This window comes from Streptomyces sp. NPDC097619 (assembly GCF_040302735.1).
Lineage (GTDB): Bacteria > Actinomycetota > Actinomycetes > Streptomycetales > Streptomycetaceae > Streptomyces.
This window is the reverse complement of record NZ_JBEOSD010000059.1, coordinates 1-44111: the sequence shown is the minus strand read 5'-3', so window position 1 is coordinate 44111 and position 44111 is coordinate 1. Positions and strand designations below refer to the sequence as shown.

40 protein-coding genes are annotated in these 44111 nt (G+C 75.7%); 25 read left to right on the top strand and 15 right to left on the bottom strand.

Annotation, left to right across the window (positions count from 1 at the left end):
* Positions 1-117 precede the first annotated feature (117 nt).
* A complete protein-coding gene (locus tag ABTZ17_RS18180) occupies positions 118-915 on the bottom strand; it encodes an SDR family NAD(P)-dependent oxidoreductase (protein ID WP_352196645.1) in 798 nt (265 codons plus the stop codon).
* Between the two features lie 397 nt (positions 916-1312).
* Between ABTZ17_RS18180 and ABTZ17_RS18175 the strand changes: the two genes are divergently transcribed.
* Positions 1313-2998, top strand: coding sequence for an AMP-binding protein (locus ABTZ17_RS18175; protein ID WP_352196644.1), 1686 nt, complete (start codon positions 1313-1315; stop codon positions 2996-2998).
* Between the two features lie 79 nt (positions 2999-3077).
* On the opposite strand, the gene ABTZ17_RS18170 is transcribed toward ABTZ17_RS18175, so the two are convergent.
* Positions 3078-4172: a DUF6083 domain-containing protein gene (locus ABTZ17_RS18170; RefSeq protein ID WP_352196643.1), complete on the bottom strand. Its 1095-nt coding sequence runs from the start codon at positions 4170-4172 to the stop codon at positions 3078-3080.
* Positions 4173-4368: 196 nt separating this feature from the next.
* Between ABTZ17_RS18170 and ABTZ17_RS18165 the strand changes: the two genes are divergently transcribed.
* The gene (locus tag ABTZ17_RS18165; RefSeq protein ID WP_352196642.1) at positions 4369-4707 is read left to right on the top strand and encodes an SCO4225 family membrane protein; all 339 of its coding nucleotides are present in this window, start codon (positions 4369-4371) and stop codon (positions 4705-4707) included.
* A 54-nt stretch (positions 4708-4761) separates the two neighbouring features.
* On the opposite strand, the gene ABTZ17_RS18160 is transcribed toward ABTZ17_RS18165, so the two are convergent.
* Complete coding sequence (locus ABTZ17_RS18160) at positions 4762-4986, bottom strand: hypothetical protein (protein ID WP_352196641.1); 225 nt, start codon at positions 4984-4986, stop codon at positions 4762-4764.
* A 257-nt stretch (positions 4987-5243) separates the two neighbouring features.
* On the opposite strand from ABTZ17_RS18160, the gene ABTZ17_RS18155 reads away from it, so the two are divergent.
* Genes ABTZ17_RS18155 through ABTZ17_RS18140 form a run of 4 tightly spaced genes read left to right on the top strand, consistent with a single transcriptional unit; the run spans position 5244 to position 8648 of the window.
* A complete protein-coding gene (locus tag ABTZ17_RS18155; protein ID WP_352196640.1) occupies positions 5244-5465 on the top strand; it encodes a ferrous iron transport protein A in 222 nt (73 codons plus the stop codon).
* Entirely contained in the window at positions 5462-7441 is a 1980-nt protein-coding gene (gene feoB, locus ABTZ17_RS18150) for a ferrous iron transporter B (protein ID WP_352196639.1), read from the top strand. Before ABTZ17_RS18155 ends, feoB begins: the two co-directional genes overlap by 4 nt.
* 13 nt (positions 7442-7454) lie before the next feature.
* Complete coding sequence (locus ABTZ17_RS18145; protein WP_352196638.1) at positions 7455-7784, top strand: hypothetical protein; 330 nt, start codon at positions 7455-7457, stop codon at positions 7782-7784.
* Positions 7785-7841: 57 nt separating this feature from the next.
* Positions 7842-8648, top strand: coding sequence for a hypothetical protein (locus tag ABTZ17_RS18140; RefSeq protein ID WP_352196637.1), 807 nt, complete (start codon positions 7842-7844; stop codon positions 8646-8648).
* A gap of 37 nt (positions 8649-8685) precedes the next feature.
* Here ABTZ17_RS18140 and ABTZ17_RS18135 read toward each other — a convergent pair whose 3' ends face one another.
* Positions 8686-9177 carry an SRPBCC family protein gene (locus tag ABTZ17_RS18135; protein WP_352196636.1) on the bottom strand — a complete coding sequence of 164 codons (492 nt, stop codon included), beginning with the start codon at positions 9175-9177 and terminating at the stop codon, positions 8686-8688.
* Positions 9178-9334: 157 nt separating this feature from the next.
* Complete coding sequence (locus ABTZ17_RS18130) at positions 9335-10525, bottom strand: MFS transporter (RefSeq protein WP_352196635.1); 1191 nt, start codon at positions 10523-10525, stop codon at positions 9335-9337.
* Between the two features lie 304 nt (positions 10526-10829).
* On the opposite strand from ABTZ17_RS18130, the gene ABTZ17_RS18125 reads away from it, so the two are divergent.
* The 3 genes from ABTZ17_RS18125 to ABTZ17_RS18115 all read left to right on the top strand — a co-directional run bounded on the left by ABTZ17_RS18125 (position 10830) and on the right by ABTZ17_RS18115 (position 15905).
* Positions 10830-11372, top strand: a complete 543-nt coding sequence (locus ABTZ17_RS18125; protein ID WP_352196634.1) for a TerD family protein — start codon at positions 10830-10832, stop codon at positions 11370-11372.
* Between the two features lie 253 nt (positions 11373-11625).
* Complete coding sequence (locus ABTZ17_RS18120) at positions 11626-14952, top strand: DEAD/DEAH box helicase (protein ID WP_352196633.1); 3327 nt, start codon at positions 11626-11628, stop codon at positions 14950-14952.
* Positions 14953-15020: 68 nt separating this feature from the next.
* The gene (locus tag ABTZ17_RS18115) at positions 15021-15905 is read left to right on the top strand and encodes an aminoglycoside phosphotransferase family protein (protein WP_352196647.1); all 885 of its coding nucleotides are present in this window, start codon (positions 15021-15023) and stop codon (positions 15903-15905) included.
* A gap of 16 nt (positions 15906-15921) precedes the next feature.
* Here the strand turns inward: ABTZ17_RS18115 and ABTZ17_RS18110 are convergent, their stop codons facing one another.
* A complete protein-coding gene (locus tag ABTZ17_RS18110) occupies positions 15922-16926 on the bottom strand; it encodes an asparaginase (RefSeq protein WP_352196632.1) in 1005 nt (334 codons plus the stop codon).
* Between the two features lie 149 nt (positions 16927-17075).
* Here ABTZ17_RS18110 and ABTZ17_RS18105 point away from each other — a divergent pair, with 149 nt between their 5' ends.
* Positions 17076-17528, top strand: a complete 453-nt coding sequence (locus ABTZ17_RS18105; protein WP_352196631.1) for an Lrp/AsnC family transcriptional regulator — start codon at positions 17076-17078, stop codon at positions 17526-17528.
* A 57-nt stretch (positions 17529-17585) separates the two neighbouring features.
* On the opposite strand, the gene ABTZ17_RS18100 is transcribed toward ABTZ17_RS18105, so the two are convergent.
* Positions 17586-18887: a sensor histidine kinase gene (locus ABTZ17_RS18100; protein ID WP_352196630.1), complete on the bottom strand. Its 1302-nt coding sequence runs from the start codon at positions 18885-18887 to the stop codon at positions 17586-17588.
* Positions 18884-19546 carry a response regulator transcription factor gene (locus ABTZ17_RS18095; protein WP_352196629.1) on the bottom strand — a complete coding sequence of 221 codons (663 nt, stop codon included), beginning with the start codon at positions 19544-19546 and terminating at the stop codon, positions 18884-18886. Before ABTZ17_RS18095 ends, ABTZ17_RS18100 begins: the two co-directional genes overlap by 4 nt.
* A 248-nt stretch (positions 19547-19794) precedes the next feature.
* On the opposite strand from ABTZ17_RS18095, the gene ABTZ17_RS18090 reads away from it, so the two are divergent.
* Together ABTZ17_RS18090 and ABTZ17_RS18085 are read left to right on the top strand one after the other, a co-directional pair.
* Positions 19795-21231: an ABC transporter permease gene (locus ABTZ17_RS18090; protein WP_352196628.1), complete on the top strand. Its 1437-nt coding sequence runs from the start codon at positions 19795-19797 to the stop codon at positions 21229-21231.
* Between the two features lie 2 nt (positions 21232-21233).
* Positions 21234-21956, top strand: coding sequence for an ABC transporter ATP-binding protein (locus tag ABTZ17_RS18085; RefSeq protein ID WP_352196627.1), 723 nt, complete (start codon positions 21234-21236; stop codon positions 21954-21956).
* Between the two features lie 67 nt (positions 21957-22023).
* Here the strand turns inward: ABTZ17_RS18085 and ABTZ17_RS18080 are convergent, their stop codons facing one another.
* Positions 22024-23580, bottom strand: a complete 1557-nt coding sequence (locus ABTZ17_RS18080; protein WP_352196626.1) for an IucA/IucC family protein — start codon at positions 23578-23580, stop codon at positions 22024-22026.
* Positions 23581-23962: 382 nt separating this feature from the next.
* Complete coding sequence (locus ABTZ17_RS18075; RefSeq protein WP_352196625.1) at positions 23963-24469, bottom strand: tRNA adenosine deaminase-associated protein; 507 nt, start codon at positions 24467-24469, stop codon at positions 23963-23965.
* 169 nt (positions 24470-24638) lie between these two features.
* Here ABTZ17_RS18075 and ABTZ17_RS18070 point away from each other — a divergent pair, with 169 nt between their 5' ends.
* Together ABTZ17_RS18070 and ABTZ17_RS18065 are read left to right on the top strand one after the other, a co-directional pair.
* Positions 24639-26246: an IucA/IucC family protein gene (locus ABTZ17_RS18070; protein WP_352196624.1), complete on the top strand. Its 1608-nt coding sequence runs from the start codon at positions 24639-24641 to the stop codon at positions 26244-26246.
* Positions 26247-26835: 589 nt separating this feature from the next.
* Complete coding sequence (locus ABTZ17_RS18065) at positions 26836-28167, top strand: phytase (RefSeq protein ID WP_352196623.1); 1332 nt, start codon at positions 26836-26838, stop codon at positions 28165-28167.
* A 99-nt stretch (positions 28168-28266) separates the two neighbouring features.
* Here ABTZ17_RS18065 and ABTZ17_RS18060 read toward each other — a convergent pair whose 3' ends face one another.
* Positions 28267-29172, bottom strand: a complete 906-nt coding sequence (locus ABTZ17_RS18060) for a LysR family transcriptional regulator (RefSeq protein ID WP_352196622.1) — start codon at positions 29170-29172, stop codon at positions 28267-28269.
* 92 nt (positions 29173-29264) lie between these two features.
* Here ABTZ17_RS18060 and ABTZ17_RS18055 point away from each other — a divergent pair, with 92 nt between their 5' ends.
* Positions 29265-30017, top strand: coding sequence for a CTP synthase C-terminal region-related (seleno)protein (locus tag ABTZ17_RS18055; RefSeq protein ID WP_352196621.1), 753 nt, complete (start codon positions 29265-29267; stop codon positions 30015-30017).
* Between the two features lie 150 nt (positions 30018-30167).
* Complete coding sequence (locus ABTZ17_RS18050; protein WP_352196620.1) at positions 30168-30809, top strand: NAD(P)H oxidoreductase; 642 nt, start codon at positions 30168-30170, stop codon at positions 30807-30809.
* Positions 30810-30902: 93 nt separating this feature from the next.
* On the opposite strand, the gene ABTZ17_RS18045 is transcribed toward ABTZ17_RS18050, so the two are convergent.
* Entirely contained in the window at positions 30903-31574 is a 672-nt protein-coding gene (locus tag ABTZ17_RS18045) for a CGNR zinc finger domain-containing protein (protein ID WP_352196619.1), read from the bottom strand.
* Between the two features lie 102 nt (positions 31575-31676).
* On the opposite strand from ABTZ17_RS18045, the gene ABTZ17_RS18040 reads away from it, so the two are divergent.
* The 5 genes from ABTZ17_RS18040 to ABTZ17_RS18020 all read left to right on the top strand — a co-directional run bounded on the left by ABTZ17_RS18040 (position 31677) and on the right by ABTZ17_RS18020 (position 36415).
* Positions 31677-32468, top strand: coding sequence for an MBL fold metallo-hydrolase (locus tag ABTZ17_RS18040; RefSeq protein WP_352196618.1), 792 nt, complete (start codon positions 31677-31679; stop codon positions 32466-32468).
* A gap of 124 nt (positions 32469-32592) precedes the next feature.
* Entirely contained in the window at positions 32593-33972 is a 1380-nt protein-coding gene (locus ABTZ17_RS18035) for an MFS transporter (RefSeq protein ID WP_352196617.1), read from the top strand.
* Positions 33973-34025: 53 nt separating this feature from the next.
* Positions 34026-35261 (top strand): anhydro-N-acetylmuramic acid kinase, encoded by a 1236-nt coding sequence (locus tag ABTZ17_RS18030; RefSeq protein ID WP_352196646.1) that lies wholly within the window; start codon positions 34026-34028, stop codon positions 35259-35261.
* Positions 35262-35268: 7 nt separating this feature from the next.
* Positions 35269-35763 carry an anthrone oxygenase family protein gene (locus ABTZ17_RS18025; RefSeq protein ID WP_352196616.1) on the top strand — a complete coding sequence of 165 codons (495 nt, stop codon included), beginning with the start codon at positions 35269-35271 and terminating at the stop codon, positions 35761-35763.
* 82 nt (positions 35764-35845) lie between these two features.
* Positions 35846-36415, top strand: a complete 570-nt coding sequence (locus tag ABTZ17_RS18020) for a TetR/AcrR family transcriptional regulator (RefSeq protein ID WP_352196615.1) — start codon at positions 35846-35848, stop codon at positions 36413-36415.
* A 51-nt stretch (positions 36416-36466) separates the two neighbouring features.
* Here the strand turns inward: ABTZ17_RS18020 and ABTZ17_RS18015 are convergent, their stop codons facing one another.
* From ABTZ17_RS18015 to ABTZ17_RS18005, 3 genes are all read right to left on the bottom strand, one after another.
* The gene (locus ABTZ17_RS18015) at positions 36467-37624 is read right to left on the bottom strand and encodes a YncE family protein (RefSeq protein WP_352196614.1); all 1158 of its coding nucleotides are present in this window, start codon (positions 37622-37624) and stop codon (positions 36467-36469) included.
* Positions 37621-38268, bottom strand: a complete 648-nt coding sequence (locus ABTZ17_RS18010; protein WP_352196613.1) for an ankyrin repeat domain-containing protein — start codon at positions 38266-38268, stop codon at positions 37621-37623. Before ABTZ17_RS18010 ends, ABTZ17_RS18015 begins: the two co-directional genes overlap by 4 nt.
* 203 nt (positions 38269-38471) lie before the next feature.
* Complete coding sequence (locus ABTZ17_RS18005) at positions 38472-39224, bottom strand: GntR family transcriptional regulator (RefSeq protein ID WP_352196612.1); 753 nt, start codon at positions 39222-39224, stop codon at positions 38472-38474.
* 195 nt (positions 39225-39419) lie between these two features.
* On the opposite strand from ABTZ17_RS18005, the gene ABTZ17_RS18000 reads away from it, so the two are divergent.
* The 4 genes from ABTZ17_RS18000 (at position 39420) to ABTZ17_RS17985 (ending at position 44043) form a co-directional block, all read left to right on the top strand.
* Positions 39420-40697, top strand: coding sequence for a PTS transporter subunit EIIC (locus tag ABTZ17_RS18000; protein WP_352196611.1), 1278 nt, complete (start codon positions 39420-39422; stop codon positions 40695-40697).
* A gap of 122 nt (positions 40698-40819) precedes the next feature.
* A complete protein-coding gene (locus ABTZ17_RS17995; RefSeq protein WP_352196610.1) occupies positions 40820-41899 on the top strand; it encodes an SIS domain-containing protein in 1080 nt (359 codons plus the stop codon).
* 201 nt (positions 41900-42100) lie between these two features.
* Positions 42101-42934, top strand: coding sequence for a class I SAM-dependent methyltransferase (locus ABTZ17_RS17990; protein ID WP_352196609.1), 834 nt, complete (start codon positions 42101-42103; stop codon positions 42932-42934).
* Positions 42935-43137: 203 nt separating this feature from the next.
* On the top strand, positions 43138-44043 hold the full coding sequence (locus ABTZ17_RS17985; RefSeq protein WP_352196608.1) for a S1 family peptidase: 906 nt from the start codon (positions 43138-43140) through the stop codon (positions 44041-44043).
* Positions 44044-44111: the final 68 nt, after the last annotated feature.

Genomic DNA, 44111 nt, shown 5'->3' with positions numbered 1-44111 from the left:
GGGGGGGCCCGCAAAACCGTCAGGGTATGTATGCGCCCGCCAGCGAACCCCGGACCGGGGCCCCGCGCGCCGACGTGCGCGCGTGCCCCGGTTCCGGATCCCGGTTCGGGGTCCGGGTCAGTCCGGGACCGACCCGCAGGTCATGTTGGTGACGGTCCCGGTGAGCGCCGCGGCCCGGTCGGAGGCGAGGAAGGCGGCCACCGCGGTCATCTCGGCCAGCGAGGGGGTCCGGCCGAGCATGGTCTTGGCGGCGAGCGTCCCGGCGTGCCCCTCGGGGTCGAGGCCGTCGGTGGCCTCCTGGGGGGTGTCGAAGACGTTGGTGTGCCAGTCCGGGGCCCATGACTCGGGGATCCCCTCGGACCGCAGGCCCACCACCCGCACCCCCTGGCCGCCCACTTCCGCGGCCAGCGCCCGGGTGAAGGTCTCCACGGCCGCCTCCGCCACGGCGCTCCCGCCCATCAGCGGGCCGACCATCTTCGCGGGCGGCGAGGTGAAGGAGATGACGACCCCGGAGCCCTGTTCCGCCATGCGCCGGGCCGCGGCCCGCATGGTGTGGAAATTCGCCATGACCGCGATTTCCACCGGGCGCGCGAACTCCGCCGCCGATATCTCCACCAGCGGCACCCCGTGCACGTCGTCGTGCGCGATCAGGTTGATCGAGACGTCGAGCCGGCCGTCCCGTTCGGCGACCGCCCGCACGTGCTTGTCCACGGCGGCCTCGTCCATCACGTCGAGGACGGCCACCTCGGCGGTGCCGCCCCGGGCCCGGATGTCCGTGGCCACCTGATCCAGCGGCTCCCGGGTCCGTCCGGCCAGGTGGACGTGGGCGCCCTCGGCGGCGAAGGCCCGGGCGACCGCGGAGCCGATGGCACCGCCGGCCCCGTATATCACGGCGTTCTTGTCCTGCAGCAGCATATTTGCTCCAGTTTTCCGATCCGATGACACAAGGAAAATACTGGCGACGAGAAGTCACCGGACACCGGGAATACGGACAACCCGCCCCTTGCGTACATCAGGGAGCGATATCGGCAGCACGGAACGGCTTTGCCATTTCCTCGTCCGCGGTACGGGCGCGGGAAGACGGGGAGTTGGCGAAGACGCGGCCGCCCGCCCGTCAATCCCTCGGACGTGCTCTCCTCCCGTGCGGCGCGGACCGGCGGGCCCGTGGTGCCGGTGGCGTGTTCACGCCGCAGCACCGCCGCCTTCGGCCGAGTCGGGCCGCTCCCGGGGCCGGCGCCCGCGGCTCCGGCGGTGGATCATGGACGCCGTCCGTCGCGCCGGCCGCGCCCGGCCACGACCCCGGAGGTTCCAGGTGCCGCACCCGTCCGCCGTCCAGCCCGCCCGCCCCAGCTACGCCTCGGGGCCCTCCACCCGGCCCCTGCTCGGCGACACGATCGGGGAGAACCTCGACCGCGCCGTCCGCGCGTTCCCGCGCCGGGACGCGCTGGTGGACCTCGCCGCGGGCCGCCGATGGACCTACGCGGAGTTCGGCGCGGACGTGGACGCCCTGGCCCTCGGACTGCTCGGCCTGGGGATCGCCCGCGGCGACCGGGTGGGCGTCTGGTCGCCCAACCGGGCCGAATGGACCCTGCTCCAGTACGCCTCCGCGAAGATCGGGGCCGTCCTGGTCACCGTCAACCCCGCCTACCGGTCCCACGAACTCGAGTACGTCCTGCGCCAGTCGGGGATCAGGCTGCTCGCCGCCGCCGACCGCTTCAAGTCCTCCGACTACGGTGCCATGATCGAGGAGGTCCGGCCCCGCTGCCCGGAACTGGACCACGTGGTCACCCTCGACGGCCCGCTCTGGCGAGGACTCCTGGAGCGCGGCCGCGCGGCCGACCCCGCCGAACTGGCCGCCGCCCAGGCCGTCCTGAGTCCCGACGACCCCATCAACATCCAGTACACCAGCGGCACCACCGGCTTCCCCAAGGGCGCCACCCTCTCCCACCACAACATCCTCAACAACGGCTACTTCGTGGGGGAGTTGCTGCACTACACGGAAGAGGACCGGGTCTGCATCCCGGTCCCCTTCTACCACTGTTTCGGCATGGTCATGGGCAACCTCGCCTGCACCAGCCACGGCGCCACGATGGTGATCCCCGCCCCCTCCTTCGAACCGGCCGCCACCCTCGCCGCCGTCGCCGCGGAATCCTGCACCTCCCTGTACGGCGTGCCCACCATGTTCATCGCCGAACTGGCCGAGCCCGGCTTCGACGGGTACGACCTGAGCAGCCTGCGCACCGGCATCATGGCCGGCTCCCCCTGCCCCACGGAGGTGATGAAGGAGGTCATCGAACGGATGGGCATGCGCGACGTGGCCATCTGTTACGGCATGACCGAGACCTCGCCCGTCTCCACCCAGACCCGCTCGGACGACTCCGTGGACCGCCGCGTCTCCACGGTGGGCCGGGTGGGCCCGCACCTGGAGGTGAAGGTCGTGGACCCGGACACCGGCAGGACCGTCCCCCGGGGCGTGCCGGGGGAGCTCTGCACCCGCGGCTACTCGGTGATGCTCGGCTACTGGGGCGAGCCGGAGAAGACCGCCGAGGCGGTGGACGCGGCCCGCTGGATGCACACCGGGGACCTCGCCGTCATGGACGAGGACGGCTACATCGGCATCACCGGCCGCATCAAGGACATGGTGATCCGGGGCGGCGAGAACCTCTACCCCCGCGAGATCGAGGAGTTCCTGCACGGCCACCCCGACGTGCTCGACGTGCAGGTCATCGGCGTGGCCGACCCGAAGTACGGGGAGGAGCTGATGGCCTGGATCCGGATGCGGGAGGGCGCCGCGCCGCTCACGGCCGAGACCGTCCGCGCCTACTGCGCCGGCCGGCTCGCCCACTTCAAGGTGCCGCGCTACGTGCACGTGGTCGACTCCTTCCCCATGACCGTCACGGGAAAGGTCCGCAAGGTCGAGATGCGGGAGGCCGCGGCGGGCATCATCGCCGCCCTCGCCGCCGAGAACCGACCGAGCCGATCCGGCCGACCCGGCTGAGCCGACCGACCCCGTCCGACCGGTCGGGCCCGGACGGGAGCCGGCGCGGGACCCGCGCCGGGGCGTCGGGTCGGTCGGGTCAGTCGGCCTCCGGGCCCCGGGCCGCGTGCTCACCCGCGGACCGCCCCCGGGCCCGTACCCGCCGCAGGTGCCGGGGGCGGCACTGGTAGCAGAGCCAGCCGACGCCCTCGACGAGGTCGTCCGGATCCACCGTCCCCTCCTTGCCGTTGACGCACCCCGCCCCGGCGCACACGATCCGCTCCCGCTGGTACTCGCGGTCCGCCTCGGCGCGGTCCGCGTCCGCCGGCCGCCCGTACAGGATGTGGTCGGCGTCCCGGAACGGGGTGAAGCGCACCCACTCCACCTGCGCGGCGTCCGGGGTGGTGCCCGCCTCGTGGGCCACGCACCGCTGGTTCCGCCAGCGCACCGACTCCGTGTAGTCCACCCCGTCCAAGGCGTACACCCACATGTGGGCGTCCGCCCAGAGCGTCGGCCCCGCCCGGCCGGGCGGCACCGGTACCGGCACCCGCTGCCAGTCGCCCTGGTAGTTGGAGGTCCGGTCCAGGACGGTGTTGCGGCACCGCTCCCCGGTGCCCGCCGCCACCGACACGCAGCCGATGCGGTCGATGGTGTCCGGGCCGAGGAGCAGGATCCCCGAGTACGACAGCACGTGCCGCTCCCGGGGGCCCGCCTCGCGGGGCCTCGGCACCAGGGCCGCGGGCGCGCTGTCGGCCAGGTCCCCGGACTCCTCCTCGGGCACCCGCGGGCGGGGCACGAAGGCCCCGCTCTCCACCAGCTTGCGGGTCCGCACCGCCAGCGCCCGGCGCGCCCCGGCCAACTGGGGGTCGTCCTCGTCCTCGTGCTCCATGCCGGGGCAGACCGCCGGGTGCGCCAGCCAGCAGGTGCCGCGGCCCATGTCCCCGATCCGGGCCATGCCCCCGTCCACCGCCCAGCGGGCCCGCACGGGGACCGCGCGGACCGGGAACTCCTTCGGCACGAGCGGGATGCGTCCGCCGTCCGCGCGGTCGAACCACCAGACCCGGTGCCCGCAGTACGCGCACCGATCGGTGTTGTCGCTGCGGAGCGCGCGGGAGGGGCTGTGCGGGTTGATGCGCAGGGTGTGGAGGCCGGGGGACCGGTCCCAGGCGGCGGGCTGGAAATCCTCACTGGACACACGTGCGTTCTAGCCCGGCGGGCCTCCCCGCCGGGCCCGAAAGCCCTGCAATCACTCCTTCGAGGGTGTGGCGGCGGCGAGCGGTGACGCGGCCGGGGCGTCGGCGCGGATCCTGAGTACCCGTACTCAGGCGGAACCGGGCCGGGCACCGCAGGATGGACGCCCCGGAGCCCGCCCGCCCTCCCGAGGAGAACCCATGCGCCCCCGCGCACTCGCCCGCACCGCCGGACAGGCCCTCGGCAACCCGCTCTCCGTCGCCTACCTGCTCCTGGCGGCACTCCTGATCGCGGCGGCGGCCTCGGGCGGGGACCGGGGCGGACCGGCCGGACTCCTCGCCCTGGCCCTGTCCCTGCCCACCGGGGCGGCCCTGCTCGCCGTGGCCGATCCGCTCGGCCCCTGGGTCCGGACCGGAGCCGCCCCGTACGTGCTGCTCGCCGTCTCCTACCTCGTCCAGGCCCTCCTGTTGGGCCTGCTGATGCGCGGACTGGTGCGGTTGCTCCGCGGCTCCGGCGAGACGGTGGCGCCGCGCGCCTGAGGTCGGGGTGCCCGAGGTCCCCGGGCCCGGCGCCGGACGACGGGCACCCGGCTCTCAGGGGCGGGCTCGGCGCTGACTGTCCGTCATGGTCGGAACGGAGTTGTGCACGGCGAGGGAGTTGAAGGACACCTTGTCCGCCTGGGCCCGCAGCCGGGCCTCCTGCTCGATGAGCAGCCCCTCGGCGTGATGGGTCCGGCGCCGGTCCCGGCGCAGCACCACGACGATGAGCAGGACGGCGACGGCCCCGAACACCCCGAACATCACCAACAGCGAACCCATGTGGAACTCCCCCCGTACACCCGCCCGTACGGCGGATCGTGTACGCGACGGTAACCGGGAGCGGGGGCGCGCACCAGCCCTTTCCCGGCGGGACGGCGGCGGGACGGTGGTGGGCCCGAAGGCCCGTCGTGCGCCGCGAAGGTCCCGTCGATCAGGGACCTTTCCGGCCCGTACCCCGCCGAGAGACGGAGTTGGGTTTGCCTTACTCGGGCCTCCGGTCGCCGGAAGCCGCCCCGCCGTCCGAAGAAGGTCCGCCGGTGCCCTCCCTCCTCGACCACCGCCCCGGAACCACCGTCCGCCTGACCGCCCCCGGCCCCGAAGCCCCCGGACGGCGCAGACTCCTGGAGTACGGGTTCGTGCCCGGGGTCCAGGTCACCGTGATCGCGCGGGGCGCCACCGGCGGACTGCTGGTGGGCCTCGGCGAGGCGCGGGTGGCACTGGACTCCCGGACCGCAACCGGTCTGCGGTGCGAGCGGTGAGCCGCTGCCACGGCGCCGGCGCCGCACCGGCGGGGACCCTCGCGGAGGCCCCCGGGGCGGAGGGGCCCGCCGGGGCGCCGATCGTCCTCGTGGGCAACCCGAACGTCGGCAAGTCCACCCTCTTCAACGCCCTGACGGGCGCCCACCAACACGTGGGCAACTGGCCCGGCAAGACCGTGCGGGTGGCCCGCGGCACCTGGCGCGCCCCCGACGGCGCCCGGCTCGCCCTCGCCGACCTGCCCGGTTTGTACAGCCTCCTCGCGGACGCCCCGGACGAGGAACTGGTCCGCGACCTGCTCACCGCCCCCGACGGCGACCGACCGGCCCTGGTCGTGTTCGCCCTGGACGCCGCCAACCCCGCCCGGAACCTCTTCCTCCTCTCCCAGGTCCTCGACACCGGGATCCCCCTGGTGGTGGCCCTGACCATGACCGACGTCGCCGCCCGTCGGGGCACCCGGCCCGACCCCACCGCCCTCGCGGAGGCCCTCGGTCCCCCCGTGGTCCCCGTGGAGCCCCGGACCGGAACCGGCCTCGACCGGTTGGCGGGCGCCGTCCGGGACCGGCTCGCGGCGTCCCCCGGGCCCGTACCGCCCGAGCTGCCCGAGCCGCCCGAGCCGTCCGCGGCCCCGTGGGCCGCCGACGGCCCGCTCGCCGCCGAACTGACCGCCCTCGCCCGGGACTGCGCCCGCGACACCCCCGCCCCCGCCCGGATCCGCCCCACCCTCAGCGACCGCGCCGACCGCCTGCTGCTGTCCCGCTGGTTCGGCGTCCCCTTCTTCCTCGCCGTGATGTGGGGGGTCTTCCAGGCCACCACCACCCTCGCCGAACCCCTCCAGGACGGCCTCGGCGCCCTGGTGTCCGGCCCCGTGAGTGGGGCCGCCGACGGGCTCCTCGACGCCCTGCGCGCCCCGTCCTGGCTGATGGGACTGCTCGTGGACGGGCTCATCGGCGGCGTGGGACAGCTCCTGACCTTCCTCCCGCTGATGGCGATCATGTTCCTACTGCTGTCCCTCTTGGAGGACTCCGGCTACTTCGCCCGCGCCGCCTTCCTCGCCGACCGCCTCATGCGCACCCTGCGCCTGCCCGGTCGCGCCTTCCTGCCGCTGGTCGTCGGCTTCGGCTGCAACGTCCCCGCCCTCGCCGGCACCAGGATCCTCCGGCACCGCCCCCACCGGCTGCTCGTCGGCATGCTCGTCCCGTTCATGAGTTGCACGGCCCGCCTCGCCGTCTACGTGATGATCGCCGGCGTGTTCTTCGGCGGAGCCTCCGGCACCGTGGTCTTCCTGCTGTACGTGGCCTCGGTGCTGCCGGCCGTCGGGATGGTGCTGCTGCTGCGCCCGCTGCTCTTCCGCGACATGACGGAAGAGCCCCTGGTCCTCGAACTCCCGCCGTACCGGATGCCCACCCCGAAGGTCACCGGCACCCAGGTCCGGCTGAAGCTGACCGCGTTCCTCCGCACCGCCGGCGGGATCATCGTCGCCACCGCGGCGGCCGTCTGGCTGCTCGCGGCCGTCCCCGCGGGCGGCGGAGCCGGCTCCTTCGGCCGGGTCGACACCGCCGACAGCGCCTTCGGCCGGATCACCGAGGCCCTGGCGCCGGTCGCCGCCCCGCCGGCTTCGGGGACCGGCACGCCACCGCCGCCCTCGCCACCGGCCTCGTCGCCAAGGAAGGAGTCATCTCGACCCTGGGCCAGACCTACGCGGCCGACCCCGGGCCGGCCGACGGGCCGGGGACCGGAGCGGCCGGGCCGGATCCGGCGGCCCTCCCGGCCCGCCTGCACGCCACCTTCACCGCCTCCTCCGGTGGCCATCCCGAGGCGGCCGCCCTCGCCTTCCTCGTCTTCGTGCTCGCCTACACGCCGTGCATGGCCACCCTCGCCGCCCAGCGCACCGAGATCGGCACCCGGCTCACCGTGGTGGGTCTCGGTCTCCAACTGGCCGTCGCCTGGCTCCTCGCCACCGCCGTCTTCCAGTTGACCAGGCTGTTCTGGTGAGCGGGGACCTGCTGCGCCGGGCCCTCGCCGCCTTCGAGGAGGCCGCTCCCGGCGAAGGGCTCGCCCGGATCGCCGGCCGGCTCGGGGTCGGTCCCGCCGACCTGGCCGCGTACTGGGTCCGCAAGGGCCGGCTGGTCCGCCGGGAGATCGGCCCGCCCGACTGCTCCGGCTGCTTCTTCGCGGGCCGCTCCTGCACCGGCTGCCCCACCGCCGGCGGCGCTCGCGGGCCCGTCCTGGTCTCCTTCACCCCGGCCCGCCCCGGGCCCCCGAGCTCCGCTCCGGGGGCCCGCCCGGACTGCGGGCCCCCGGAGCCCGGCCTACGCTGATCGGGTGAAGGGGAACCGCCGCGCGCCCGACCGGGGCGGCCCCGAGGAGGTGGCGCGATGACCAGCACCAGCAAGCCGGCGGCCCCCGCCCCCGAGCCCGGCGGCGGCCCGCCGGGACGGGCCGCCGGGACCCGCCGCCGGAGCGTCCGCGCGGGCCTCACGGCCGCCGCCGCGACCGCCCTCCTGCTGGCCGCCGCACCGGCCGCCACCGCCGAGGACAACGGCATCGCCGACCAGAGCGCCCAGACGATCGCGGACCGCTCCCGCACGGCCATGGCCGACGCCACCTCGCTGCGCATGGCGGCCGAACTGACCGACTCCACCGGTACCACCGGCCTCGACCTGGCCTTCGACACCCAGGGCAACTGCGCGGGCACCGTGAAGCTCCCCGGCGGCGAGGGCCGGGCCGACGTGATCAAGCGGGGCGACGACGTCTGGATGAAGCTCGACGAGACCCTGCTCCGGTCCCAGATCCCCGGATCCGCCGCCGACGACGCCATCGCCCTGATCGACGGCCGCTACCTGCACGGCACGACCAACAGCGCCGTCCTGAAGCAGTTCGCCGAGTTCTGTGACCTGAACCAGTTCAAGGAGAAGTTCTCCTCCGCCCCCGCCGGGGAGAAACTCACCAAGGGACAGCGGACCACCGTCGACGGCGACCCGGCCGTCACCGTCACCAGCCGGCACGGCACGGAGACCACCACCTTCTACGTCTCCACCGAGGACGCCCCGTACCTGCTGCGCGCCGAGGGCACCGACAGCGGTGGCGAACGCACCGAGGCAGTCTTCTCGGACTACGGCCGCCCGGTACCCGCCCGCACTCCCGCGCCCGCCGATTCCGTGGACCTCTCCGAGCTCCAGTGACCGGCCGGCCGCCGGGCCGCAGCGGACCGGACGCGGTCTACGGCTCCTCCAGGGCCCCCGCCGCCCGCTCCAGCACCCCCGCCATGTCGGCGGCGAGCATGTCCGCCCGCCACCGGACGATCCCGTCGGCGTCGGCGCCCCGCGCGGCGGCCATCTCGCGGACCAGGCTCGCCCCCGGCCCGTGTCGGAAGCGCTGCGTGACCAGCGTGCCGCCGTCGCGCGGCGCCAGGTCGTAGGACCAGGTCGAGGAGGGGCGGGCCGGCTCGGAGACGCACCACACGAAGCGGGTGGGCGCCTCGGAGGCCAGGACGTGGCAGACGACGCTCCACTCCATGCCGCCCCGGCGGTTCGTCGCCCGGAACCGCGCCCCCTCCGCCACCGGCCGGGTCAGCCAGCGGGCCTCGACCACCTCGGGACTCCACAGGGCCATGGCCGGCACGTCGGTCAGCAGGTCCCACACCCGCTCGGGCGGGGCCGCGAAGTACCGCTCCACGGCGACGCGGAGCGCGTCCAACGGATCGTCTCCCATGCCCCGAACCTAGCGGCCGGCCGGCCTTCCGGGAGGCGTTTCCCCACGGCCGGTCCGAGGCCGGCCGGATGCGTGCGGAAGCGGGGGAGGGGCGGGAGCGGGAGTGAGGATCGGTCGGGCGGTGGAGGGCCGATGACGACGGGGCGGTCCGGCCGGATCAGGGGCGTCGCGGCGTCGCCGGACGGCGCAGCAGGTACGCGCCGGCCGCGGTCACGAGCACGAGCATGCAGCCGATGAACACGAACCCCGCCCGCTCCAGGTCCCAGAGCTCGGACAGCAGACCCACGCCGACCACCGGGACCGAGATGCCGACGTAGGCCACCACGAACAGCGTCGAGAGCACCGCGGCCCTGCGGTCCTCCGGGGCCGCGGCGGCGACCGAGGTCAGGGCCGCCCGGAAGGTCAGCCCCTGGCCGATCCCCCCGACCAGGGCGGACAGGACGACCAGGAAGAGGAGGTCCGTCCACAGGGCCGCGGCCAGCAGGGCCAGCGCGGCACCCAGGACCGCGCAGCCCACGGGCAGGGAACGTGCCACGCCGACCCGGTCCACGCCGGCCTGCCCGACCGTCGAGGCGAAGAAGGCCAGGGCCACCACCAGGCCGCTCACCGCGCGGTTGTCGATGCCGAGGGAGCCCGCGAGGAAGGCCGGGCTGACCGAGGCGAAGACGCCGAACAGGGCGAAGCCCACGAACGAGGCGATCGCGGCCGGCGCGAACACCGACCGGACCTGCGGGGGCAGGGCCAGGCCGGCGGGCCGCACGCCCGACAGGGGCCGCCGGTCCCGCACGGTCTCGGGAAGCCGCAGCAGGACCACGGCCGACACCGCCACCAGGGCCAGGTGCAGGGCGAAGGGCAACACCAGGGGGTCGGGGGCGTACTCCGCCAGGACCCCGGCGAGCAGGGGCCCGCACCCCAGACCGCCCATGTTCGCGGCCGTCGCCACGAGCGTCGCCCGCGCCCGGCCGTCCGGCGGCGCCAGTTCCATCACGTACGCCGTGGCGGCCCCGGTGAACAGACCCGCCGACAGCCCGGACAGGAGACGCCCGGCGTAGAGCCAGCCGAGCGCGTCCGCCGCCAGGAAACACCCGGCGCTCGCCGCCGCGAAGCCCAGGCCCCACAGCAGGGCCGGTCTGCGCCCCACGGCGTCGGAGACGTTCCCGGCCAGCAGCAGCACCGCCAGCACCCCGAAGGCGTACACCGCGTACACGACCGTGACGGTCAGTTGGGAGAAGCCGAACTCCTCCTCGTACGACAGGTACAGCGGTGTCGGCAGCGTGGTGCCGGCCATGCACACGACGAACACCGCGCCCGCGAGCAGGGACCGCGACCAACCCCGACGATCTTCCATGCCGCCGACCGTACCCCCCGCCGGCGCCGCCGACCCCGCGACCCCGCACATCCCGGCGGCGGTGTTCCGGCCAACGTCGACGCGGCGGCGGACGGCGGAGGGTCGGCCCCGCTCTCCCCGGCCGCGCCCCGGTCTCCGGCACCCACCTCCCTGACCCCCGCACCCGTGCGCCGGCGGGCCGCGCGGCCGGTGGGCCCCGCCGCCCCTTCCCGGCCTTGGCGCAGAACCGCTCCCCGGCGAACGGCAGTTGCGCCACCCGTGGCAGCATGGGCCCGGCAGCCAGCCGAGCAGAACGGGGATCCGGGTGACGGGCATACGCAAGGGACTGACCAAGGCCGAGGTGGCACTGCGCTGGGACCCGAGCCCGGCCGGGGCGCCCCCGCACGACCTGGACCTCGTGGCCGCCGCCTACGCCGCCGAGGACCCGCACGGCACCCCCGTCTACCTGGTCCACCACGGCCGCCGCGCCCCCGACGGCACCGTCACCCTCGACCGGGACAGCCGTACCGGCCAGGGCTTCGGCTTCGACGAGGTCCTCATCCTCGAACTCGGCCGCATGGAACCGAGGCTGGTCCGCGTGGTGGTGGGCGCCGTTGTCCAGGACGGCGGCGAGGCCAAGACCTTCGCCGAGGTCCCCGGCACCGCCTTCCGGGTCCGCGAGGGCCACACCGACCTCGCCGCCGACGGGTTCACCGCCGTCGCGGGCGCCAGCGCGGCCACCGTGGCCGAGTTCCGCCGCGAGGGCGGGGTCTGGTCCTTCCACCCCGGCCTGCGCGGCTACACCGCCGGCCTCGACGAGTTCACCGCCCTCATGGGCGAGGCCCCCTCCGGCACCCCGGGGTCCTGAGCCCCCGCCACGGAACCGCCCCCGCCGAACCGCCGTCGCCCGAGCGCCCGCTGAACCACCGTCATCGCGCCACGGACCTCGTCCCCGCGTCGCCCCGGCCCGCACCGGCCGGGGCGAACCCGTGCGGGGGACCCCCGCCCACCTGAGCGGCCGGGCCCCGCTCCCTCCGCGTAGGGTGCTCGGTACTGATCATGGGTACAGGTCACCGGTGGGGTTCCGGGTGCGGGGAGACGGAAGCGGGGGCGAGACGGGCATGGCGGACGAACGGGCACGGCGGTCGGCCGTGATCGACTACTGGCGGGCCGTGGAGCGCTTCAGCCCGCAGAAGATCCCCGCCCTCGCCCCCCGCGACCGCGTCTTCCCCGTCGAACCGGGCTCCCCGCTGCCCTGGGAGGCCGACCACCCCCTGCGCGCGGTGCCGCTGGAAGAGGGCCAGGTCTGGCAGCACGTGGTCTACGGCGGTGCCTTCCCCCTCACCGCGGTCCGGGACACCCTCCTCTCCGTCTTCGGCGGCACCGAAGAGGACCACGACGGCCGGTTGGAGGGCGAGAGCGCCCTGTTCGCCCTGACCGTCACCGACGAGGGCCGGCCGGTCCGCGACGCCGCCGTCCTCTCCTCCTGCGCCTGGGCCACCGGCCGCGCCCTCGGCGCCGGCCCCGGCCACCCCGGCCGGCTCGACGGCTTCGAGGAGGAGCACCGGGCCTGGACCGCGCGGGTCACCGCCCCCGGCGGCACCCCGGATCCGCACCCACCGGCCCCCGGCCCCGCCGAGCCGGACACGACCGACCCGCACGCGGGGCCCCCGGAGGAAGGCCCGGCCACCGAGCCCGGTGGTCCGACCGCCCTCACCGCCGAGCGCCTCCTCGGCCTCGTCGCCGACCTCGCCGAGGACTGGGGCCTCACCGAGGCCCTCGCCCCCCACGGCGTACGCGTCCGCAGCACCGCGGTCCGCGCCGATCGTGCCGACCGGGCCGATGACCCGACCGGCACCGGACCGGACTTCCTCAACAGCTTCGTCGCCACCGACCTCGAACGCGTCGCCGCCGCCCTCGCGGACACCGCGCCCGGACCGGGCCTCGCCGCCTATCTGACCCCCGGCTCCGCCTTCGGCCCCGAGGGCCGCACCGACGTGCGACGCCGCCCCCGCACCGTCCTCGACGGCGTCGCCCCCGATCGCACCCCCGCCGGGCGCTGGCCCGCTCCCGAAGGGGAACCCCTGGCCCTGAGCCAGCAGTTCGCCGTCAACGCCCTCCGGGAATCCCTGACGGGCGACCAGGAGCGGCCCGGCGCGGGACTGTTCGCCGTCAACGGCCCGCCCGGCACCGGCAAGACCACCATGCTCCGCGACTGCTTCGCCGCCGTCGTCGTCGACCGCGCCCGCCTGCTCGCCGGACTCCGGCTGCCCTCCGCGGCCTTCGCGGACCAGCCGCCCCACGTCTGGCGGACCGGCGAGTACACCCGTACCGTCACCGCTCTGCGGCCCGAGTTCACCGGTTTCGAGATGGTCGTGGCCTCCACCGGCAACGGCGCCGTGGAGAACGTCTCCACCGGGATCCCCGCCCGCTCCTCCCTCGGCCCGGAATGGGAGGCCGCCGACTACTACGCCGAGCAGGCCACCCGGCTGCTCAAGGGCGACCCCGCCTGGGGCGCCTTCGCGGCCCGCCTCGGCAGCCGGCGCAACCGCATCGACTTCGTCAACCGCTTCTGGCACGGCCGCTACCGCCGCACCGACGGCGGGGCCGCCCCGCTGCCCCTGCCCCTTCAGACCCCCCGCCGCGGCACCGGGTCCGCACGCGACCGCGACTGGCGCGAGCTGCGGGACCGCACCGCCTGGCTGGAGAGCGGCAACGGCCTCGCCCACCTGCTCCGCCAGTGGCGGGACACCTCCCAGAGCGGTGTCTGGCGGGAGGCCCGCGAGCGGTTCCACACCGCCTGGGAGGACGTGGAACGGTTGCGCGCGGAACGCGCCGCCGCGGCCGAGGCCCTGGCCGGCCGGGAGGACTCCCTTGCGGCCGTGCGCACCACCACCGAGGCCGTGGCCGCCGCCGCCCGCCGGCTCGACGCGGCCCGCCGGGACCTCGCCGAGGCCGAGGACGCCCTGCCCCCCGTCCGCGAGACCCTCACCGCGGCCGAAGAGGAACACACCGCGCACCTGGCCCGCCGCCCCGGCTTCACCGTCAGCCTCTTCACCCTCGGCCGGGCCGCCCGGGACTGGCACGGGGACGAAGCGGAACTCGCCGACCGCACCGCCGCCGCCCTGCGCGCCGCCGAAGTCGAGGCGAGGACCGCCGCGGGCGCCGAGGAACGCCGTGCCGCCGAGGTGACCGCGGCACGCGCCCGCTGGGGGGAGCACGTACCCGAGGAAGCCTGGTACACCGGGGCCGGCGACGGCACCGACGCCGCCGCCGGGGAAGCGGACCGGGAACGGTCCGCGCCCTGGGCCGACCCCGAGCTGAACCGCGCCCGCAGCGCCCTCTTCCTGGCCGCCCTCGACCTCCACCAGGCCTTCCTGCGCTGCACCGCCCGCACCATGTACCAGAACCTCATGGCCGCGATGGACGCCGTCGCCGGGAGCGTCCCGGCCGGGGTGCCCGAGGAACACCTCCGCGCGGCCTGGCAGTCGCTGTTCCTCGTGGTGCCGGTGGTGTCCACCACCTTCGCCTCCCTGGACCGCGTCTTCGGCGGCCTGGGCCGGCACTCGCTGGGCTGGCTGTTCGTCGACGAGGGCGGGCAGGCCGCCCCCCAGCTCGCCGTCGGCGGGATCTGGCGGGCCCGCCGCACGGTCGTCGTCGGCGACCCGCTCCAACTGGAACCGGTGGTGGTCCTGCCGTGGACGGCCCAGCGGGCCCTGCGCGAGGAGTACGGCGCCGGATCCGAATGGGTCCCCGGAGCCACCTCCGTCCAACGCCTCGCCGACCGCGGCAACCGCTACGGCACCCTGCTGCCCGCCCCGGGGCCCGAGGGCCCCGCCGAGGTGTGGGTGGGCGCCCCGCTGCGCGTCCACCGACGCTGCGACGAGCCCATGTTCGGCCTCAGCAACCGCATCGCCTACGACGGGCTGATGGTGCGCGGCACCCCGGAGCGCGGCGAGTACCGCCACCACCCGGCCAGCAGCTGGGTGGACGTGGTCTCCTCGGACGCCGAGGGCCACTGGATCCCGGAGGAGGGCCGCGCGCTGCGCCGGGTCCTCGAACGGCTGCGCGACGAGGGCGGGGTGGACCTGGCCCGCGAGGTGTTCGTCATCAGCCCCTTCCGGGCCGTGGTCGAGGGCGCCATGCGGCACTGCCGGGACCTGATGCCCGCCGACCGGGTCGGCACCGTGCACACCACCCAGGGCAAGGAGGCGGACGTGGTCGTCCTGGTCCTCGGCACCGACCCGCGGGTGCCCGCGGCCCGCGCCTGGGCGGCGGCCCGCCCCAACCTCCTGAACGTCGCCGTGAGCCGGGCACGGCGCCGCCTCTTCGTGATCGGCAACCTCGAGTCCTGGCGCGGCCACCGGCACTTCGCGGACCTGGCCGAGGCGCTCCCCGCGCACACCTGGCAGCTCCAGTCCCGCGGTCGCGGGCGGGAAACCGGTTGACGTGATCGGCCCGGCCCGGGTCTCCTGACGGTCCCGATCGACCGGAAGGAAGCCCGCCCGCGGTGAAGATGCACGCAGACGAACCGGACCTGGACCCCGACCTGGTGGCGCGCCTGGTCGCCGGACAGTTCCCGCGCTGGGGAGACCTGCCCGTGGCGGAGGTGGCCACGGCGGGCACCTCGAACGCCATGTACCGGCTGGGCGAGGAGCTGGTCGTCCGACTGCCGCGCACGCCCGGTGCGGCGGCCGACTCCGGCACCGAACACACCTGGCTGCCCCGGCTCGCCCCGGCGCTGCCCCTGCCCGTACCGGTACCGCTGGAGCGGGGCCGGCCGGCGGAGGGGTACCCGTGGAACTGGTCGGTGTTCCGCTGGCTGCCGGGGGAGCGGGCGGCCCCCGGGCTGCCCGATCTGACACCGGACGACGCCCGGCGCTTCGCCGTCGACCTCGGGGCCTTCCTGACCGCCCTGCACGCCGCCGATCCGACGGACGGCTTCCCCGCCTACCGGAGCGAGTCCCTGGTCGACCGCGACGAGGTCACCCGGGCCGCCCTCGCCGCCGTCGGCGACGCGGTCGACACGGCCGCCGCGGTCGCGGAGTGGGAGGCGGCCCTGGCGGCCCCGGGTCCCGAGGACGCGCCGGTGTGGATCCACGCCGACCTCCAGCCCGGCAACGTCCTGCTGCGCCAGGGGAGGCTCGGGGCCGTCATCGACTTCGGCTGCTTCGGGCTCGGCGACCCGGCCGTGGACCTGATCGCCGCCTGGTACCTGCTGCCCGCCCACGCCCGCGACACCTTCCGCACGGCGGTGGGGGCGGACCCCGACGCCTGGCGACGGGGTCGCGGCTGGGCCCTGTCCGTCGCCCTGAGGGAGCTGGAGTACTACCGGGACGTCGACCCCGTGATGACCGCGACGGCCCGGCACGTGCTGGCCGAACTGCTCCCCGCGGGCTGACCTCCCGGACCCGCCGTCAGGCCGAGGCCGGGTGCTTGGCGGGGGCGGCGTCGAGGGCGGCCCGCAGGGCCTCGGTCCGGGCCTCGGGCGAGTCCGCCGCGAGCAGCGCTGCCAGCACCGCGATGCGGGCCTGACCGGCGCGCAGGGTGCCGGTGGGCACCGCGCCCGCCGCGACCAGGTCCACGGCCCCGCCGTGCGTGTAGATCTCCGTCACCGGTCCGGCCGGAACCCGGGTCGACAGGGCCACCAGCACCCCGCGCGCCACCGCCGATTCGACGGCGGCCACGATCTCCGGGGTGGCGTTGCCCGCGCCGGTGGCCACCAGCACCACGCCCTGGGCGCCGGCGGCGAGCGCGGCCTCCAGGAGCACGGCGTCGCCGTCGGCGTGGTGCATCACCATGTCCACCCGGGGCGCCCGCTCCGGCAGCGCGGGCAGCGGCAGCGCCTCGGGCCGTCGCGGTCGGGCGTCCACGGCCACCTCGCCGAACCGCACCCGGCCCAGCGGCACCCCGGACGGGTCCGCGAAGGCGTCGGCGGCCAGGGTCTGCGTCTTGACGGTGCCCCGGGCCGCGTGGACCCGGCCCGCGAAGGCGACGACGACCCCGAGGCCGCGGGTGGTGGCGGCGGTCAGCAGGGCGTCGTACAGGTTCGCGGGACCGTCGCCGTCCTCGGTGCCCATGGGCAGCTGCGCCCCGGTGAACACCACGGTGCGCTCGTCCTCGTGGTGCAGGTCCACCAGGAAGGCCGACTCCTCCAGGGTGTCGGTGCCGTGGGTGACCACGATGCCGTCGACGCCCGGGTCGGCCAGGGTCTCGTGGACGGTGCGCAGCAGTGTCAGCTGGTGCGCGGTGGTAAGGCGGGGGCTGTTCACGCTGAACAGGTCCACGACCTCGACCGTCACGCCCTCGGGGAGCGGCGCGGTGGCCATGACCTCCCGGCCGTCTGCGTCGGCGGCGAAGCCGGAGCCCTGCCAGCGGCTGGCGATGGTGCCCCCCGTGGTGATCACGACGATCCGTCCCATGTCCGGCCTGCCTTCCCGTCCCGCGCTCGTGCGCCCGGCGCGCGCTGTTCGCACGCCTGTACGCCTACCAGCAATGATAGAAAGATCATCGCGCAATCGGATTGCCAATCCTGGCGGCCCTGTAACACTCGGTGGTGGATGATTGCGTCATGGACGCGATCGATCTCGAAATCTTGCGTGAGCTCCAGGCCGATGGGCGGCTCAGCAACCAGGAACTCGCGGCGCGGGTCGGACTCACCCCTTCCCCCTGCATGCGCCGGGTCCGGCAGCTGGAACAGGACGGCGTGATCCAGGGCTACCGGGCGGTGGTCGACCCCGAGGCCGTCGGCCGGGGCTTCGAGGTGCTGGTGTCGGTGGAGGTCCGCCGGGACCGCGAGGCGGTGGAGACCTTCGAAGCGGCCCTCCAGGAGATCCCCGACGTGATCGAGGCGTACCGGCTCTTCGGCAGCCCGGGCTGCCTGCTGCGCATCGCCGTCGCGGACCTGCGCGCCTACGAGCGGCTGTGGATCGAGAAGCTGACCACCCTCTCCGGGGTCACCGAGGTCAACTCCCAGATCATCATGAAGCGGATCAAGGAGCCGACGGGTCTGCCGGTCCGCTGACGGGGGCGTCCGGGCCGCGGGGCCGGATCCGCTGGTCCGGATCGAACTCGCCGGTGGTCATCGTGGCGGCGCGCCGTCCCCCGGTGGCACGGCCGCCCGGGGCAGCCCGACGCGGACCCGCAGGCCCCCGTCCGGGAGGGCTCGGGCGGTCACGGTCCCGCCGTGCGCCCGCGCCACCGAACGCACCAGGGCCAGCCCCAGCCCGTGTCCGCGGTCGCTGCCCACCCGGGGCCTGGCCCGGTAGAACGGCTCGAACAACCGATCCACCACCTCCGGGTCCACCGCCGGGCCCGTGTTGGCCACCTCCAGGACCACCGCCGGGCCGGAGCCCGGCGGATCCTCGGCCCGGACCGTCACGTCGACCGAGCCCCCGGGTCCGGGCAGGTTGTGTCGGACCGCGTTGTCGAGCAGGTTCCCCACCAGCTGCCGCAGCAGCACCTCGTTGCCCCGCACCGGCAGTGCGGGCGGGGTCGGGGCAGCCGCCTCCGACACCTGGTCCGCGAGGCGCAGCTCCGGGACCGGGCCCTCGTGGCCGGCGGGCCGCGTCGAACGCCGTTCCGCCACGCACCCGGCCGTCAGGGCCGCCAGGTCCACCGGTTCCGCGTCGAAGGTCGTCTGATCCGCGGCCGCGAGCCGCAGCAGTTCCTCCACCACCCGGATGTTGCGCTCGTTGGCGGCCGTCACCATCGGCAACAGCTCGGCCAGTTCCTCCGGGGTCGGATCCGAGGAGGCCATCTGCAGGGCCGCCCGGGTCGTGGTCAGCGGGGTCAGCAGCTCGTGGGAGGCGTTGGCCGCGAACCGGCGGTGCGCCTCGAAGGACTGCTCCAGCCGGGCCAGGGTGCCGTCGAAGGTGTCCGCGAGCTCCTTCAGCTCGTCCCGGGGCCCCCGGGCGTCGATCCGATAGGACAGGTCGCCCTCGCCCGCCCGGGCCGCCGCCTTGTTCACGGCCTGCAGTGGGGCCAGCAGCCGGCGCGACAGCAGCCAGCCCCCGCCCAGGCCGACCGCCGTCACCAGCAGCAGTCCGCCCACCGACACCGCCAGCACCGTGGACCAGACGTCCTCCTTGGTGCGGATCGGGGCGGCCACGTCCACCCGCCGCCCCTCCCGGACGCCCGAAGCGGGCGGCATGACGGCATCCGCCGGGACCTGCCCCACCGGCACCACCACCGTCTTCGAGAGGTCGTAGGTGGGCACGTACCGGATGCCCAGGTAGATCACCGACACCATCAGCGCCGAGCAGGCCACCAGCGCCCCGCCGAAGCCGAGGAAGAGCCGCAGGTGGATGCTGAGCGCCCGGCGGCCGGTGTCGGCACCGCCGGGCGGGCCGCCCGCCCGGCCCCGGCGGAACCGATGGATCACGCCGTGCCCAGCCGGTACCCGGCGCTCACCGCGGTGTGCACCAGCCGCGGCTCACCGAGCTTGCGGCGCAGGGTGTGCACCACCAGCCGCACCGCGTTGGTCCCCGGGCCCGCCTGCGCGTCCCACGCCTTGTCCAGCAGGTGCGCGGCGCTCAGCACGCCGCCGTCGGCCCGCATCAGCAGCTCCAGCACCGCCAGTTCCTTCGGGGTCAGCCGCACCTCCCGACCGGCCCGCGTCACCCGGCGGCGGTGCGTGTCGAAGGCCAGGTCGCCGAAGGTCAGGGCGGGGGAGTGGACCTGGCCGCCGCGCCGGTACAGGGCCCGCAACCGGGCCACCAGCTCCGGGAAGTCGAAGGGTTTGGAGAGGTAGTCGTCGGCGCCCAGCCCGAGCCCCTCCACCTTGTCGCCGAGCCGCCCGGCAGCCGTCAGCATCAGGATCCGGCAGCCCGCGTCCATGGCCAGGATCCGGCGGCACACCTCGTCCCCGTGCACCCCCGGCAGGTCCCGGTCCAGCACCACCACGTCGTAGTCGTACACCGCGGCCCGCTCCAGGGCCGCCGCCCCGTCGTGCACCACGTCCACGGCCATGGCCTCGCGGCGCAGACCGATCTCCAGGACGCGCGCCAGAAACGTCTCGTCCTCCACCACCAGAACGCGCACGCGCCCGCTTTTCCTTTCCTTCCGGAGCCCGGAGATGAGAATTCCCTGAGGAATGCCCGCAGCCGGACCGGTATTCCCGCCGCGCCGTTCCCGCGGCCGGTCCCGTACTTCCGCGGTATTGCGCGGAATTCTCCGGGACGGTCCGCCAGGTCTATCAGAATCCGCATGTGATCCGTGTATGAGGGAGCGGACCGCCCCCCTTTTCCTCACACACGGACCGAAAATCCGCACGCATAGCGTCCGCTCCCATGAACCTCTTCAAACGGGCCTGGTGGCGGCTGTCCGCACATCTCGGCAAGACGGCGATGCTCACTGGTCTCTTCCTCGTCATCTGCACGCTCGTCCTCTCCGGATTCCTCATCCGGTCCGCCGCCGCCCGCGCCGCGGGCGAGGCCAAGCGCACGGTCGGCGCCGTGGCCACGATGCAGCTCGACCTCGACGGCCTGATCGCCTCCGGAAAGATGGACGCCCCCTCCGGCGGACAGGCGGGCATGATCGGGGCCGAGGGCGATCTGCGCCGCAGCCTGGTGGACCGGGTCTGCCGCTCCTCCGTCGTCACGAAATGCAACTACACCAGCGACGCCGCCGCCTTCCCCGGCAAGAAGACCCGGCTCCACCAGCCGGTGCCGCCGCCCGCCGGACAGGACACCCTCGGCACCGACCTGTTCAAGGCCGATGGCATCCGCGACCTCGGCGAGGTCGCCGCCTTCCGCAACGGCGACGCGAAGCTGGTCTCCGGCCGCGGCATCACCCCCGACAGCGCCGCCGACGAGATCGTCGTCGAGGAACGGGTCGCGAAGGCCAACGGCATCGGCGTCGGCGACCGCGTCGCGCTGATGGCAGGAGTGCTGCCGGGGCCCGGCGGCGAGCGGGACACCACCGAGCACTCGTTCAAGGTGGTGGGCGTGTACCGCAGCGGCACCCCCGACACCGGCCGCTACGTGCCCGCCATGACCGACCCCGCCAACCAGGTCTACGTCACCCCCGACGGCGCCTCCGTCCTCATGGGCAAGGGCGAGGGCGCCGAGGCCGTGGTCAAGCAGGCCACCTTCACCCTCAAGGACCCCGCCGACCTGCCCCGACTGAAGAAGGACGCCGAGGCCGCCGGCGCCGACCCGCGGGTCTTCCCGCTCACCGTCAACGACAAGCAGTACCGGGCCCTCGTCGGCCCCATCACCCGCACCGCCGACTTCGCCACCGTCACCGTGTGGCTCGTCGCCCTCGCCGGCACCGCCATCCTCGCCCTCGTCGTCGCCTCCTCCCTGCGTGAACGCCGCAAGGAACTGGGCATCCTGCTCTCCCTCGGGGAACGCAAACCCCGCCTGCTCGGCCAACACCTCGTGGAGGTCCTGGCCTGCGCCCTCCTCGCCATCGGCCTCGCCGCGGCCTGCAGCCAGGCCCTGTCCCAGACCGTCGGGGACCGGCTGCTCGCCGGAGAGGTGGCCGACGCCCGGAACGCGGGCGCCGACCGCACCCCCGAACGCGACCCCAGCGACCCCAACGGCGGCACCCTGCCCCAGGAGCCCGCCGCCGACCCCATCGACTCCATGGACGTCCGCCTCGGCCCCGCGGACATCGCCCGCGTCGGCGCCACCGGCCTGGGCATCGCCGCGCTCGCCGTGCTGCTCCCCGGCGTCCGCGTGCTCCGCCTCCACCCCCGCGACATCCTCACGAAGGGCGACTGACCATGACCGCACCCCGCGCCACCCCGCACGACCCGACCCCCGACGCCGGCACCGCGCCCCTGCTGGAACTGGACCAGGTGACCCGCGGCTACCAGCACGGCACCCGCCGCCGCAGCGTCCTGAAGGGGGTCACCCACCGCTTCGAGGCCGGCCGCATGTACGCGGTCACCGGCCCGTCCGGCTCCGGCAAGACCACCCTGCTGTCCCTGGCCAGCGGACTGGACGCGCCCACCTCGGGCACCGTCCGCTTCCGGGGCCGCGACATCGCCGACCTCGGCCTCGGCCGCTACCGCAACCGGCACGCCGCCACCGTGTTCCAGTCCCTCAACCTCCTGACGTACCTGACCGCCGTGCAGAACATCACCTCCGCCATGGAGATCACCGGGGTCAAGGGCCGTCACAAGGCCCGTCGCGCCTCCGAACTCCTCACCCTCCTCGGCGTCGACGAGGCCGAGCACCACCGCCGCACCCTCCGGCTCTCCGGCGGACAGCAGCAGCGCGTGGCCATCGCCCGCGCCCTGGCCTGCGAGGTGGACCTGCTGTTCGCCGACGAACCCACCGGCAGCCTGGACCGGGACACGGCCGCGGGCATCATCGACGTCTTCCGCGGACTCGCCCACGAACAGGGCAAGTGCGTGATCGTCGTCACCCACGCCCAGGACGTGGCCGACGCCTGCGACGAGGTCCTCCAGCTCAAACGCGGCAGGCTCGGCCGGGCCGCCTGAACGACGGGTCACCGGGCCGGGTCCGAGGCGGCTCCCCGCCCCGGACCCGGCCCGGTGCGGCCCCGGCTCAGGCCCCTCGCTCCCGGACCGGGTTGGGCAGACCCGTCCACACGTCCCCCGAGCCCGGCTTGCTCAGCCGCATCAGGGTCAGGGCCTTCACGGGCAGCGGGTCGGACCGCAGGGCCGCCAGCTCCGCCGCGAAGCCCTCGGGGGCGTCCGGGGCCCCCTCCAACCGCTCCAGCGCCCCGCCCAGGATCCGGCCCAGCCCGGCCGAATCACCCGCGAGCGGGCCCAGCGCCCCCGACACCAGACCACCGAACAGCTTGCGCCGCAGCACCAGCGGATCGTCGGTCTGCTGGCGGACCGTCAACGCCGGCGCGGTCAGTCCGTGCCCGGCCAGCCGGGCCGGGCCGATCCGGATGTCGGCCACGTCCCGGTACACCAGCCGCACCGGAAGCCCCCGCGCGTCCACCACCACGAGCAGGTTCTGGCCGTGGGCCTCCAGGGCCACCCCCAGCGCCAGCATCCGCAGCCCCACGTCGAGCGCCAGCGCCGCGAAGGACGCCCGCCACTCCGGATCCGCGGCGGGCGGGAAGGCCGGCAGACAGCCCACCGGGATCACCCGCTCCCCTGCCGCAGCGTCCGCGTACCGGTCCGGGGACTCCCGCAGCATCGCGGCCAGGTCCGGGGCCGGGGCTGCCGCCGCCGCCAGGGTCCGAGTGATGTGCAGCCGACCGTCGAGCCGCTCCGCCACCTCCTCCACCAACCGCGACACCACCGCCGCGTTGCGCACCGAGTACTCGGAGATGTCCCGCACCGAGGAGGTCAATCGGGCGCTCAGCGAGGTCTTCACGTGCGGCAGGTCCCCGTCCACGGGCGCCAGGGTCCGCAACGCCAGCAGCGGCCGGGCCTCCAGCACGCCGGCCGTGCGCGGCGCCCCCTCCCGCCGGGCGAGGACGTGCCGTACCTGCCAGGGGTGCGCCGGGACCAGGACCGTACGGCCGCCCGCTCCCGTCCGCAGCCACTCCGGCCAGTCGCCCGTCACCAGCGCGTCGCCGGCGGCCACCAGCTCCAGCGGCACCAGGGGGCCGTGCTCCGGCGCGTACGCGAGCTGCTCGCCGGCGGTGAACCCGGGGCGGGAACGGCAGCCCGGATGGTACGGATGGCCGTCCGGTGCGCGCTGCTCCCACTCCCAGGACCGCGCCGGTGACCCGGTGGGGGGCACGGCGGTCCGCGACAGGGCCAGCGAGGCCGCGCTGTCGTCGAGTTCGGCGGCGAACTCGGCCCCGTAGGGCACGTCCAGGGCCGCCATGAGGAGCCCGGGGTGGTCGTACGTGCGGCCCGCCAGCTCCAGCGCCGCCACCCCGGGGCCGGTCGCCCACGGATCGCAGGGCGGGCCGGCGAGCCGGCGGCCGTCCGCGAGACGCAGGACCACGCCGTCCGGGAGGACCTCGCGCCGGGTCACCCACGGCAGCGGATCGTGCACCAGCCCCCGCCACAACCGCCCGAGCACGGCCGCCCGGGCGCCGGCGAGACGTACCTCGTAGGCCGCCGCCGACGGCGACCCCGCGTCCGGTCCACCCAGTTCACCGGCCAGCCGCCGTTCGGCGACGCTCCGCACCACGTATGCCCCTCCAGGACCGAACCCGTCCGCTGCCGGTACCAGCATGACGGGTGCGCCGGCCCCTGCCGCGCACGGGCCCCGCGGGGCGGGGTCCACGGCCCCCGGGCGCCGAACACCGCTGGTCGGTGCCCGAGGGGCCTCGTGCCGGCCGCCGCGTCGGCGAGAGCCGCTCTCCGCCACGGGGTCGGTGGGACCAGTCAAGCAAGGGGGCGCCGGCGGGGCGAGGGGATCGTGCTACGGAATCCGGTCCGGTCCGACGCCCCCGCTGTGTCGGATCCTCCAAGTAGACGCAAGGTTCTAGTGGCACATGAGGTTGCTGATGCGATCCAAAAGGGCATAAGCAGATTGCTTGTGCGGTCTCGTGTGAGGGGCGGCCCCGATGTCAGCCGCCCGACCCGCTGCCCCGGTCCCGCTCCTCGGCCCGGGCACGGGCCAGCTCGGCGGCGAACCCGCACCGTTCGGCGATCGTGCGCAGCTGGTCGTCGGGCAGGCCCCCCGGCCGGGCCAGCAGCGCCGCCATGTCCTCCGCGGTCAGTCCCAGGTCGGCGATGATCCCCGGGTCGCCGGCGGGATGCGCCCCGGACGCGTCCTCGGCGGGCAGCCCGGCGCCCAGCGCGTCCAGGGCCTGGGCGGCGAGGGTGTGGCGGTGCGCGGCCCGCGCGTCGGACAGGAGCAGGGCCGTCCCGCCCGGAGCGGTGCGCACCACCAGGAAGAACGACTCGTCGGCGTTGAACACCCCGAAGGACGCCTCCCCGGCGGCGCTCCCGCGGACCGCGGCGACCGCCTCGTCGAGCCCCGTCAGGGCCGTCCGGTCCAGCCGGTCGCAGTGCCAGGTCCCGTCCCGGCGGCTGACGGTGACGGCGTAGCGGTGGTTCCTGGGTTCGGTCACGGCCCACAGGTGCCCCGTCCGCGGGGTCGGTAGCCGTACCGGCGGCCGGAGTGGCCCGCACGGAGCAACCGGATCCCCGGCCGGGGCCCTCGGGGTCGGGCCGGGCGGGGTGCCCGTGATCGGCCGACCGGGCGGAGAACGCCCCCGCCGTTATCCATACTGATCTGCGATGCAACCGATCCAAGAGACCCCCCGCCGCACCGCCGGATGGACCGTCACCGCGGGCCGTCCGCGCGCCTGCGAACCGTCCCCCGACCGCCGTGCCGTGGCCCCGCTGCTGGCCTGCCTGCTCCTCGAATGCGCCGACGCCGTGTCCGGCCCCGACCCCGCCGGCGCCCCCGGCCGGTCGGAGACCCGGTGCCTGCGGTTGTGGGCCTCCGGAGCGCTGCTGCGGGTACCCGCCGTGTACCGCCCGGACAGCGTCGAGCGGTGGACCGGCGAGTGCTGGGAGCCCCTGGCGCACCCCGAACTCGTGGCCCTGACGGCCCGTGAGATGGGCCTGCGGACCGGTCTCGCCAACGAGGCCCTGGCCGAGGAGATGGCCGAGAGCCTGCGAGCGGTCCGCGCCCTCACGGCCGCCCGCGCGCGCGGCACCGCCCCGGCCGATCCGTGGCTCCGCTCCGAACACGCCCTCCTCACCGGCCACCCCTCGCACCCGGCGCCGAAGGCCCGGGGCGGACTGCCCCCGGACAGCTGGCTGCCCTACGCCCCCGAGGCGCACGCGCGGTTCCCGCTGGTCCTCCTCGGCGTCCGCGAGGACGCCGTCGTGGAGGAGGGGGACACCCGTGCCCTGGACGTCCTCGGCGAAGCCCCGCCCGGGTACCGCCTGCTGCCCGCGCACCCCTGGCAACTGCTCCTCGTGGACGGCCTGCCCGCGGTGAAGGCGGCCTTCGCGGACGGGACCCTGCTCCGGCTGGGGGAGACGGAACGGGCGGCCGTGCCCACGGCCTCCGTCCGCACCCTGCACCTGCCGGGTCCGGACGCCGCCGACCCCGGACTGGGCCTCAAGTTCAGCCTCGACGTGCGGATCACCAACGACGTCCGGCGGCTGTGGAGCCACGACCTGGACCGGCTGGTGCCCGTGGACACCGAGGTGGCCGCCGCGATGGCCGCCGGCCGGGGAGGCGGCGGCTGGCTGAGCGACCGCGGGTACCGGACCGTCGCCGGGCTCGTCGAGGAGTTCGCGGTCATCGTCCGGGACGCGCCAGGTCTCCATCTGCCCGCCGGCAGCGGCGCCCTGCTCCCGGCCGCCCTCGCCGAGGGCTTCGAGGGCAGCCCGTGGGACCTGCCGGTGGATCCGGCGCGCTGGTGGGAGGCGTACCTGCGGTGCGTGGTGCCGCCCGTGCTGGAGCTGTTCGCCCGCGACGGGCTGGTGCTGGAGTGCCACCTCCAGAACACCCTGATCGCGGTGGACGCCTCCGGGACGCCGGTACGGGCGCTGTTCCGCGACCCCGAGGGCGTGAAGCGGATCTCCGAGGCCGGTCGGGCGGCGGGCTGGGAACGGCTCGTGTACTGCCTGGTCGTCAACCATCTGTCCGAACTGGCCGGCGCCCTCGCCGCCCGGTTCCCCGAGGCGGCACCGGGACTGTGGCCCGCGGCCCGTGCCGAGTTCCTGCGCTGCGCGGCGGACCTGCCCGAACTCCCGGAGGCCGCCGCCCTGCCGGACGCCCCCACGGTCCCCGCCAAGGCCAACCTGGTGCTCCGCTGGACCGGCGCGGACGGTGCCGACGCCCGCTACCTGCCGGTGCCCAACCCGCTCGGCCTGCCGGCGGGCTGAGCGCGAGGGCCCGGCGCCTCCGGCGGCCGCGCGACCGCCGTACGGCCGTCGTGCCACCGCCGTACGGCCGGCGGCCGGCACGGCTGCCGATGCGGGTGCCGGTGCCGGTTGCGGTTGCCGTGCCGCTGTCGGTCCGGCGGGCGGACCCGGGCCTCAGAACGGGCCCGCCCGGTCGGTGGCGGCGGTCCGGGCCCTTGGCCCGGACGGCTCCGAGGGCGTCGGAACGCCCCTCGGAACCCCGCCGCCCCTGCCCCCACCCTGCGACCCGCCCCGCCGGAACGCCACCGGGACGGCCTCAGGTACCGCCGGGCACCATCGGACCCGGCGACGCGCCCCCGGGCCGGTGCGGCGGCCCACCCCGCGGGCGGACCGGCGACGGCGCGGCCCGGCGGCCCGTCATCACGTTTCCGGACCCGAGCCCCCGCTCCCCGCGCTCCGCCCTGCGGAGCACCCCTCAAGGAGGCCCGGATCGCCGCGAGTTCACCCCCGCACCGCCCGCCCGACGCCCGACCGCGCCCGGGGCTTCACCCGGCGGCCGGAGTCTTCAGCGGCAACGCCCGGTGACCGTCCGACCGCTGGAGCCCCCTCCGTGACCCGAACCCGCCGCACCGCCCGCCCCGCCGCGCTCGCCCTCGGCGCCGCCCTCACCACCCTGACGGCCGTGGCCGGTCTCACGGCCGCGGCCCCCGCGGGCGCCGCCGCCCCGGCCCGGGAGCGGGTCCTCCCCGCCGTCACCCCCGTCGCCGAGACCGCGACCCTCTTCGACGACGAGGACGGCGGCAACGCCAACGCCGACGACCCGGCGATCTGGCGCAACCCCGCGGACCCGGGCCGCAGCCTGGTCGTGGCCACCGCCAAGGAGGGCGGACTGCGGGTCTACGACCTGGCCGCCCGCCAGGTGCAGGCCCTGGCCGCGCCGGCCGGGCCCGCCGCCGGGGACGCCCCCGGCCGCTTCAACAACACCGACCTCGTCCACCGGTTCCGGCTCTCCACCGGCCGCGCGGACCTCGCCGTCGTCACCGACCGGGGCAACGACCGGCTGCGGTTCTACCGCATCGACCGCGACCGCCGGGGCGGCCCGCTGACCGACGTCACCGCCCGCACCGCGCCCGCCGTCTTCTCCGCCTCCCAGGCCGAGATCAACGAACAGCGCACCGCCTACGGCCTCGCCACCTGGGCGGACTCCGCCTCGGGCCGGTCCTACGCCCTGGTCAGCCGCCGCCACACCACGACGGTCGCCCTGCTGGAACTGCTTCCGGCCCCCGGCGGCACCGTCACCTACCGCACTGTCCGCAGCCTGGACCTGCCCGCCTCCTTCCGGCTCCCGAACGGCGCCTCCTGGAGCCCGTGCGCCGAGCCCGGGGAACTCCCGCAGGTCGAGGGCATGGTGGTGGACCCCGTCGACGGCACCCTCTACGCCGGCCAGGAGGACGTGGGCATCTGGCGGATCCGCGCCGACCTGCGGTCCCGCCCCGTGCTCGTGGACCGGGTCCGCGAGTACGGCATTCCCGCCGCGTACGACGAGGAGACCGAGGAGTGCGCCCCGGGGGCCGACCCCGGTCACGGCGGCCGCAGGCTCACCGCGGACGTCGAGGGCCTGACCCTCGTCCCGCGCCGCGGCGGGGGCGGCCTGCTGCTGGCCTCCAGCCAGGGCGACGACACCTTCGCCCTGTACGACCGCGACCGCCGGGAGGGCAACCCCTACCGGGGCGGCCTGCGCATCACCGCCCGTGACGCGGACCTGGACGGCTCCGAGGAGTGCGACGGGGCCGCGGCCCTGGCCGAGCCCCTGGGCAAGGCGTTCCCGCGCGGCCTGCTCGTGGTCCAGGACGGCCACGACGCGCCGGAGGACGGCGAACGCACGGCCACCGGCTTCAAGTTCGTCGACCTCGGTGCCGTACTGGACACCCTGGACGACTGAGGACGGCCCGCTGCCCCGGGCCCCGGACGCCCGCCCGACCCACCCGGTCGGGCGGGCGTCCGCACGACCGGGACCGGTCGGAACGTACGGGGCGACGCGTCAGACGCGCGGGGCCCCGCCCCGGGCGCGGGCCAGCGCGGCGAGGACCCCCTCGACGGCGGGGGCCGGACCGCGCGGGTGCAGGGCCTCCGTCCGGTGCACCAGGACCGGTACGGTCACGGGCACCACCACCGTGTCCGCGAGCCCCGCCGCCACCGGCACGGGCAGCGCCGCCAGTCCGTGTCCGGCGGCCACCAGCAGCCCCAACCCCCGCAGGTCCGCGCCCGTGTAGCGCAGCCGGGGCCGGAAGCCCTCGGCGCGGGACACCGCCCGCAGTTGCTCCAGCGGGGCGGCCGTGTCCGGGGCGTCGATCCAATGGGCGTCGGCGAGGTCGGGCAGCCGTACCGCCGCGCGCCCCGCGAGCGGGTGATCCGCCGGGAACAGCACGCCGAGGGGTTCCTCCGCCACGCCGACCGTGCGCAACGGCCCGGTGTCCGGCAGGGGCAGCGGATCGGAGGGCGCCGCCGTGCCGTCCACCAGGCCCAGGTCCGCGGCCCCCGTCATCACCTCCCGCACCACCGCCTCCCGGCCCCGCACCCGCAGGGTCACCACGGGCCCCGGCGATCCGTCGCCGTGCGGGGCGAGCGCGCGGACCAACGCCGGGGTGAGCGCCGCCGGACTCGCCGCCACCGTCAGGCTCCCCGGCCGCGTCCGGTCCAGCCGTGCCAGATCGGCGCGGGCAGCGTCCAGGCGCAGCAGCAGGGGGCCGGCGTGCTCGCCCAGCCGCTCGCCCGCCGCCGTGGGCGCCACCGGGCGCCGTTCCACCAGCCGGGTGCCCAGATCGGCCTCCAGGGCGGCGATGTGCTGGGACACCGCCGACTGGGTGTACCCGAGCCGGCGGGCGGCGGCGGAGAACGAGCGCAGCTCGACCACGGTGACGAAGGTGCGCAGCAGATGCGGGTCCATCCCGCCAGTATCCCCGCCGCATCAGCAACACTGATCCGGCATGCAGGAATCATCGTTGGACGTGATGGGCAGCGGGCGCCGACGATGGGCGCATGACGCACACCGCACGCCTGGCCCTGGTGGCCGACCACTCCCCGAACGTCCGCGCCCACGCCCGTGTCCCGGCCCTGCTGGCCGCCCTGCGCACCCGCGAGGGCCTCGACCTCGACGCCTACTGGATCCCCACCGAGGAGGCCGGGCGGGGGCTGGAGGGCTTCGACGCGGTCTGGATCCTGCCCGGCAGCCCCTACCGCAGCGAGGCGGGGGTGCTCGGGGCCGTCCGCACCGCCCGGGAAGGGGGCATCCCCTTCCTCGGCACCTGCGGCGGATTCCAGCACGCCCTGCTGGAGTTCGCCCGGAACGCGGCCGGCCTGGAGCAGGCCGCGCACGCCGAGAACTCCGCGGGGGCGGAGCGGGAACCGGAGCGGGACGACCTGTTGATCGTGCCGCTGGCCTGCTCGCTGGTCGGCCACGAGGCCACCGTCCACCTGACCCCGGGCTCCCGTGCGGCCCGCCTCATCGGCGCCGAACGCACCCTGGAGCGCTACCACTGCAACTACGGCCCGAACCCCGCCCATCTGGACCGACTGCGGTCCCACGGGCTGGAGTTCACGGGCACCGACGGGGACGGGGCGGTGCGGATCGCCGAACTCCCCGCGCACCCCTTCTTCCTCGCCACCCTCTTCCAGCCGGAGCTGCACGGGGACGGGACCCGCCCGCACCCGCTGATCACCGCCTTCGCGGCGGCCGCCGTCCGGCACGCCGCCGTGGCGGAGTCGGCCGTCACCGAAGGGGCGACCGGCTGACGGCGCCCTCGGCTCCCGCGCCGACGCGGGTTCGCGGGGTCGCCGGTCGGGTGGGGCACGGGGGTGTCCACCCGGCCTGGCGCGTTCTCCTAGAGGGATTCGATCTCCTGGGCCCGTCGTCCTTCCGTACCTTCCGCCCTGGAGGCGCTCATGACCCGGACCCTGCTCATCGTGGGCCATCCCCGGCCCGATTCCCTGACCTCCCAGGTCGCCGCCCTGGCCCGACGGCGGCTGGAGGCGGCGGGGGACGCCGTGGACCTGCTCGACCTGTACGCCGAGGACTTCGATCCGCGCCTGACCACGGCGGACGAGCCGGAGTGGGGCAACCGCGACAAGCGCTACTCCGAGGACACCCACGCCCACATGCGGCGGTTCGAGGAGGCGGACCAGGTCATCGTGGTGTTCCCGGTGTGGTGGTTCGGCCCGCCGGCCATAGTCAAGGGCTGGATCGACCGGGTGTGGAACTACGGCTTCGCGTACGGGGCGAGCCGCCGTCGGCTGTCCGGCAAGCGCATCCTGTGGCTGGGCCTGGCCGGGGGTACGGCCGCCTACTACGAGAAGTCCGGCTTCGGGCACCTGATCGACCAGCAGTTGCGCGTCGGCCTCTCGGAGTTCTGCGGGCTGGACGAGGCCCAGGTGCGGCTGCTGTACGGGGCCGAGTTCTCCGGGATCCCGGAGGAGCAGCACGCCGCCCGGGCCGCGGAGGTGTTCGGCGCGGCCGAGACGGCCCTCACCGGCTTCGGCCTGCCGGGCGCCCGGACGCCGCGGGAGACCGGTCCGGTCCGGGTCTGACCGTCGCGCCCGGCACCGCCTCGTACGCCCCCACCCGGCTTCCGGGTGGGGGCGTACCCCGTGTGGTGCCGGGCGCGACGGTCCGGTTCCGGTTCAGTCGGCGGTCGGGGCCTCTTGGCCGCGGGTGCGGCGGGCGTAGGCGCGGGCCGCGCGGGCCCGGTCCCCGCACCGGGTCGAGCACCAGTGGCGGCGGCCGTGACGCAGTAGGAAGCGGGTGCAGGGCGCGGAGCCACAGGCGGTGAGCCGTTCGGCGTCCGGGCCGGTGAGCAGGTCGGCGGCGTCGTCGGCGAGGGTGGCCAGGGCGTGCTCCAGGACGCCGGTGACGGGGTGCGGGACCTCCCGGTGCGGGCCGCGTTCCCGGTCCCAGCGCAGCTGGGCGGCGGCGGGCCGGCGGGCGAGCGCGCCGTTCACGGCGGCCAGGGCGGGTCGTGGGGCGGGCTGCCCCGAGGCGCGGGCCGCGAACAGCATGCGCACCTGCTCGCGCAGGTCCCGCAGCATCGCGGCGCAGGTCTCCTGCACGCCGGCGTCCACGGGGGCCAGTCCGTGCGCGGTCAGCCAGCGGTTGGCGGCCCCGGGGGTGGCCAGCAGGTCCAGGTGTCGGCCGCCCGGCAGGGACAGCGTGCTGTTCACGAGGTCCAGGGACGGGTACGCGTCCGCCCCCGGGGCGGGGGGTGGCACGGCGTCGGCGCCGGGGCCGCCCGGCGCCGCGCCGGGACCGCGGCCGGAGCCGGTGGCGGAGAGATCGGTGAACGGGGCCTCCTGCATGTTTCTCATGTTAGCGCTTGCCTCATCCATGAGAACCCCTCTACGGTGTTCTCACGGATGCAGCTCATGCATCCGTGAGACTCGACGTTCAGGAGTGGACCGATGACGACCCCGACCGCCCCCGCCGCCCGGTTCCCCGTCCGCGTCCTCGGCGGCCCCACGGCCCTCTTCGAGTACGGCGGTCTGCGCTTCCTCACGGACCCCACCTTCGACGCCCCGGGGGAGTACCGGCGGCCCGGCGGGATCCACCTCACCAAGACGGCCCCCGCCGCCGCCCGCCCCGGCGACCTCGGCCCGGTGGACGTGGTCCTGCTCTCCCACGACGAACACCCCGACAACCTGGACACCTCCGGGCGGGAGTTCCTGCGCGAGGTGCCCCTCACCCTCACCACCCCCGGCGGCGCCGGCCGGCTCGGCGGCACCGCCCGCGGACTGGCCGACTGGGAGTCCGTCACCCTGGACCGCCCCGACGGCGGCACCCTGACCGTCACCGGCGTCCCCGCCGTGCACGGCCCCGGCCACAGCGCCGAGGTCGAACCCTTCACCGGACGGGTGGTCGGCTTCGTCCTGACCGGCTCCGACCTCCCCACCGTGTACGTCAGCGGGGACAACGCCTCCCTGGACGCCGTCAAGGAGATCGCCGCCCGCTTCGGACCGGTGGACACCGCGGTGCTCTTCGCGGGCGCCCCCCGCTTCCCGGTCCTCTTCGACGGGGAACCGCTCGTCCTGGACAGCCCCGGGGCCGCGACCGCCGCCGCCCTGCTGGAAGCGCGCCGCGTCGTACCCGTCCACTGCGACAGCTGGGCCCACTTCACCGAGGACGCGGCCGACCTCACGGCCGCCTTCGCCGCCGCCGGCCTCGCCGACCTCCTCGACCCCGGCCACCGGGGCTGACCCGCCGTCCCGGACCGGCCGGACCGGCTCGGTACACCGGCCGACCCGCCCCCGGCCTGCGCCGTTCCGCTGAACCGGCGCGCCCCGGCGCTTCCGCGCGGGGCGCGCCGGGGAGGCAGCAGGGGTGAGCCGATCCGCACCGCGCGTCCTCCCGCCCCCGCCCCCGGCGCGCCCCCGGGGTTCCGGCACCGCGCGGACCCCGGCCCGCCGCGCCGTCCTCGCGGGCGCCTTCGGCAACTTCACCGAGTGGTACGAGTTCGGGGTCTACGGGGCCTTCGCCACCGTCATCGCCGACCGCTTCTTCGCCCCGGCCGGAACCGACACCGCCGCCCTCACCGGCACCTACGCCGCCTTCGCCCTCGCCTTCTTCTTCCGGCCCCTCGGCGCCCTCCTCTTCGGCCGGATCGCCGACCGCGAGGGCCGCCGCCCCGCCCTCCTCCTCACCATCGCCCTGATGACCGCGGCCACCACCCTCATCGGGCTGCTCCCCACTCACGACACCGCCGGAGCCGCCGCCCCCTGGCTGCTCACCGCCCTGCGGGCCGTCCAAGGGCTGGCCGCCGGCGGCGAGTTCGGCGGCTCCGTCAGCCTCCTCACCGAAAGCGCCCCCCCCGGCCGGCGCGGCCGCCGGGGCGCCTGGCAGTCCCTCACCGTGGCCCTCGGACTTCTCGCCGGCACCACCACCGCCGTCACCCTCGCCCTGCTCCTCGGCGAGCAGGCCCTGTACGCCTGGGGCTGGCGCCTCCCCTTCCTGCTCGCCCTGCCCCTCGGACTCACCGCCCTGCGCCTGCGCCGCGACCTCCCCGAAACCGCCCCGCCGCGGACCGCGCCCACCACCGCCCCGGCCGCGGACCGCACACCGTCCCGCGCCCCCACCGCGGCCGGCCCGGCCGTCGGGACCCGGGGCCGGGGCCCCCGGCTCGCCCCCACCATCGCCCTCGGCATCGCCCGCGTCATGGGCTGGTCCGCCGCCGGGTACACCTTCCTGGTCGTGCTGCCCGCCCACCTCCAGACCACCCTCGGCACCGGCTTCGGCCGCGCCCAGGCCGCCGGACTCCTCACCACCCTCGGATTCGCCGCCGCGATCCTCCCCGCCGGGATCCTCAGCGACCGCACCGGCCGCCGTGCCGTCACCACCACCGGCTGCGCCCTCGTGGTCCTCCTCGCCGTCCCCTTCCTGCGCCTGCTCCGCGATCCCGCGGCCCCCCACACCGGCAAGGCCGCCGCGCTCCTCCTGGCGGGCGCCGTCCTCGGCCTGCTCGCCGGCCCCGGACCCGCCCTGCTCGCCGAGATGTTCCCCACCGAGGTCCGCAGCACCGGCCTCGGCCTGGCCTACGCCCTCTCCAACGCCGTGTTCTCCGGCTGCGCCGGACTCACCGTCACCCTCCTCACCCGCTGGACGGGCCACCCCGACGTCCCCGCCCTGTACGCCGCCGCCTGCTGCGCCCTCTCCCTGCCCGCCCTGCTCACCCTCCGCCCCGACGACCACCTGAGGCCCCTGTGACCCCCGACCGCCCGGCCGTCCCCACTCCGGAATCCGCCACCGTCATCGGCCTGATGTCCGGCACCTCCTGTGACGCCGTCGACGCGGCCGCCGCCGTCCTCCGCCAGGACGGCGACACCCTGCACCTCACCCCCCTCGGCCTGCTCGCCACCCCGTACCCGCCGGACCTGCACCGGCTCCTCACCGGAGCCCTGCCCCCGCACCCCACCACCCTCGCCGACGCCTGCCGCCTGGACACCCTCATCGGACGGGCCTTCGGCCGGGCCGCCGTCCGGGCCGAACGCGCCCTGTGCGCGGGCCCCGCCGACCTCATCGCCTCCCACGGGCAGACCGTCTTCCACTGGGTCGAGGAGGGCCGCGTGCACGGCACCCTCCAGCTCGGCGAACCCGCCTGGATCGCCGAGGCCACCGGACGGCCCGTGGTCTCCGGCTTCCGCCCCCGGGACGTGGCCGCCGGAGGTCAGGGCGCCCCCCTCGTCGCCCTCGTCGACCTGATGCTGCTCCGCGACCGCCCCGGCACCCCCGCCGCCCTCAACCTCGGCGGCATCGCCAACGCCACCGTCGCCGCCCCCGGCCGCGCCCCCACCGCCTTCGACACCGGCCCCGGCAACGCCCTCCTCGACGCCGCCGCCCTCGCCCTCACCGACGGCCGCCTCGACCACGACCACGACGGCCTCCTCGCCGCCGCCGGAACCGTCCACGGGCCCCTCCTCGACCACCTCCTCGCCGAGCCCTACTACGCTCGCCCGGCCCCCAAGACCACCGGCCGGGAGCTCTTCCACGCCGGCTACCTCCGCGCCGCCCTCGACGCCTTCGGCCCGCTCCCCACCCCCGACGTGCTCGCCACCCTGACCCGCCTCACCGCCCGCACCGTCGCCGACGCCCTGCGCCCGCACCGGGTCACCGAGGTCCTCGCCTCCGGCGGCGGCACCCGCAACCCGACCCTGACCGCAGCCCTCCGCGAGGAGCTGGGACCGGACACCCCCCTGCGACCGTCCGAGGAACTGGGACTGCCCGCCCAGGCCAAGGAGGCGTACGCCTTCGCCGTGCTCGGCTTCCTCACCCTGCACGGACTCGCCGGCAACGAACCCACCTGCACCGGCGCCGCCGGCCCGCGGATCCTCGGCTCCCTCACCCCCGGCCGCGCCCCCCTCCGCCTGCCGGCCCCCGGCACCGTGCCGCCGCGCGCCCTCCGCGTCGCCCCGACCCGCCCCGGAACCGCACCCGAGACGGACGGACACGGGCCGGAGCGTCCGGAGCATGTCGCGCGGGAGCCCCGCCCGGTGTGATGGGGACATGACCTCCAGATTCGTCTTCGCCCTGGTCCTCGGCTCCGCCCTCACCACCGGGCTCGTCGCCGGGATCTTCTACGCCTTCTCCACCGGCGTGATGCGCGCCTTCGGAGCCCTCGCCCCCCGCGCCGGCCTCGCCGCCATGCAGTCCGTCAACACGGCCGTCATCAACCCGCTGTTCCTCGGGGCCTTCCTCGGGGCCGCCGCCCTGTCCCTGGCCGCCAGCGTGCACGCCGTCACCCACCGCGGCGAGCCCGGCGCGGGCCTGCTGCTCGCGGGCGCGCTGCTCTACCTCCTCGGCTCCTTCCTGTGGACCGTGGTCTTCCACATCCCGCGGAACAACGCCCTGGCCGCCCTCGACCCGGCCGACCCCGCGAGCGTCCGCCCCTGGCTGGACTACCTCCGCGTCTGGACGGCCGGCAACCACGTCCGGACCGTCGCCTCCCTGGCCTCGACCGCCTGCTTCGTCCTCGCCCTGGTGGCCCGCCGGCCCCTCTGACCGGCCTTTCGACCCGGGCTGTGCCTACAGTGCTGGGGCGCACGCGGCCGCGTCGCGCGCGGGAGCGGGAGGAAGCACCACCTTGAAAGCGGGACTGACGGCGGAACGCCTCACCCAGGCCGGGGCCGAACTGGCCGACGAGATCGGCTTCGACCGGGTCACCCCCTCGGAGCTGGCCCGACGCTTCGGGGTGAAGCCCGCCAGCCTGTACGCGCACGTGAAGGGCGCCGAGGACCTGAAGGTCCGGATCGCGTTGCTCGCCCTGACGGAATCCGCGGACCTGGTCGGGGCCGCGCTCGCCGGACGTTCCGGCAAGGAAGCCCTGACCGCCTTCGCCGACGCCCACCGCGACTACGCCCTCCGGCACCCGGGCCGCTTCGCCGCCACCCGGCACCGACTGGACCCGGCGACGGCCGCCGCCAGTGCCGGTCCCCGGCACGCCGAACTCACCCGGGCCGTCCTGCGCGGGTACGACCTCCCCGAGGCGCACCACACCGCGGCCGTCCGGCTGCTGGGCAGCGTCTTCAGCGGGTACGTCGGCCTGGAGACCGCGGGCGGCTTCGACCACAGCCCGCCCGCCCCGCAGCAGACGTGGAACGAGATCGTCGACGCCCTCGACGTCCTCCTGCGGAACTGGCCCACCGGCCCCTGAGGCCGGCCACCGCGCCCGCGCACCGGCGGACCGGGGGCACGGACGGGCCGCCTATCCGCGGGGCGCGGACGGCGGGGCCGGCAGGACCACCGCCCCGAGCGGCCGGCTGCCCACCGCGATCCGGGTCACCCCGCCGCCGGCGGCGTCCACCACGCTGATGCCGTCCCAGTACCCGTCCCGCGTGAACCCGCCGGTGACGTACGCGGTGCGGCCGTCCGGGGACAGGACCACGTCCTCGTGCGGCCCCTCCAGCGGCACCACCCGTTCGCGTCCGTCGGGGCGCCGCACGGTCAGCGAGGGACCCCGGCCGTCCGACGGGTCCACCGCACCCGTCCCCACCACGTACAGGGTGCCGTCCGGACCGGTCGAGGCCCCGTGCTGGTGGGTGTCGGCCGTCATCGGCTCCACCCGGACCGTCCCCGAGCGCGGGTCCACCACGGCCAACCGCTCGCCCTCGAAGGGCAACAGCAGCCTGCCGTCCGGACGCACCGCCGCGTAGTGCGGCTTCAGCCAGGAGCCGAGTCCGCCCTCGGTGCCGTACGGGGCCACCTCCACGCGGCGGGTCCCCCAGGCCGCGGTGTCCACCACCGTCACGTCGAAGGAGTCGTGCCCGGTGGCGTAGACCTGCCCGCCGTCCCGGGACACGTCCACATCGAAGGGGCGCCGACCCACCGGCACGGTGCGCACCACCTCCCGGCTCCCGGTGTCGATCACCTCCAGCACCCCGGACCCGCCGGGCACGTTGACCCCGACGTAGACGCGGGACCCGTCCGGGGAGAGGGCGATGCCCATGCCGCCGCCTCGGTACTCCCCGTCGGTGACGGGGCCGGTCGCGGTGGCGTACGGGACCAGCGCGGTGCGGACCCGGCGGACGGTGTCCACCACCGCCACGCCCTCCGCGGTGGACACCCAGGCCGTGCCGTCGCGGCCCAGGGCGATCCCGTACGGGGCCGTGCCCACCCGCACGGAAGCGGTGGCCGGGCCGCCGTCCGCCGGCGGCGGACCGGTGAAGGTCACGGTGTCGGAACCGAAGTCCGCGAGCAGCAGTCGGTCCCGGGGGAGCCCGACCGCGTCCGGTGCGCCCGGGGAGGGGGCGCTCGTCGTGGGGGCGGGGGAGTCCGCCCGGGCCGGGGAGCCGGGGCCCGCGCACCCGGCCACGACCAGCGCGGCGCCGAGCGCCGCCGCGACCCGCACCGCCGCCGCCCTCATCGCGTGCTCCCGGCGGCCGGGCCGGCGCCCGCCTCCTCGGCGGCCCGCAGCAGATCGGCCAGCGCGGTGAAGCCGAGCCGACGGGCGTGCGCCAGGGCCGTCACCCCGTGACCGTCGGGGAGGAAGGGGTCGGCGCCCGCCGCGAGCAGGATCCGCACCACCTCCTGGTGGTCGCGGCCGCCGTCGCCGAGGATCACGGCCTCCAGCAGGGCCGTCCACCCGAGTCGGTTGACGTGGTCCACCGCGATCCCCGTCTCGGCGAGCACGGCCCGCACGTACCCCACGTGCCCCCGCTCGCTCGCGGGGATCACCGACACCCCGCCGTAGCGGTTCGTCAGCGTGACGTCCGGATCGCCCGGGAGCAGGGCGCGCATCATGGCCACGCTGCCGGTGACCCCGGTGACCAGCCACGGGCTGTCCCGTCGGCCGTCCTGCGCGTCGACGTCCGCGCCCGAGGCCACCAGCAGCCGGGCCACCTCCACGTGGTCGGCGAGGGCCGCGCGCAGCAGCGGGGTGCGCCCCCGCTCGTCCCGGGCCTCCGTCCGGGCGCCCGCCGCGAGCGCGGCGCGGGCGGCGGCCGTGTCCCCGGACGCGGCGGCGTCCGAGAGGGCCGTATCGGCGGGGGAGAGCGGCTTCCGGGTCACGGGGACCTCCTCGGGGACGGCGGGACGCCCGGGCGGCGTCGGCGGGACGGCGGTCCGGTCCCGGTGCCCCCAGCCTCCCCCGGGCCACGGCCGTTCCCCGTCGTCGCACCGGGTGGTCCGGGCCGGCGGACCGGTGGACCCCGGGGTCCACCGATCGGATGACCCGCGCCCGGATGGCCCGGGAGGCGCTGCCCGGGGCCGTCTCAGCCCGCGTGGAAGCTGGTGCGCAGCCGGTAGCGGTCCCCGCTGTACTGGACGGTGGACAACAGCAGGGGCCGGTCCTCGCGGGTGTAGAGGGTCTGGTCGAGGACGAGGACGGGGGAGCCCTCGGTGATGCCCAAGCGGGCGGCGGTCTCCGCGCCGGCGCGCCGGGACTCGATGGCCGCCTCGGCCCGGTCCGGCCGCACGCCCCAGCGCCCCAGCTCCTCGAAGAGGGAGGCGGTGGCGAAGTCCGTGCGGGAGCGCTCGGGGGCGAGGTCCGGGGCCAGTTCGGCGACGAGCAGGCTGCGGTCCACGGCGATCCGGACGCCGTTGAGCAGCCGGACCCGCTCCAGCCGCACCAGTGGGGTGCCCGCGGGCACCCCGAGGCGTTCGGCCTCGTCGAGGGAGGCGGTGACCAGGTCGTGGCGGAGCACCACCGAGCCGGGGGTCATGTGCTTGCGGCGGGCGGTCTCGGTGAAGGACTCCAGGTCCTTGGGCCAGTCCCGGGCGGCGGCCGGGGCGGTGGGCGCGGCGACGAACCAGCCGCGCCCGTGCGAGGCGGTCACCAGGCCCTGGTCCACGAGGTGGCCGAGGGCCCGGCGCAGCGTGACCCGGGAGACGTCCAGCCGGGTGCACAGCTCGCGTTCCGGGGGCAGCTTCGCCCCGGCGGCCAGGCCGCGCCGTGCGATCTCCTCGCGGATCCGGTCGGCGGCCCGGGACCAGAGCGGGGCGGAGTCGTCGGCAGATTCGTTCATGCACGGGACCATACCACTGCTTACCACTTGACCCGAGGCGGAGGGCCCGGCGGCGGGGGACCTCCGGCCCCTCCTGTCCCGATCATGAAAGACCACGGAATACCTCTATTGACCACTGCCGAACCACTGGCTACCTTCGGCCTCACCCCAGCACCCCCTGGGGCCACCACCGCCCCGTCCCCGAGGAGCAGCACCATGAGCACGGCCCCCGCCCAGGCCGCCGACGGATCCCCAGGAGCCGCCGCCCCCGCCCCCGCCCCGGCCAAGCGGCCCGCCCGGGTCATGCCGGTCCTGCAGCGCATCGGCCGCAGCCTCATGCTCCCGGTCGCGGTGCTCCCCGCCGCCGCGCTGATGACCCGGTTGGGCAAGGACGACCTCCTCGGCAGCGAGGCCCTGCCCCTGGTCGTGCGGAAACTGGGCATGGTGCTGGCCGCCGCGGGCGACAGCGTGATCCAGAACCTCCCGCTGCTCTTCGCCGTCGGCGTGGCCATCGGCTTCGCCAAGAAGGCCGACGGCTCCACCGCCCTCGCCGCCGTGGTCGGCTACCTCACCTTCAAGTCCGTCCTGGCTTCCCCGGCCTTCCCCAACGGCGTCGACGGCGAACCCCTGGACGCCAAGGTGCTCGGCGGCATCGTGATGGGCCTGGTCGCCGCCCTCCTCTACCAGCGGTTCAGCCGCACCAAGCTCCCCGAGTGGCTGGGCTTCTTCGGCGGCCGGCGGCTGGTCCCGATCCTCGCCGCCTTCTCCGGCGCCGCGGTCGGAGTGGTATTCGGACTGGTATGGCCCACGGTCGGCTCGTGGTTCTTCCACTTCGGCGAATGGCTGGTCGGCACCGGCGCCTGGGGCGCGGGGGTCTTCGGCGTGATCGTCCGCGCCCTCATCCCGGTCGGGATGCACCACTTCTTCTCGTTCTTCCCCTGGTTCGAAGCCGGCACCTTCGTCAACCCCGACACCGGGGCCGAGGTCCACGGCGACATCGCCCGCTTCCTCGCCGGGGACCCCACGGCCGGACAGTTCATGACCGGCGGCTTCCCGATCTACATGTTCGCGCTGCCCGCCGCCGCCATGGCCATCGCACACACCGCCCGCCCCGAACACCGCACCGCCGTCCGAGGCATGATGATCTCCGTCGCGCTGACCTCCTTCGTCACGGGCGTCACCGAGCCCATCGAATTCGCCTTCATGTTCGTGGCCCCGCTGCTCTACGCCGTCCACGCCCTGCTCTTCGGAGTCTCCATGGGCGTCTGCTACGCCCTCGGCATCCGCGACGGATTCGGTTTCTCCTCCGGGGCCATCGACTACGTGGTCAACTTCGGCATCGCCACCAAGCCGCTGCTGCTCATACCCATCGGGCTGGCCTTCGCCGCCCTGTACTACGTCATCTTCCGCTTCGCCATCGTCCGGTTCGACCTCCAGACCCCCGGCCGCGAACGCGACCCGGAGGCCGCGCCGGACCGGGACCCCGCCCCGTGACCGGCGCCCCGGCCCCGCAGCTGTCCCACCCCGCACCCCACCCGCACCCGGCGCGCACCGCCCCGGCGGCACCGCGCCCGCCGCACGGCCGCACCCCTCACCACTCACCCTCAGGAGCCACGATGTCCGGATCCCGCATCACCTTCCTCGAAGGCCAGGCCACCCAGGGCGCCGCCCTCGCCCGGATCGCCGCGCACGTCCGCGCCGGGCTCGCCGACCCCGCCGTCCGGGAGGCCCTGCGCGGCTGTCGCAAGCCCCTCTTCACCGGGATCGGCGCCTCCTACGCCGCGCTCGCCCTGCCGGTCCGGCAGCTCCGCGAGGCCGGGGTCGTCTCCCAGCGGGTGCTCGCCAGCGACATCGAGGACGGCACCGCGGGCTTCGACACCGACCTGCTGATCGGCGTCTCCCAGAGCGGCCGCAGCAGCGAGACCCTCGCCGCCTTCCGCGCCGCTCCCGCCGGGGTCACCCGGGTCGCACTGGTCAACGTGGCCCCGTCGCCGCTCGCCGCGTGCGCCGACGCCCGCGTGGACCTCGGCAACGAGCCCGACTCCTTCGCCTCCACCACCGGCTACACCGGCACGCTGGTCGCCCTCGACCTGATCGCCGGGGCGATCGCCGGTCGTCCCGAGGACCAGGACCCGTGGCGGGACGTCGAAGCGCTCACCGAGCGGGTGCGCGGCTCCGCCGCCGGGACCGTGGCCGCGCTCCGGGAGCGCGCCGCCCGCTGCGTGGCCGCCGACTCCGTGGCCGCCGGCGCCTCCCTGGCCTCCGCCGAGGAGGGCGCGCTGCTGCTGCGCGAGGTGGTGCGGATGCCCGCCGCCTCCTCCGTGACCCGCAACTACCTGCACGGCGAGATGGAATCGGCGGGCAACACCCTCCACCTCGTCTTCGGTGACGGCCGGGAACTGGGCCTGGCCCGCTCCCTCGCCGAGGCGGGCCACCTCACCCTCCTCCTCACCACCCGCGAGGCCCCGGCCGAGGCGGCCCCGGCACCCGAGTCCCTGTACACCGTCCGGCTCCCCGAGGTGCCCGCCGCGGTCCGCACGGTCCTGGAGGCCGTGGTCCTCCAGGAACTCGTGGCCCGACTCAGCGAGGAGCGCGGACTGCCCATCGAGTCTTTCGTGTTCGCCAACGACGACACCAAGGAGGGCGGCCTCGACATGAGCGACTTCGCGGTCGCCGCGCACACCCTCGCCTCCTGACCCGCCCCCACGAACCCGGCCGCCCCGCCCCCGTCCGCGCCCTCCCGGCGCGGACGGGGGCGTCGCGTTCCGGCCGACCCGCCGCCGCGCCCGGCCCCGGGACCGTCCCCCCGCCCCCGCCCGGAATGCCACACTGGCGGCCCCCGACCGGCCCGGGGAGCCCCGCGCCGGTCGCCGTACCGCCCCAGGAGGTGCCCCAGCGTGACCCACGGTGCTCAGGATTCCTTCCCCGAGATCGACCCCGCGGTACGGGAGACCTACGGCCCGGCCGACCTCAGCCGGGAGCCCGTCTTCGCGGGCGGCTTCATCAACTTCGGCCACTGGGCGGACATCGACCTCACCGCCCCGCTCGGGGAGGCCGAACGGATCCGCAGCCAACAGGACCTCTACCGCAGGGTCCTGGACGCCGCGGGCCCGCAGGAGGGCCGACGCGTCCTGGAAGTGGGCTGTGGCCTCGGCATGGGCTCCGCCCTCACCCTCGAAGAGCGCTCACCGGCCGCCGTCACCGCCATGGACGTCCACCCCCAGCAGCTGGAACGGGCCCGCTCCGCCCACGCCGGCCTCCTCTCACGCAGCCCCGAACGGCTCGTCTTCGCCCGCGGCGCCGCCGAGCGGATGCCCTTCCCGGACGCCGCCTTCGACACCGTGATCAGTGTGGAGGCCGCCCAGCACTTCCCCGACCTCGACGCCTTCGCCGCCGAGACCGCCCGGGTCCTCGCCCCCGGCGGCCGGGTGGCCGTGGCCACCTTCTTCACACCCGACGACGCCCCCGCCCACGCCGCCGAACTGGCCCGCCTCCTGCACACCTTCGAGACCGGACTCGACCGCGCCCGCCCAGTCGGCGCCCTCACCGCGGCCCTCACGGCCGCGGGCCTCACCGAGGCCCGCGCCCACTCCCTCGGCCCGGCGGTGTGGGCCGGCTGGGACCGCTGGCTGTCCCGCCTGTGGGCCGCGGACACCTGGCCCCGCAACTTCCTCCGCGCCCACGAACGCGGCCACCTCGACTACTACCTCGTCACCGCCGTCCGGACCTGAGCACCGCCGGAACACCCGCCCGTCCCCCCGCGGGCCGCGACGATTTCACGCCAAACCCTCGCGGCCCGCAAAAATTCTCGTCGAACGGGGAACCGAACCGCGGCGATCACCCTCTGGATTCCCGGCACGCACCTTGCGTCCCAACGCCCCCGGGCGAAAAGGACTTTGGTGCCCCAACGGAGAAATCGGAGAAAGCCACCCCCATGACGATCCGTCTCTCCGGCGCACGCCGCCGGATAGCCTCCCTCACCCTCGCCGCCACCGCGGCGGCGGCCCTCCTCGGAGCCGCCCCCGCGCACGCCGCCGGGACCGCCCAGGACGTCCCGCAGGCCATGGCCCCCGCGGGCCCCGTCAAGCCGCCGGCCGGCATCATCGGCGGCCGCGACGTCGCCGACGGCACCTACCCCTGGATGACCGCCCTGCTCAGCAAGGGCAAGGGCCGCCCCGTCGACCGGCAGTTCTGCGGCGGCAGCCTCATCGCCCCCGACCTGGTCCTGACCGCCGCCCACTGCGTCACCGGCGTCAAGCTCAAGAGCATCGAGGTCACCGTCGGCCGCACGCTGCTGTCCGACAAGAAACAGGGCGCCCTGCGCGACCTGCGGAGCATCGTGGTCCACCCGCGCTACCTCAGGGGTCAGGAAGCGTACGACCTCGCCCTGCTCGAACTGGCCGCCCCCGTCCGCGGGGTCGCCGCCGTGAAGCTCCCCACCCCCGGCACCGACGCCCTGCTGCGCCCCGGCGCCAAGGCCACCGTCATCGGCTGGGGCAACACGAACACCGAGATCACGAACTACCCCGACCGCATGCGCGGAGTGCAGGTGCCGATCCTGTCGCACCCCGAGTGCAAGGCCACCTACCGCGGCTACGACAAGAGCGTCAACGTCTGCGCCGGCGTGGAGGGCAAGGACTCCTGCCAGGGCGACAGCGGCGGCCCGCTCTTCCGCGTCGTCGCCGGTCGGACCTACCAGATCGGCATCGTCTCCTACGGCGAGGGCTGCGCGGAGCAGGGCGCCCCGGGCGTCTACGCCTCCACCAGCTCGGCCAAGCTGTGGAAGACCCTCGGCGAGTCCGCCGAGGGCCGTCGCGTGCTGAAGCACCTGGGTCGCTGAGTCCCCGGTCCGCCGCGCCCCCCCGCCCCGGGGGCCGCCGCCCCACCGCGCGGGGGGGGCGAAGAGCA

Bases quoted from the DNA above. Each gene is read 5' to 3' on its own strand.
- ABTZ17_RS18070 (WP_352196624.1), top strand. From the start codon at position 24,639: ATGCAACCGATCCAAGAGACCCCCCGCCGCACCGCCGGATGGACCGTC.
- ABTZ17_RS18120 (WP_352196633.1), top strand. From the start codon at position 11,626: ATGGCGGACGAACGGGCACGGCGGTCGGCCGTGATCGACTACTGGCGG.
- ABTZ17_RS18050 (WP_352196620.1), top strand. From the start codon at position 30,168: ATGACCCGGACCCTGCTCATCGTGGGCCATCCCCGGCCCGATTCCCTG.
- ABTZ17_RS18060 (WP_352196622.1), bottom strand. From the start codon at position 29,172: ATGGACCCGCATCTGCTGCGCACCTTCGTCACCGTGGTCGAGCTGCGC.
- ABTZ17_RS18090 (WP_352196628.1), top strand. From the start codon at position 19,795: ATGAACCTCTTCAAACGGGCCTGGTGGCGGCTGTCCGCACATCTCGGC.
- ABTZ17_RS18130 (WP_352196635.1), bottom strand. From the start codon at position 10,525: ATGGAAGATCGTCGGGGTTGGTCGCGGTCCCTGCTCGCGGGCGCGGTG.
- ABTZ17_RS18165 (WP_352196642.1), top strand. From the start codon at position 4,369: ATGCGCCCCCGCGCACTCGCCCGCACCGCCGGACAGGCCCTCGGCAAC.
- ABTZ17_RS18030 (WP_352196646.1), top strand. From the start codon at position 34,026: ATGTCCGGCACCTCCTGTGACGCCGTCGACGCGGCCGCCGCCGTCCTC.
- ABTZ17_RS18140 (WP_352196637.1), top strand. From the start codon at position 7,842: ATGACCAGCACCAGCAAGCCGGCGGCCCCCGCCCCCGAGCCCGGCGGC.
- ABTZ17_RS18135 (WP_352196636.1), bottom strand. From the start codon at position 9,177: ATGGGAGACGATCCGTTGGACGCGCTCCGCGTCGCCGTGGAGCGGTAC.
- ABTZ17_RS18105 (WP_352196631.1), top strand. From the start codon at position 17,076: ATGGACGCGATCGATCTCGAAATCTTGCGTGAGCTCCAGGCCGATGGG.
- ABTZ17_RS18015 (WP_352196614.1), bottom strand. From the start codon at position 37,624: ATGAGGGCGGCGGCGGTGCGGGTCGCGGCGGCGCTCGGCGCCGCGCTG.
- ABTZ17_RS18180 (WP_352196645.1), bottom strand. From the start codon at position 915: ATGCTGCTGCAGGACAAGAACGCCGTGATATACGGGGCCGGCGGTGCC.
- ABTZ17_RS18115 (WP_352196647.1), top strand. From the start codon at position 15,021: ATGCACGCAGACGAACCGGACCTGGACCCCGACCTGGTGGCGCGCCTG.
- ABTZ17_RS18000 (WP_352196611.1), top strand. From the start codon at position 39,420: ATGAGCACGGCCCCCGCCCAGGCCGCCGACGGATCCCCAGGAGCCGCC.
- ABTZ17_RS17995 (WP_352196610.1), top strand. From the start codon at position 40,820: ATGTCCGGATCCCGCATCACCTTCCTCGAAGGCCAGGCCACCCAGGGC.
- ABTZ17_RS18005 (WP_352196612.1), bottom strand. From the start codon at position 39,224: ATGAACGAATCTGCCGACGACTCCGCCCCGCTCTGGTCCCGGGCCGCC.
- ABTZ17_RS18085 (WP_352196627.1), top strand. From the start codon at position 21,234: ATGACCGCACCCCGCGCCACCCCGCACGACCCGACCCCCGACGCCGGC.
- ABTZ17_RS18045 (WP_352196619.1), bottom strand. From the start codon at position 31,574: ATGCAGGAGGCCCCGTTCACCGATCTCTCCGCCACCGGCTCCGGCCGC.
- ABTZ17_RS18040 (WP_352196618.1), top strand. From the start codon at position 31,677: ATGACGACCCCGACCGCCCCCGCCGCCCGGTTCCCCGTCCGCGTCCTC.
- ABTZ17_RS18055 (WP_352196621.1), top strand. From the start codon at position 29,265: ATGACGCACACCGCACGCCTGGCCCTGGTGGCCGACCACTCCCCGAAC.
- ABTZ17_RS17985 (WP_352196608.1), top strand. From the start codon at position 43,138: ATGACGATCCGTCTCTCCGGCGCACGCCGCCGGATAGCCTCCCTCACC.
- ABTZ17_RS18160 (WP_352196641.1), bottom strand. From the start codon at position 4,986: ATGGGTTCGCTGTTGGTGATGTTCGGGGTGTTCGGGGCCGTCGCCGTC.
- ABTZ17_RS18025 (WP_352196616.1), top strand. From the start codon at position 35,269: ATGACCTCCAGATTCGTCTTCGCCCTGGTCCTCGGCTCCGCCCTCACC.
- ABTZ17_RS18110 (WP_352196632.1), bottom strand. From the start codon at position 16,926: ATGGGACGGATCGTCGTGATCACCACGGGGGGCACCATCGCCAGCCGC.